At 73.6% G+C, this 55,948-nt stretch carries 50 protein-coding genes; 25 read left to right on the top strand and 25 right to left on the bottom strand.

From position 1 onward, the window contains the following. The 5 genes from ACTT8P_RS20080 to ACTT8P_RS20060 all read left to right on the top strand — a co-directional run. A partial coding sequence (locus tag ACTT8P_RS20080; RefSeq protein WP_442833055.1) for an asparagine synthase-related protein occupies nucleotides 1–1,901 on the top strand: 1,901 nt, incomplete at its 5' end. Beyond that, nucleotides 1,898–2,158, top strand: coding sequence for a lasso peptide biosynthesis PqqD family chaperone (locus tag ACTT8P_RS20075; RefSeq protein WP_442833054.1), 261 nt, complete (start codon nucleotides 1,898–1,900; stop codon nucleotides 2,156–2,158). The genes ACTT8P_RS20080 and ACTT8P_RS20075, both read left to right, overlap by 4 nt. Continuing rightward, nucleotides 2,155–2,589: a lasso peptide biosynthesis B2 protein gene (locus ACTT8P_RS20070; RefSeq protein ID WP_442833053.1), complete on the top strand. Its 435-nt coding sequence runs from the start codon at nucleotides 2,155–2,157 to the stop codon at nucleotides 2,587–2,589. Before ACTT8P_RS20075 ends, ACTT8P_RS20070 begins: the two co-directional genes overlap by 4 nt. Further along, a complete protein-coding gene (locus ACTT8P_RS20065; protein ID WP_442833052.1) occupies nucleotides 2,586–3,641 on the top strand; it encodes an LLM class flavin-dependent oxidoreductase in 1,056 nt (351 codons plus the stop codon). Before ACTT8P_RS20070 ends, ACTT8P_RS20065 begins: the two co-directional genes overlap by 4 nt. A 9-nt stretch (nucleotides 3,642–3,650) precedes the next feature. Then, on the top strand, nucleotides 3,651–5,429 hold the full coding sequence (locus tag ACTT8P_RS20060) for an ABC transporter ATP-binding protein (RefSeq protein WP_442833051.1): 1,779 nt from the start codon (nucleotides 3,651–3,653) through the stop codon (nucleotides 5,427–5,429). 8 nt (nucleotides 5,430–5,437) lie between these two features. Here ACTT8P_RS20060 and ACTT8P_RS20055 read toward each other — a convergent pair whose 3' ends face one another. Then, nucleotides 5,438–5,824, bottom strand: coding sequence for a VOC family protein (locus ACTT8P_RS20055; RefSeq protein ID WP_442833050.1), 387 nt, complete (start codon nucleotides 5,822–5,824; stop codon nucleotides 5,438–5,440). Nucleotides 5,825–5,837: 13 nt separating this feature from the next. Beyond that, complete coding sequence (locus ACTT8P_RS20050; RefSeq protein WP_442833049.1) at nucleotides 5,838–7,637, bottom strand: flavin-containing monooxygenase; 1,800 nt, start codon at nucleotides 7,635–7,637, stop codon at nucleotides 5,838–5,840. 164 nt (nucleotides 7,638–7,801) lie between these two features. Here ACTT8P_RS20050 and ACTT8P_RS20045 point away from each other — a divergent pair, with 164 nt between their 5' ends. After that, a complete protein-coding gene (locus ACTT8P_RS20045; RefSeq protein ID WP_442833048.1) occupies nucleotides 7,802–8,818 on the top strand; it encodes an SMP-30/gluconolactonase/LRE family protein in 1,017 nt (338 codons plus the stop codon). Nucleotides 8,819–8,836: 18 nt separating this feature from the next. Here ACTT8P_RS20045 and ACTT8P_RS20040 read toward each other — a convergent pair whose 3' ends face one another. Next, nucleotides 8,837–9,436, bottom strand: a complete 600-nt coding sequence (locus ACTT8P_RS20040; protein WP_442833047.1) for a TetR/AcrR family transcriptional regulator — start codon at nucleotides 9,434–9,436, stop codon at nucleotides 8,837–8,839. A gap of 254 nt (nucleotides 9,437–9,690) precedes the next feature. Between ACTT8P_RS20040 and ACTT8P_RS20035 the strand changes: the two genes are divergently transcribed. Further along, on the top strand, nucleotides 9,691–10,941 hold the full coding sequence (locus ACTT8P_RS20035) for a poly(ethylene terephthalate) hydrolase family protein (protein ID WP_442833046.1): 1,251 nt from the start codon (nucleotides 9,691–9,693) through the stop codon (nucleotides 10,939–10,941). A 1-nt stretch (nucleotide 10,942) separates the two neighbouring features. On the opposite strand, the gene ACTT8P_RS20030 is transcribed toward ACTT8P_RS20035, so the two are convergent. Beyond that, on the bottom strand, nucleotides 10,943–11,686 hold the full coding sequence (locus ACTT8P_RS20030; protein ID WP_442833045.1) for an SDR family oxidoreductase: 744 nt from the start codon (nucleotides 11,684–11,686) through the stop codon (nucleotides 10,943–10,945). Between the two features lie 154 nt (nucleotides 11,687–11,840). On the opposite strand from ACTT8P_RS20030, the gene ACTT8P_RS20025 reads away from it, so the two are divergent. Further along, entirely contained in the window at nucleotides 11,841–12,737 is an 897-nt protein-coding gene (locus ACTT8P_RS20025) for a LysR family transcriptional regulator (protein ID WP_442833044.1), read from the top strand. Between the two features lie 7 nt (nucleotides 12,738–12,744). Here the strand turns inward: ACTT8P_RS20025 and ACTT8P_RS20020 are convergent, their stop codons facing one another. The 7 genes from ACTT8P_RS20020 to ACTT8P_RS19990 all read right to left on the bottom strand — a co-directional run bounded on the left by ACTT8P_RS20020 (nucleotide 12,745) and on the right by ACTT8P_RS19990 (nucleotide 19,405). Continuing rightward, nucleotides 12,745–13,227 (bottom strand): DUF4396 domain-containing protein, encoded by a 483-nt coding sequence (locus ACTT8P_RS20020; protein ID WP_442833043.1) that lies wholly within the window; start codon nucleotides 13,225–13,227, stop codon nucleotides 12,745–12,747. A 115-nt stretch (nucleotides 13,228–13,342) separates the two neighbouring features. Beyond that, a complete protein-coding gene (locus ACTT8P_RS20015; RefSeq protein WP_442833042.1) occupies nucleotides 13,343–14,260 on the bottom strand; it encodes a LysR family transcriptional regulator in 918 nt (305 codons plus the stop codon). A 43-nt stretch (nucleotides 14,261–14,303) separates the two neighbouring features. After that, on the bottom strand, nucleotides 14,304–15,689 hold the full coding sequence (locus tag ACTT8P_RS20010) for an MFS transporter (RefSeq protein WP_442833041.1): 1,386 nt from the start codon (nucleotides 15,687–15,689) through the stop codon (nucleotides 14,304–14,306). Nucleotides 15,690–15,799: 110 nt separating this feature from the next. Continuing rightward, nucleotides 15,800–16,939 (bottom strand): M20 family metallopeptidase, encoded by a 1,140-nt coding sequence (locus ACTT8P_RS20005; protein ID WP_442833040.1) that lies wholly within the window; start codon nucleotides 16,937–16,939, stop codon nucleotides 15,800–15,802. After that, nucleotides 16,939–17,613 (bottom strand): DUF1028 domain-containing protein, encoded by a 675-nt coding sequence (locus ACTT8P_RS20000; RefSeq protein WP_442833039.1) that lies wholly within the window; start codon nucleotides 17,611–17,613, stop codon nucleotides 16,939–16,941. The genes ACTT8P_RS20005 and ACTT8P_RS20000 overlap by 1 nt, the downstream gene beginning before the upstream one ends. Next, complete coding sequence (locus ACTT8P_RS19995; protein WP_442833038.1) at nucleotides 17,610–18,089, bottom strand: RidA family protein; 480 nt, start codon at nucleotides 18,087–18,089, stop codon at nucleotides 17,610–17,612. Before ACTT8P_RS19995 ends, ACTT8P_RS20000 begins: the two co-directional genes overlap by 4 nt. Then, nucleotides 18,086–19,405, bottom strand: coding sequence for a flavin-containing monooxygenase (locus ACTT8P_RS19990; RefSeq protein ID WP_442833037.1), 1,320 nt, complete (start codon nucleotides 19,403–19,405; stop codon nucleotides 18,086–18,088). Before ACTT8P_RS19990 ends, ACTT8P_RS19995 begins: the two co-directional genes overlap by 4 nt. Nucleotides 19,406–19,773: 368 nt before the next feature. On the opposite strand from ACTT8P_RS19990, the gene ACTT8P_RS19985 reads away from it, so the two are divergent. Beyond that, nucleotides 19,774–20,838 carry a hypothetical protein gene (locus ACTT8P_RS19985; protein ID WP_442833036.1) on the top strand — a complete coding sequence of 355 codons (1,065 nt, stop codon included), beginning with the start codon at nucleotides 19,774–19,776 and terminating at the stop codon, nucleotides 20,836–20,838. Nucleotides 20,839–20,860: 22 nt separating this feature from the next. Here the strand turns inward: ACTT8P_RS19985 and ACTT8P_RS19980 are convergent, their stop codons facing one another. Beyond that, nucleotides 20,861–21,508 (bottom strand): YceI family protein, encoded by a 648-nt coding sequence (locus ACTT8P_RS19980; protein ID WP_442833035.1) that lies wholly within the window; start codon nucleotides 21,506–21,508, stop codon nucleotides 20,861–20,863. A gap of 180 nt (nucleotides 21,509–21,688) precedes the next feature. Here ACTT8P_RS19980 and ACTT8P_RS19975 point away from each other — a divergent pair, with 180 nt between their 5' ends. The 12 genes from ACTT8P_RS19975 (at nucleotide 21,689) to ACTT8P_RS19920 (ending at nucleotide 34,111) form a co-directional block, all read left to right on the top strand. Beyond that, a complete protein-coding gene (locus ACTT8P_RS19975) occupies nucleotides 21,689–22,756 on the top strand; it encodes a glucose-1-phosphate thymidylyltransferase (protein ID WP_442833034.1) in 1,068 nt (355 codons plus the stop codon). 37 nt (nucleotides 22,757–22,793) lie between these two features. After that, nucleotides 22,794–23,396, top strand: a complete 603-nt coding sequence (locus ACTT8P_RS19970) for an acyltransferase (RefSeq protein WP_442833033.1) — start codon at nucleotides 22,794–22,796, stop codon at nucleotides 23,394–23,396. 322 nt (nucleotides 23,397–23,718) lie between these two features. After that, complete coding sequence (locus tag ACTT8P_RS19965; RefSeq protein ID WP_442833032.1) at nucleotides 23,719–24,885, top strand: hypothetical protein; 1,167 nt, start codon at nucleotides 23,719–23,721, stop codon at nucleotides 24,883–24,885. After that, nucleotides 24,882–25,652 (top strand): WecB/TagA/CpsF family glycosyltransferase, encoded by a 771-nt coding sequence (locus ACTT8P_RS19960; protein ID WP_442833031.1) that lies wholly within the window; start codon nucleotides 24,882–24,884, stop codon nucleotides 25,650–25,652. Before ACTT8P_RS19965 ends, ACTT8P_RS19960 begins: the two co-directional genes overlap by 4 nt. Then, on the top strand, nucleotides 25,652–26,911 hold the full coding sequence (locus ACTT8P_RS19955; protein WP_442833030.1) for a nucleotide sugar dehydrogenase: 1,260 nt from the start codon (nucleotides 25,652–25,654) through the stop codon (nucleotides 26,909–26,911). Before ACTT8P_RS19960 ends, ACTT8P_RS19955 begins: the two co-directional genes overlap by 1 nt. A gap of 3 nt (nucleotides 26,912–26,914) precedes the next feature. Further along, nucleotides 26,915–28,051, top strand: a complete 1,137-nt coding sequence (gene wecB, locus ACTT8P_RS19950) for a non-hydrolyzing UDP-N-acetylglucosamine 2-epimerase (RefSeq protein WP_442833029.1) — start codon at nucleotides 26,915–26,917, stop codon at nucleotides 28,049–28,051. A gap of 51 nt (nucleotides 28,052–28,102) precedes the next feature. After that, nucleotides 28,103–28,993 (top strand): chain length determinant protein, encoded by an 891-nt coding sequence (locus ACTT8P_RS19945; RefSeq protein WP_442833028.1) that lies wholly within the window; start codon nucleotides 28,103–28,105, stop codon nucleotides 28,991–28,993. Then, entirely contained in the window at nucleotides 28,965–30,491 is a 1,527-nt protein-coding gene (locus ACTT8P_RS19940) for an oligosaccharide flippase family protein (protein ID WP_442833027.1), read from the top strand. The genes ACTT8P_RS19945 and ACTT8P_RS19940 overlap by 29 nt, the downstream gene beginning before the upstream one ends. A 5-nt stretch (nucleotides 30,492–30,496) precedes the next feature. Continuing rightward, the gene (locus ACTT8P_RS19935; protein ID WP_442833026.1) at nucleotides 30,497–31,612 is read left to right on the top strand and encodes a hypothetical protein; all 1,116 of its coding nucleotides are present in this window, start codon (nucleotides 30,497–30,499) and stop codon (nucleotides 31,610–31,612) included. After that, nucleotides 31,609–32,421 carry a glycosyltransferase family 2 protein gene (locus ACTT8P_RS19930; protein ID WP_442833025.1) on the top strand — a complete coding sequence of 271 codons (813 nt, stop codon included), beginning with the start codon at nucleotides 31,609–31,611 and terminating at the stop codon, nucleotides 32,419–32,421. The genes ACTT8P_RS19935 and ACTT8P_RS19930 overlap by 4 nt, the downstream gene beginning before the upstream one ends. Nucleotides 32,422–32,459: 38 nt before the next feature. Beyond that, nucleotides 32,460–33,131, top strand: coding sequence for a class I SAM-dependent methyltransferase (locus tag ACTT8P_RS19925; protein WP_442833024.1), 672 nt, complete (start codon nucleotides 32,460–32,462; stop codon nucleotides 33,129–33,131). Next, entirely contained in the window at nucleotides 33,131–34,111 is a 981-nt protein-coding gene (locus ACTT8P_RS19920) for a class I SAM-dependent methyltransferase (RefSeq protein ID WP_442833023.1), read from the top strand. Before ACTT8P_RS19925 ends, ACTT8P_RS19920 begins: the two co-directional genes overlap by 1 nt. 17 nt (nucleotides 34,112–34,128) lie before the next feature. On the opposite strand, the gene ACTT8P_RS19915 is transcribed toward ACTT8P_RS19920, so the two are convergent. Both ACTT8P_RS19915 and ACTT8P_RS19910 read right to left on the bottom strand, forming a co-directional pair. After that, nucleotides 34,129–35,028: a glycosyltransferase family 2 protein gene (locus tag ACTT8P_RS19915; RefSeq protein ID WP_442833022.1), complete on the bottom strand. Its 900-nt coding sequence runs from the start codon at nucleotides 35,026–35,028 to the stop codon at nucleotides 34,129–34,131. Then, complete coding sequence (locus tag ACTT8P_RS19910) at nucleotides 35,025–37,064, bottom strand: O-antigen ligase family protein (protein ID WP_442833021.1); 2,040 nt, start codon at nucleotides 37,062–37,064, stop codon at nucleotides 35,025–35,027. Before ACTT8P_RS19910 ends, ACTT8P_RS19915 begins: the two co-directional genes overlap by 4 nt. Nucleotides 37,065–37,144: 80 nt before the next feature. Between ACTT8P_RS19910 and ACTT8P_RS19905 the strand changes: the two genes are divergently transcribed. After that, nucleotides 37,145–37,810, top strand: coding sequence for a hypothetical protein (locus tag ACTT8P_RS19905; RefSeq protein WP_442833020.1), 666 nt, complete (start codon nucleotides 37,145–37,147; stop codon nucleotides 37,808–37,810). Nucleotides 37,811–37,827: 17 nt separating this feature from the next. Here the strand turns inward: ACTT8P_RS19905 and ACTT8P_RS19900 are convergent, their stop codons facing one another. The 8 genes from ACTT8P_RS19900 to ACTT8P_RS19865 are packed head-to-tail and all read right to left on the bottom strand — an operon-like array spanning nucleotide 37,828 to nucleotide 48,998. Beyond that, a complete protein-coding gene (locus ACTT8P_RS19900; RefSeq protein ID WP_442833019.1) occupies nucleotides 37,828–38,874 on the bottom strand; it encodes a glycosyltransferase in 1,047 nt (348 codons plus the stop codon). A gap of 14 nt (nucleotides 38,875–38,888) precedes the next feature. Then, a complete protein-coding gene (locus ACTT8P_RS19895; RefSeq protein WP_442833018.1) occupies nucleotides 38,889–42,491 on the bottom strand; it encodes a DUF4082 domain-containing protein in 3,603 nt (1,200 codons plus the stop codon). A gap of 23 nt (nucleotides 42,492–42,514) precedes the next feature. Next, on the bottom strand, nucleotides 42,515–43,633 hold the full coding sequence (locus ACTT8P_RS19890; RefSeq protein ID WP_442833017.1) for a DegT/DnrJ/EryC1/StrS family aminotransferase: 1,119 nt from the start codon (nucleotides 43,631–43,633) through the stop codon (nucleotides 42,515–42,517). Next, on the bottom strand, nucleotides 43,630–44,331 hold the full coding sequence (locus ACTT8P_RS19885; protein WP_442833016.1) for an acetyltransferase: 702 nt from the start codon (nucleotides 44,329–44,331) through the stop codon (nucleotides 43,630–43,632). The genes ACTT8P_RS19890 and ACTT8P_RS19885 overlap by 4 nt, the downstream gene beginning before the upstream one ends. Further along, nucleotides 44,328–45,473 carry a DegT/DnrJ/EryC1/StrS family aminotransferase gene (locus ACTT8P_RS19880; protein ID WP_442833015.1) on the bottom strand — a complete coding sequence of 382 codons (1,146 nt, stop codon included), beginning with the start codon at nucleotides 45,471–45,473 and terminating at the stop codon, nucleotides 44,328–44,330. Before ACTT8P_RS19880 ends, ACTT8P_RS19885 begins: the two co-directional genes overlap by 4 nt. Next, complete coding sequence (locus ACTT8P_RS19875) at nucleotides 45,470–46,444, bottom strand: NAD-dependent epimerase/dehydratase family protein (protein ID WP_442833014.1); 975 nt, start codon at nucleotides 46,442–46,444, stop codon at nucleotides 45,470–45,472. Before ACTT8P_RS19875 ends, ACTT8P_RS19880 begins: the two co-directional genes overlap by 4 nt. Before the next feature lie 35 nt (nucleotides 46,445–46,479). Beyond that, the gene (locus ACTT8P_RS19870) at nucleotides 46,480–47,529 is read right to left on the bottom strand and encodes a Gfo/Idh/MocA family protein (RefSeq protein WP_442833013.1); all 1,050 of its coding nucleotides are present in this window, start codon (nucleotides 47,527–47,529) and stop codon (nucleotides 46,480–46,482) included. Between the two features lie 29 nt (nucleotides 47,530–47,558). Beyond that, nucleotides 47,559–48,998 (bottom strand): sugar transferase, encoded by a 1,440-nt coding sequence (locus ACTT8P_RS19865; protein ID WP_442833012.1) that lies wholly within the window; start codon nucleotides 48,996–48,998, stop codon nucleotides 47,559–47,561. A 346-nt stretch (nucleotides 48,999–49,344) separates the two neighbouring features. Between ACTT8P_RS19865 and ACTT8P_RS19860 the strand changes: the two genes are divergently transcribed. The 3 genes from ACTT8P_RS19860 to ACTT8P_RS19850 are packed head-to-tail and all read left to right on the top strand — an operon-like array spanning nucleotide 49,345 to nucleotide 52,665. Next, nucleotides 49,345–50,220: a glycosyltransferase gene (locus ACTT8P_RS19860; RefSeq protein WP_442833011.1), complete on the top strand. Its 876-nt coding sequence runs from the start codon at nucleotides 49,345–49,347 to the stop codon at nucleotides 50,218–50,220. Nucleotides 50,221–50,248: 28 nt separating this feature from the next. Then, nucleotides 50,249–51,619: an MFS transporter gene (locus ACTT8P_RS19855; RefSeq protein ID WP_442833010.1), complete on the top strand. Its 1,371-nt coding sequence runs from the start codon at nucleotides 50,249–50,251 to the stop codon at nucleotides 51,617–51,619. A gap of 23 nt (nucleotides 51,620–51,642) precedes the next feature. Next, the gene (locus ACTT8P_RS19850) at nucleotides 51,643–52,665 is read left to right on the top strand and encodes a TolB family protein (RefSeq protein WP_442833009.1); all 1,023 of its coding nucleotides are present in this window, start codon (nucleotides 51,643–51,645) and stop codon (nucleotides 52,663–52,665) included. A 133-nt stretch (nucleotides 52,666–52,798) separates the two neighbouring features. On the opposite strand, the gene ACTT8P_RS19845 is transcribed toward ACTT8P_RS19850, so the two are convergent. From ACTT8P_RS19845 to ACTT8P_RS19835, 3 genes are all read right to left on the bottom strand, one after another. After that, nucleotides 52,799–53,971, bottom strand: a complete 1,173-nt coding sequence (locus ACTT8P_RS19845) for an ABC transporter permease (RefSeq protein WP_442833056.1) — start codon at nucleotides 53,969–53,971, stop codon at nucleotides 52,799–52,801. Between the two features lie 80 nt (nucleotides 53,972–54,051). Continuing rightward, nucleotides 54,052–54,783 carry an ABC transporter ATP-binding protein gene (locus tag ACTT8P_RS19840; RefSeq protein WP_442833008.1) on the bottom strand — a complete coding sequence of 244 codons (732 nt, stop codon included), beginning with the start codon at nucleotides 54,781–54,783 and terminating at the stop codon, nucleotides 54,052–54,054. Further along, nucleotides 54,780–55,948: peptidoglycan-binding domain-containing protein (locus ACTT8P_RS19835; RefSeq protein WP_442833007.1), on the bottom strand; the 1,169-nt coding region annotated here is incomplete at its 5' end. The genes ACTT8P_RS19835 and ACTT8P_RS19840, both read right to left, overlap by 4 nt.

Raw genomic sequence — 55,948 nt, 5'->3', positions numbered from 1 at the left:
GGCGGCGGACAGGTCCGCCGCCCGGCCCCGTGGTCACCGTCGCCCCGGCCGGACCGTCCCGTGGAGGACCTGTGCAGTTCCTCGTTCTGCCCGATCACCGGCTGGCCGCGGTCACCGTCCGCCGGCTCCCGCCCGGTCCAAAACCGGACCGCGCGCTGGCCCACGCGTCCGGGCGGCCCTGGGTCGTCGGCTCCTGGACGGACCAGGAGATCCTGACCGCCGCCCGCGGCGACCGGCGCGTCGCCCTGCTCGGCTGCTTCGCGGCCACACCCGACGACCTCGCACGGATCGTCGAACGCTGTACGACGCTGGACCGGCTCGGCGACGCCCTGCGCGCGGTTGCGGGCAGCTACCACGCGCTGGCCTCCTTCGGCGGCGAGATCCGCGCCCAGGGCACGCTGTCGGGCGTCCGGGAGATCTTCCACACCACCGTCGACGGCCGCACCCTGGCGGCCGACCGGCCGGACACCCTGGCGGCGCTGTCCGGCGCCGGCCTGGACGAGACGACCCTGGTCTGCCGGCTGCTGGCCCAGCCGCCCCGGCCGCTCAGCGACCGCACGGCGTGGCGTTCGGTGTCGTGCCTGGCACCCGGGCACTGGCTGCGGGTCCGTCCCGACGGCCGCCACCACACGGTCCGCCGTTGGTCACCGCCGCCGGCCGACCAGCCGATCGGGCCGGCCGCCCGGCGGCTGCGGGCCGCGCTGCGCGGCGCGGTGGCCGCCCGGACCGGGTCCGGTGTCGTCGGCTGCGACCTCTCCGGCGGCCTGGACTCCACCAGTCTGGCCTTCCTCACCGCCGCCGACGAGCGCTGCCGACGGCTGGTGACGGTGCGTCAGGAGGGTGCGGACGACGCGAACGACGACGCCCGGTGGGCACGGCAGGCGGCCGGATACCTGCCGGACGCGGAGTCCCTCGTCCTGCTCCGGTCCGAGCTGCCGCGGTCGTTCGCCGGGCAGCTCGGCCACGACGACGACCCGGAAGCGCCCTACCCGTGGCGGCGGATGAAGGAGGTGACGGCCTGGGTGGCCGGGCGGCTGGCCGGCCTGGGCGTCGCCGTCCACCTGACCGGTCACGGCGGTGACGAACTCTTCCACCCGGCCCCCAGCTTCTTCCACGTCCTGGGCCGCCGCGCGCCGCTGGCGTCCCGCACCGACCTGCGGATCGCCCGCAGCATGTACCGCTGGCCGCTCGGCACGATGGTGCGCAACCTGCTGCGCGACCCCTCGTACGGCCAGTGGCTGCGCACCGCGGCCGACACCCTCACCACCCCCCTCAGCGGTCCCCGGGAGCCCCTGACCGGATGGGGGTACTACCCGCGGCTGCCGGCCTGGGTGACCGCCCCGGCCGCCGACGCCTGCCGGGAACTGCTGCGGGACGCGGCGGAGCACGAGGTCGCCCCGCACTCCCCCGATCCCGCGCAGCACGCGGTCGTGCAGGCGGTACGCCGGTGCGGTACCGACATCCGGCTGACCGACCGGCTCACCTCGCGCTCCGGGGTCGCCTACCACGCCCCGTACCTCGACGACCAGGTGCTGGAGGCGGCGCTCACCCTGCGGATCACGGACCGGGTCAGCCCGGGGCGCACCAAGCCGCTGCTGTCCGCCGCCCTGCGCCAGGCCGTGCCCGAGCCGATCCTGGGCCGCACCACCAAGGGCGAGTTCAGCGCCGACGTGTACGCGGGCGTGCGGCACCACCGGGCCGAACTGCTGGCACTGGCCGAGGACATGCGGCTGGCCCGGCTGGGCCTGGTGGACCAGGCCGCGGTCCGCGCGGTGCTGCTGGCCCCGCACCCCACCTCCCGCGGCTTCATCCCCATGGTCCACACGCTGGCCTGCGAGGCGTGGCTGCGCTCGGTGGAGGCGGCGCGGGCGCGGGCGGCCGGCGCGGAGGGAGTCCGATGACCTACTCGCTCGCCCCCGAGGTGTCCGCGACCGACACGGACGACGGTGGCATGGTGCTGCTGCACGAGGCCACCGGCCGCTACTGGCTGCTCAACCGCACCGGCGCCGCCGTGGTCCGGCTGCTGCGCGCGGGCAGCGGCCCGGCGGAGATCACCGACCGGCTCGCCGCTCCCTTCCCGGAGCAGCGGGAGCGGGTCGCCGCCGATGTCGACGCGCTGGTGGCGAGCCTGGTCGGCGCCCGGCTGGTGACGCCATGACCTTCCCCGTCGTACCCGAGGCCCGGGTTCCGGTCCCGCCGGGCCGGGCGCTGCTCGCGCGGTGCGCCGTGGCGGCGGCCTGGCTGCTGATCCGGCTGCGGCCCGGCCGGCTGCGCCGGGTGCTGGGCGTGCTGGCCCGCGGCGCCCGCCCCTGCACCGCGGAGCAGGCGCTGCGCGGCCGGCAGGCGGTGGTGTCCGTCAGCCGGGCCTGCGCCGGGCAGGGCTGTCTCCAGCGTTCGGTGGCCACCGTGCTGCTGTGCCGGGCCCAGGGGCGCTGGCCGGACTGGTGCACCGGGGTGCGCACCGAGCCGTTCCGCGCCCACGCCTGGGTGGAGGTGGACCGCCGTCCGGTCGGCGAGGGCCCGAACATCGAACTGTTCCGCCCGCTGCTGCGGGTGTCCGCCCCCACCGCGTCCCGGAGGAACACGTGAGCGCCCACGACGGCCTCAGATTCGGCGTACTGCTGCCCACCGACCGCCATCCGGGCCGGACGGACGCCGAGGTGCTGGCCCGCGCGGTGGCGGTGGCCCGGTGCGCCGAGGCCCTCGGCCTGGACGACGTGTGGCTGACCGAGCACCACTTCCTGGACGCCGCGGTCAACCCCTCGGCGCTGACCCTCGCCGCGTACCTGCTCGGCCGCACGGAACGCGTCCACGTCGGCACCGCGGTGACCGTACTGCCGCTGCACTCCCCCGTGCACACGGCCGAACAGGCTGCGCTGCTGGACCAGTTGTCCGGCGGCCGGTTCGTCCTCGGGGTGGGCCGCGGCATCCCGGGCATCGAGTACGAGGTGCTGGGCGGCGGGCCGCGGGCGTGGCGGGCGGGGCTGGCCACGCCGCTGGACCGCACCCTCGCCGCCCTGCGCGGCAAGGTGCCCACCGGCCTCGCGGCCCCCGCCCCGCGGTCGGTACGGCCGCTGCCCTCGGCGCACACCTCGCCGCACCCGCCGGTGTACGTGGCGGCCGGGTCGCCCGCCTCGATCGAGCTGGCGGCCGACCGGGGGCTGCCGCTGATGCTGTTCTTCGACAAGAACGCGGCGGCGAAGGCGGAGATGCTGGCCCGGTACGCCCGGCGGGCCCGGGGCAACGGGCGGCCGCGGCCGGCCGACGGGCACGCGTTCGCCGTGTTCACCCGGGTGACCGACTCGGCCGAGCGGGCCGCGCGGCTGATGCGGGACCGGGCCCGGTTCATTCTCGCGCTGAACCGGCACCGCGCCGGTCTGCCCGGCCTGTCCCGGCCCGCCCCGCCACCGGTGACCGCCGAGCACGTCGGCGCGCTCGCGGACCGGATCCTCGCCACCCATCCGGTCGGGCCGGAGGAGACCTGTGTGGCCCGCCTGGTCGACCACATCGGCACGTCCGGCTGCACCCGCGTCATGTGCCAGGTGGAGGGCCCGGAGGGGACGGACGAGACCCTGGCCCAACTGGAGCGGCTCGCGACCCGGGTCTTCCCGGCGGTCCGCCGCCGCCTCGCCGGCCGCTGAGCACCCGGCATGCCCGCCGCCGGCTCCGCGTTCCCGCCCCCCGCTCCCCTGACACTGCGCGCGACCGGCCGGGTCCTGCTCGGGTACGCCCGGGGGCAGTTGCCGCGGCTCGTGGGCGGCGGGCTGCTCGGGCTGGCCGGGACGGCGGCCGTACTGGTCCAGCCGCTGGCGGCCAAGGAACTGATCGACGGCCTCGGCGACCGGCGGCCGGTGACCGGCGCGCTGGCCGCCCTCTCCGCGCTCGTCGTGCTCGGCGCCGCGCTGCGGGCGCTCGGCCAGTACGTCCTGGCGCACGCCGCCGAGTCGGTGGTGCGCGGCGCCCGCCGCGGGATCACCGCCCGGCTGCTGCGGCTCAAGGTCGCCGAACTCGACCGGCTGGAACCCGGCGACCTGCTGTCCCGGGTCTCCTCGGACACGACGCTGCTGCGCCAGGTCACCACCCAGTCACTGGTGTCGGCCGTCACCAGCGTGCTGGCGCTGACCGGGGTGACGGTGCTGATGGCGCTGCTCGACCCGGTCCTGCTGGGGGTGACCGCCGCTGTCATCGCGCTCACCTGCGTGGTGCTCACCGTCACCATGCCGCGCATCGCGCGGGCCACCGCGCGGGCCCAGGCCGCGGTGGGTGACATGGGCGCCGCCCTGGAACGGGCGCTGGGCGCGCTGCGGACCGTGAAGGCGTCCGGGGCCGAGGAGCGGGAGACGGCGGCGGTGCACCGGACCGCCGACGAGGCATGGCGCAGCGGTGTCCGGGCGGCCGGCTGGCAGGCGCTGATGGGCGCCTCGGCCGGGCTGTCCGTCCAGTTGTCGTTCCTGTGCGTGCTGGGAGCGGGCGGCGCCCGGGTGGCGTCGGGGACCATCGGGGTCTCCGTGCTGGTGGCGTTCCTGATGCTGCTCTTCTACCTGATGCAGCCGGTGTCCGACCTGATCCAGGCGGCCACCCAGTTCCACGTCGGCGCGGCGGCCGTGGCCCGGCTGCGGGAACTCGACCGGCTGGAGACCGACACCGCCCCGGCCGCCGGTCGCGGCGGACGGACGGCCGGACGGGCCGCTGCCCCGGCCACCGTCACCTTCGAGCGGGTCTGCTTCCGCTACCGGCCGGAACTCCCCCGCGTGCACCGGGCGGTGGACTTCACCGCGCCGGGCGGCCGGACGACCGCCCTGGTCGGCCCGTCCGGCGCGGGGAAGTCCACCGTCTTCGCGCTGCTGGAGCGGTTCTACGAGCCGGACTCCGGCCGGGTGCTCATCGACGGCCGGGACGTGCGCGACATCCCGCTGGCCGAGCTGCGGGCCGGCATCGGCTACATCGAGCAGGACGCGCCCGTGCTCTCCGGCACCCTGCGGGAGAACCTGCTGTTCGCCGCCCCGGACGCCACCGACGACGAGATCGCCGAGGTGCTGGCGCGCACCCGGCTGGACGCGTTCGCCCGCGCCCTGCCGCAGGGACTGGACACCCCGGTCGGCCACCGGGGCACCCGGCTGTCCGGCGGGGAACGCCAGCGGGTGGCCATCGCCCGGGCGCTGCTGCGCCGGCCCCGGCTGCTGCTGCTGGACGAGGCCACCTCCCAGCTGGACGCGGCCAACGAACGGGCCCTGCGCGAGGTGGTGGCGGAGGTGGCGCGCGAGACGACGGTCGTGGTCATCGCGCACCGGCTGTCCACCGTGACGGCGGCCGACCGGATCGTGGTGCTGGAGTCCGGCCGGGTACGGGCCACCGGCACCCACGCCGAGCTGCTCGCCGGCGACGCCCTGTACCGCGGTCTGGCGGCCGGTCAGTCACTGGTGCCCTGAGCCGCCGGTCACCCGCCGTGCACGAGCTGGATCAGGTTGCCGCAGGTGTCGTCCAGGACGGCGGTGGTGACCGGGCCCGCCGCCACCGGCTCCTGGGTGAAACGCACCCCAAGGCCGCGCAGCCGCCGGAACTCGGCCGGTACGTCGTCCACGGCGAACGACGCGGCCGGGATGCCGTCCCGGACCAGTGCCGTCGTGTACGGCCGCACGGCCGGGTGCCCGGAGGGCTCCAGCAGCAGTTCGGTCCCCTCGGGGTCCTTGGGCGAGACCACGGTCAGCCACCGGTCCGTGCCCATCGGGACGTCGTGCTTCTTCACGAAGCCCAGCACGTCGGTGTAGAAGCGCAGGGCGTCGTCCTGGTTCTCGACGAAGACGCTGGTGAGGTGGATCTTCATGGGGCCAGCGTACCTAGGCGGTCCTGGCCCGCAAGATCTCGCTCAGGGACTCCTCGCGCCAGCGTCGCAGGAGGTCGTGGAAGGCGACCGCGCCGTGCGGGTAGGCGGTCGGGCCGTTGGGGCGGCCGCGGCCCTCGCGGTTGTAGTAGCCGGGGGTGCACTCGGCGTGGAACCACTCGTGGTCGGGGGCGTCCTGGGCGCAGACGGCGACCCAGGCGTCCTCGCTCTCCCGGGACGGCTCGACCAGCGCGCCCTTGGCCTCGGCGGCGGCGACGAGGGCCGCGATGTGCACCGCCTGTTCGTCCAGCACGTGGGTGAAGTTGACGCTGCTGGCGTTCTGGAGGGAGCCCATCTGGAACAGGTTCGGGAATCCGTGGCAGGTGAAGCCGTGCAGGGTGCGCGGGCCGCGCTCCGCCCAGGTGCGCAGCAGCTCGGCACCGTCCCGGCCCCGGACCGGGAGTTTCCCGGAGTGCACGCCACAGACGCCGACGGAGAAGCCGGTGGCGAAGATCAGGCAGTCCAGCGGGTACTCGGTGCCGGCGACGACCACGCCGCGCTCGGTGACCCGCTCGATGCCGTGGGTGTCCGCGGTGTCGACCAGGGTGACGTCGGGGCGGTTGAAGGTCTGGTAGTACAGGTCGGAGAAGGTGGGGCGCTTGCAGGCGTAGCGGTACCAGGGCTTCAGCTTGTCGGCGGTGGCCGGGTCGGTGACCGACTGCTCGACGCGGGCGCGCAGTTCGTTCATCTTGGCGGCGTCGGCGACCTCGTAGGCGGCCTCGAAGGTGTCGCGGTCGCCCTGGCGGCGAAAGCTCGGCAGCAGCTTCTCCAGGAGTCCCGCCGACGAGGTCCAGCGGTCCGCCACCAGGTCCACGTCGGCCGGCTCGCCGGAGACGATCCGCAGGAAGTTGTCGCGGCGGGCCCGGGCCCAGCCGGGCCGGCCGGCGCCGACGTCCGCGGCGGTCGTGCGGCGGTTGGCCCGCACGTCCACGCTGGACGGGGTGCGCTGGAAGACGTAGAGGTGCCCGGCGTCCTCGGCCAGCACCGGGATGACCTGGACGCCGGTGGCGCCGGTGCCCACCACGCCCACCCGTTTGCCGGCGAGGCCGCTCAGGCCGCCGTCCGGGGTGCCGCCGGTGTAGGCGTAGTCCCACCGCGAGGTGTGGAAGGTGTGTCCCCGGAAGTCCTCGATGCCGGGTATCCCGGGCAGCTTCGGCTCGGTGAGGGTGCCGGTGGCGGTGACCACGTGGACGGCCCGGAACGCGTCTGCCCGGTCGGTCGCCACCAGCCAGGTCTCCGTCGCCTCGTCCCAGGTCAGCGCGGTCACCGAGGTGCGCAGCAGCGCGTGCTGGTAGAGGCCGAACCGCTCGGCGACGCGTACCGCGTGGCGGCGGATCTCCTCGCCGGGCGCGTACTTCCACTCGGGTACGTAGCCGGTCTCGTCCAGCAGCGGCAGGTAGACGTGGGACTCGATGTCGCAGTGCACGCCCGAGTAGCGGTTCCAGTACCAGGTGCCGCCGACGTCGCCGCCCCGCTCGACGATCCGGACCCGCTCGACGCCCTGCTGCCGCAGCCGCGCTCCGGCGAGCAGGCCACCGAATCCGCCGCCGATCACGGCGACGTCGACGGTGTCGGACAGCGGCTCGCGCCGGTCCGGGCCAGTGGCGTACGGGTCGTCCGCGTAGTAGCCGAACTCCGCCTCCGGCGCCCGGTACTGGGCGGCGCCGTCGGGCCGTACCCGGCGTTCGCGCTCGTGCCGGTAGCGCTCCTTGAGCCGGGCGAGTTCGTCGGGGGCCGGGGCCTGAGGGGTTGCCATGGGGGGACCTCGTTCCTGGCCGGCCCCGCGGTCCTGAGGCCGGCCTCCGGTGTGGGGCGGTCGTCCACTACCGTAGCAACTACCGGACAGTGCTGTCCGGTTGGTTCGTCCGTGCTCCGCCCCACGCCAGATGCCAGACGCCAGACGCCAGGAAGAGGACCCCCATGCGACGACTTCCGATCCGGCCGCTCGCGCTGTTCGCCACGATCGGCGCCCTGACCGCCCTCACCGCCTGCGACACCGAGACCGCCGGCGCCGGGAGCGGCGGGACCGGCCCGGACCGCACCATCCGGGCCCAGCGGGTGCTGCGGGTGACGACGCCGCACGAGGCGACCGGCAGCACCCTGCTGGAGGGCCCGGTCCTGGACGGAAAGGGCCGGCTGACCCTGGTCGACGTCACCGCGCCGGCGGGCGCGCCGAAGGTGCTGCGGGTCGACCTCGGCCGCAAGGCGGTGCGGACGCTGCACACCGACGACCGGGGCGCCTACACCTCCGCCCAGTTCAGCCCGTACGACGGACGGCTCTACCTGACCGACTACGCGCACGGCGAGATCGTCAGCCTGGCCCCGGACGGCGGCGACCGGCGGGTCCTCTTCGCCGGCGAGGTGGACGGGGCGCCGATGAACCCCGACGACCTCGCCTTCGACGAGGAGGGGAATCTCTACGTCAGCGACTCGCGCGGCCTGACCGAGGGCGCGGCGCTGGGCCGGGTGGTGCGCGTCGACCGCGACGGGAAGCGGGCGAGCGTCCTCGTCGACCACCTGGCCGCCACCAACGGCATCTCCTTCGACGCGGACTTCGACGGGCTGTGGTTCAGCGAGCTGACCCGGAACCGGATCTCCTACCTGCCGCTCGCCGGCCAGGGCGGGGTGAGCGCGCCGCACACCGCCGTCCGCGTCGACGGCGGCATCGCACAGACCGACTCGATCGCGGTCGACGCCGACGGCAACCTCTACCAGGCGCTGCACGGCCGGCCCGCGATGGCCGTGTACGACAAGTACGGCGCCCGGCTGGCGACCGTCGAGATCCCGGCCCGCGACCGGGGCCTCGAATCGGCGACGAACGTGGCGATCACCCCGGGCGGGAGCACGGCGTACATGACCGTCAGCGGACCCGCCGGGGGGTACGTGTACACCTTCGACGCGCTCGCGGACGGCATCCGCCAGTCCAACGGCGGCTGACCCCGCCCCGCCCGGCGCTCACCGCGCGAACGGCCGCACCGGTCCCACCTCCACGGCGAGCAGCCGCCAGGCGGCCCGTACCCGGTCCTCCCGCTCCTCGCGGGTGGGGCCGGTGACGGCGCCGGAGACCATGGCGACGGCGAGCATCAGGTCGTCGGCGGCGGCCAGCCGGTGCCCCGGCCGCAGCCGGCCGCGCAGCGCCCGCTCGACCCGCTCGGACAGGGCGCGGGCGTACCCCCGCGTCTCGGAGGTCCCGGCCCGCCGGTGCGCCTCGTCGGCGTGCAGCAGGCTGATGAAGGCGGACGACTCGGTCAGGTGCCAGGACAGCACCCCGAGGGCGTCCTCGAAGGTGGCGCCCTCGGCCGCGGCGGCCTGTTCGACCTCCCGTACGTTCTCCTCCAGCACGGCGGCGGCGACGGCGGCCCGGTCCGGGAAGTGCCGGTACAGGACGCCCTGTCCGACGCCGGCCCGGCGCGCGATCGCGGACAGCGGGGCGCCCAGGCCGTGCTCCGCGTAGATCTCCCGGGCGGCGGCGATCAGGGCCGCCCGGTTGCGGGCGGCGGCTTTCGGCCCGGGGTTCGGGGATCGCCGCTCGTCGGGCCTGGGAGGTTGCGTCACCCCCGCAGGATAACGGCCGAAAGACGACCCTCCCGGGCCCGGGCCCGATGCCGGACCGGCCCGCTCGGCACCGGTGATTTACGTGGTGCCGGGGGGGCAAGGGCCCGCTTGACTCGGCTCGTTCCGGTTCCGACGGAACCGGCCCGTCCCGGTTCCGAGCCGTCCTTCGGGGCCCGGAGACGGACCCGTCCCCGCAACCGACACGACCCCGCGCCGGAGCACCCCGGCCGGCGCGGTCAGGAGGGATTCCAGACATGTCTCGCTTCAGTTGGCGCTTACGCGTGTGCGGCACCGCCGCCCTCACCACCCTGTCGGTGGGAGCAGCCGGCGCCCTCACGCCCCCCGCGGCCGCCGCCACCGCGGTCTACGGCGAGGACTTCTCCGCCGGGCTCGGCACCTTCACCGCCACCGGTTCCGTCAGCACCGGCACCTACGGCGCCCGGTTGAGCGGTTCGCTGCTCTCCGACCCGGCGCTGACCTCCGCGCCGATCGATCTGGCCGGGCACAGCGAGGTGACGGTGTCGTACACCCGGGCGGTGTCCGGGCTGGACCTCGGGGAGACCTTCACCGCGGCCTACTCGGTCGACGGCGGCTCGTTCACCGCGCTGGAGTCGGCGCGCACCGCCAGCGGCGCGGCGTCCTTCCGGCTGCCCGCCGCGGTGGACGGGCACGACCTGCGGCTGCGGTTCTCGCTGGACGCCGGCAGCGTCCTGGAGACGCTGACCGTCGACGACGTGCTGGTGGTGGCGGAGGACGACGGCGGGCCGGGCGAGCCGCCGCCCGGGTCCCTGCCGCCGGTCGCCGACGTCACCGCGCCGGGCCCGTACGCGGTGACCGTCGACGAGTCCGCCGGACCCGGCGGCGACGGCTGGCTGGTGTACCCGGCCGACGCCGGCCGGGACGGGGTGGACCACCCGGTCCTCGTCTGGGGTCCGGGCGCGGGCTCCGACCCGGCCGCCTACGAGGACATGCTGCGCCAGTGGGCGTCGCACGGGTTCGTGGTCTACAGCGAGGTCTCCTCCAGCAGCGGCGCCTACATGACCGACGCCCTGGACTGGCTGGAGGACCAGAACGCCGCCTCGGGCAGCCCGCTGTACCAGGACCTCGACCTGACCGAGGTGGCCTTCGGCGGCCATTCGCGCGGGTCGATCGGCACCTTCGACGTGGCCGACGACCCGCGGCTGGAGACCACCGTGCACGTGGCCGGCGGCTCCTTCGACGGCAACGGTCCGGACAACCTCCGCAACCCGGCCCTCTACCTCGGCGGCGACGCCGACTTCGCCACCTCCAACGTGGAGCGCGACTACACCAACACCGAGGTGCCGGTGTGGTTCAACATCCTCGACGGCACCGACCACATCGCCGCCACCCGCAACGGGCAGCACATCATCACCGCGTGGCTGCGGTGGCGTCTTGCCGACGAGGAGTTCCGCCGCACGGAGGACTTCCTGAGCGCCGGCTGCACGTTCTGCGGCCTCGGCGAGGTGCGGTACAAGAACTGGTGACCTACGCCGGGACGCCGATGCCGCCGCCGACGACGATGTTCTGACCGGTGATGTAGCCGGCGGCGTCGGAGGTGAGGAACGCGACGGTCTCGGCGACCTCGCGGGCGGTGCCGAACCGTCCGAACGGGATGCGCGCGGCGGTGGCCTCGGTGACCTGGGCGACCAGCTCGGGCGGCATCCCCGACTTGGCCCAGATCGGCGTGTCGACGGCTCCCGGGCTCACGGCGTTGACCCGGATCCGCCGGGGCGCCAGTTCGACGGCGAGCGAGGGCACCATCGCCAGCAGGGCTCCCCTGCTGGCGGCGGCGACGCTGCCGCCGGCGAGCCCGCGGATGGCGCCGATGCCCACCGTGAAGACCACCGAGGCGCCGTCGGCGAGCAGCGGGAGGGTCTTCTGAAGGGTGAAGAACTGTCCCCGCGTATTGACCGCGAACACGTCGTCGAAGGTCGCCTCGTCGATCGCCTCGACCGGTGCCCCGCGGGTGATCCCGGCGTTCAGGAACAGGGCGGTGAGGGAGCCGAAGCGGGCCCTGATCTCGGCGGCGACGCGGTCGGCGTCGGACACGGAGCGCGCGTCGGCCTCGATGACGACGACCTCGGCGGGGAGTTCCTTCCGGGCGGCGGCGAGGGTCTCGGGGTCGCGGCCGGTGACCATCACCCGGTACCCGCGCTCGTGCAGGAGTTCGGCGGTGGCCTTGCCGATTCCGCTGGTTCCGCCGGTGATCAGGACGGCAGGTGTGGACATGGGTGTTCCCCTCGCGTTTCGCGGGCCGGTCCGGCGCGATCCGGCCGGACACCCTCACCCTGCGCCCGGGGATCACTCCGGGGCCAATGAATGTTCCGCATCGGGCAATACGCCGTACGCATCACCCCACGTCGCCGAGGGTTAGACTGCGGGTATGGCCGACTCGTCGCCGCGTGCGGCGCACCTCGATCTGCGGCTGGTGCACAGTTTCACCGTGGTCGCCGAGCACCGGCACTTCGGGCGGGCCGCCGAGGCCCTGCACACCACCCAGCCCTCCCTGAGCCGCCAGATCCGCCGCCTCGAACAGCAGCTGGGCGCCCGGCTCCTGGACCGCTCACCGCGCGGCACCGCTCTCACCGAGGCCGGCCAGGTCTTCCTGCCGTTCGCCGAGAATCTGCTCAGGTCCGCCGCGCAGGCCGCGACCCGCACCCGGGCCGCCGCCCACCCCACCCGGATCACCGTGGGGTACACCCTCAACCTCATCGTCACCCCGGCCGTCGGCGCGCTGCGCGACCAGCGCCCCGACGCCGACGTACGCGCCCTGCACCTGCCGTGGGACCAGCCGCGCGCGGCACTGCTCGGCCGTCGCGTGGACGCGGTGGTGACCCGGCTGCCGCTGCGCACCGAAGGGCTGCGGGTGACGGTCCTGTACGACGAGCCCCGGGTGCTCGTGGTGCCGGTCGGCCACCGGCTGGCGGGCCGGGAGTCCGTCACCCTGGACGACATCGCCGACGAGCCGCTGCCCCGCGCGTCCGACCCGGACTGGAACGCCTTCTGGCGGATCGATCCCCGGCCGGGCGGCCGTCCCGCCCCGGACGGTCCGCTCATCGAGACCGTCGAGGACAAGACCGAACTCGTCGCCACCGGGCAGGCCGTCGCGATCGTCCCGGCCGGCGAACACCTCGACCGGATGCGTCCCGGACTCACCGCGGTCCCCCTGGCGGGCGTCGAACCGAGCCATGTCGTCCTGGCCACCCGCGCCGACGACCGGAGCCGGCTGGTGGCGGCCTTCCGGCGGCTCGCCGAGACGCACCTCAGTGGTTGCCGGTGAGGACCGCTCAGTGGTGGGCGTGGGCGACGGCGTGGCCCTTGCCGCGGCCGATCATCCACTTGTTGACCGGGGTGGTGATCAGGAAGGCGACGGCGAAACCGCCGAGCAGGCTCCACCAGAACAGCCCGTCGGACAGGTGGGCGTCCATGGCGCCGGGGACCAGGGCGACGATGCCGTTGTCGACGAGTTCCATCACGGCGATGGACACGGTGTCGGCGGCGAGCGCCACCTTGACCGCGCTCTTGAGGTCCAGGCCGGTGCGGCCGACGGCGACCAGCGTGAAGGAGTAGCCGAACACGAAGGCGAGCGCGATCGCCAGCACCATGGTCGGGACGTTGCCCCACAGCAGGGCGGTGCCGATGACCATGCCGAGGATCTCGCCGATGGCGCAGCCGGTCAGGCAGTGCAGCGTCGCCCGCACCGCCATCGGCCAGGAGGCCGCGGCCGGGTGCGGCGCGTGGTGTCCGGTGTGGTCCGTGTCGTGGTCCATGACCGTCGTCCCCATTCCCGTTCGGTGTGCCCCGTCACCAGGGGCTCACCCGGTGAACGATATACCCCCCAGGGGTATTCCGACGGTATCGGGAAAGCGCGCGGCGGGCGGCCGGTCACGGCCGGGCGGCGATCTCCCGGAGCAGGTCCATCACCGCGCGGGCCCGGGCGGTCTGGGTCATGCCGTCCACCGAGGCGAGCTTGACTTCGAGCGGGGGTCCGCCGTCCCGCAGCCGGAGGGCGGCGACCTCGCCGCCGCCGTAGGTCTGGCTGGTCGCGGGCCGCTGGTTGAGCACGGAGTAGCCGAGGCCGCGGGCGACCAGGGAGCGGACCGTCTCGTAGCTGCGGGTGCGGTAGCGGACGTCGGGGGCGGTGCCGGTGGCGGCCACCAGGGAGTGGAAGTAGTCGCGGCTGTGCGGCAGGTCCAGCAGGACCAGCGGTTCCGCGGACAGTTCGGTCAGTTGCACGCTGTCCCGGCCGGCCAGGGGGTGGCCGGCCGGGACGAGGACGTAGGCGGGGGCGAGGGCGATCGTCTCGGCGCGCAGTTCCGGCGCGGCCGACAGGCCGAGTCCGTAGGTGAGGGCGAAGTCGATGCGTCCCGCCGAGAGGGCGTCCACCAGCTGGTCCGTCTCCGCCTCCACCACGTCGATCTCGATGCCCGGGTGGCGGGCGGTGCACTCGCTGAACAGGGGCGGCAGGTAGTAGGGAGCGAGGGTCACAAAGCAGCCGACGGTCACCGGCCCGGAGAGGTCCTCGCCCTCGCCCCGGGCCTCGCGCCGGACCTCGCGGGCGCGGGCCAGCAGGTCCCGGGCCTGCTGCTGGAGCCGCTCCCCGGCCGGGGTCAGGGTCAGTCCCCGGCCCCGGCGCCGGATGAACAGCTGCACCTGGAGGTCCCGCTCCAGGTGGTAGACGGCCGCGGACACGGCGGACTGCGCGATGTGGAGCTCCTGCGACGCCTCCGTCATCGACCCGCGCTCGGCGGCGACCAGGAAGTAACGGAGCTGTACGAGGGTGAAACCCAGCGGTGACGTCATGCGAGAGACCCTTGTGCGCGGTGAACCGTGTCCGCGCCGTACCTTATGCGGAAGCGCGCTCGGCGGGTGCGGCGCGGACGTCCTCGCGGACGTCCTCGCCGATGTCCTCGGGGCGCAGCAGCGCGCAGCCGGCGGTCTCCTTCAAGGAGAGCGCGGCGACCAGCCCGCCCACGGCGAACACCATCAGGTACGGGCCCGGCACCAGGGTGCTGCCGGTCGCCGAGATGAGCACGGTCATCAGATAGGGCACGGTGCCGGCGAACAGCGCCGCGGTGACGTTGTACGCGACGGACAGTCCGCTCTGCCGGGTGCGGGTGGGGAAGATCTCCGCCGACCACACCGCGTAGGTACCGAGGATGGCGGCGAGGATCGCGCCGAGCAGCAGCCCGGCGGCCCAGGTGCCGGCCAGGCCGGTCCGCATCAGGAGGAAGGCCGGGGTGGACAGGACCAGCAGGGCGGCCGTCGCGGCGACGAACACCGGCTTGCGGCCCACCCGGTCGGACAGCCTGCCGAACAGCGGCACGAGCACCAGGCCGAGCAGGGAGATCACGGTGGACAGCAGGGCCGCGCTGTCGGCGGAGTGGCCGAGGTGGTCGGTCTCGTAGGTGACGAGGTAGGTCAGGACGGCGTAGAAGGGGACGTGCATGGCGGCCATCAGGCCGGCCGCCTGGAGCAGTTCCCGCTTGTGCGAGCGGAGCAGTTCGCGGGCCGGGCTGCTGGGCACGGTGCCGCCCGCTTCGAGGGCCCGGTACTCGGGGGTGTCCTCGATCTTGTTGCGGATGACGAAGCCGATGACCCCGAGCGGGGCCGCGACCAGGAACGGGACACGCCAGCCCCAGGAGGTGAGCTGGGCCTCGTCGAGTCCGGCGGACAGCAGCAGGAAGACGAACGAACCGGCGAGGAAGCCGAGCAGCGAGCCGACCTCCAGCCAGCTCACGCCGAAGCCGCGGCGGCGCCGGGGCGCGCTCTCGGCGAGGAAGCTGGCCGCGCTGCCGAACTCGCCGCCCGCCGCGAACCCCTGGATCAGCCGCAGCACCACCAGCAGGATCGGGGCGGCGATGCCGATCGCGTCGTAGCCGGGCAGCAGGCCGATGGTCAGGGTGGCGCCGGACATCATGAAGATGACCAGGGACAGGGTGCGCTTGCGGCCGATCCGGTCGCCGAGCGGCCCGAACACCAGGGCGCCGATGGGCCGGATGCCGAACGAGACGGCGAACACACCGAACACCGCGAGCAGTCCGGTGGTGCTGTCCTCGGCCGGGAAGAAGACGGTCGCGACGGTGCCGGCGAGATAGGCGTAGGCCGCCCAGTCGAACCAGTGCACGAACACGCCGACGGCTCCCGCGGCGACACTCCTGCGCAGGGCTGCGGCGTCGGCGGCCGGCTCGGCCGCGTTCGCCGCGGGGGCACTGCTGTTACGCGTGGACATACGCGCCTCCTTGTGAGGATGGGTTCAGAAGCCGGAGCTGTGCGGGTGCCGCCGGCGCCGTGCCCCTCAGAGCGCGGGCAGGCCGTTCAGGGGTGGGACATGGCGGGTCGTCATACGGTGGCCGGGGCGGCCCGGTCCACGCCGGTCCAGGCCAGCGCGACGGCCGCGTCGAGCAGGGCCCGCTCGGCGGTGCCGCCCACGCAGTGGGCGGCGAACTCGTGCTGGTGGTTGGTGGCGGGCAGCGAGCCGATGCCGATGTAGGGGTGGATGGCCGGCACCACCTGGGAGACGTTGCCCATGTCGGTGGAGGCGCGGTTCATCCGCGCGGCCTGGCCGGGCGGCGCGAACTTTCGGCCCAGCGCGAGGGCGTTGGCCCGGTAGGCGGCGAGCGCCGTCTCGTCGGCGCGGAACTCGGCGTACGGCTTGCTCTCCGGTTCGATCTCCAGCGCGCAGCCGGTGGCCAGGGCGCCGGCCTCGAAGGCCCGCATGACCCGGGGCTCCAGCTCGGCCAGTTCGGCGAGCGTCTCGGCCCGTACGTACCAGCGGCCGGTGGTCCGCTCCGGGATGGCGTTCGGGGCGTCCCCGGCGTGCGTCACCACGCCGTGCACCCGCGCCGAGGGCGCCAGGTGCTGGCGCAGCAGGCCGATGGCGACCTGGGCGACGGTGAACGCGTCGGCCGCGTTGACGCCGGCCTCCGGGTAGGCGGCGGCGTGCGCGGACTTCCCGGTGTAGGCGACCTTGGAGTGGCTGACCGCGAACGGGCGGGCCTCGGCGACGTCGACCGGCGCGGGGTGCGCCATCATCGCCAGGTCCACCCCGGCGAAGGCGCCCCGGTCCAGCATCTCGATCTTGCCGCCGCCGCCCTCCTCGGCCGGGGTGCCGTAGACCTCGACGGTGAGGCCGGCGTCGTCGGCGACGGCGGCCAGGCCCAGCGCCGCCCCGACCGAGCCGGCCGCGATGAGGTTGTGTCCGCAGGCGTGCCCGAGGCCGGGCAGCGCGTCGTACTCGGCGCACAGCGCGATCCGCACCGGCCCGCTGCCGAACCGGGCGTGGAAGGCGGTGTCCAGGCCCAGGTAGGCGGCGGTGACGTCGAATCCGGCGCGGTCCAGCAGCTCCGGTACGGCGGCGGCCGCCCGGTGCTCCTCCCACGCCGTCTCCGGATCGGCGTGCAGCCGCTCGGACAGGCCGACCAGTGCCTCGGCGTGCCGGCCGACCGCCCGCCGCGCGGCTTCCTTCACTGTGCCGCCCATCACAGGTCCCCGGGGACGCCGTACGAGGGCGAGGACGCGGGGTCGAGTCCGCGCCGCACGTAGTCGTCCCGCTGCGGCAGCCATACGCCGAGCAGGTCGCCGAGCCGGTCCACCGGGTCCTCGGCCCAGTCCACCCGCAGGTCGGTGACCCGCCAGCCGGCGTCCGCGACGACCGCGAGGCCCGCGGAGTACACCGGTCCCTCCTCGCCGCCGGCCGCGACGGCGGCCTTCATGGCGGTGAGCAGCCGTTCCTCCAGCTCCCCGGTGGCGGCGGCGTACGCGTCCAGGAGTACGCCGGGCAGGTGCGCGCCGCACAGCATGTTGCCGGCCGCGACCGCGCCGTCGGCGGTGGCGGCGGCGTGCGTGCCGAGGGTGCGCGCGCCGCTGTAGGCGTACCCGGGGCCGGTGCGGCCCAGTACGGTCAGCTGCCGGTACTCGATGGTGGCGGCGTTGCGGGCCGCGCCGGTGACGTCGGCCAGGGCGCGGGCCGGGTCGCCGTGGTCGGCGAGAGAGTCCAGCAGGCTGGTGCCGAGGGTGGGGTCGGTGATGTTCTGCGAGGTCGCCGCGCCGACACCGGGCCGCAGGTGGACGACGCGGGCGGCGACCGCCGGGCTGGAGGAGCTGGCCGCGATGCCGAACCGCGCGCCGTCGCGGACCACCAGGGAGAAGGTCATGCCCGGGCCTCCTTCGACGAGTCGGGGATGACAGCGATCGCGTCGATCTCGCACAGCCACTCCGGGCGGGCCAGCGCGGAGACCACCAGGCCGGTGGAGATGGGGTGGACGCCCTTGGTCCAGCGGCCGACGGTGCGGTAGACCGCCTCGCGGTAGCGCGGGTCGGTCAGGTAGATGGTCAGTTTGACCAGGTGTTCCATCCGGCTGCCCGCCTCTTCGAGCAGCGTCTTGATGTTGGCCATGGCCCGCTCGGCCTGTGCCTCGGCGTCACCGATGCCGACCGACTCGCTGGTGTCGAGGTCCTGGCCGATCTGGCCCCGGACGTACACGGTGTCGCCGGCGACGACGGCCTGGCAGAGGTCGTTGTCGAGGTTCTGCTCGGGGTAGGTGTCGCGGGTGTTGAACGGGCGGATCCGGGTGTGTCCGCCGGTGACGACCGGGGCGTTCGCCGTGCGGCCCTCGCTCGGGGAGGTCATCGTGCTGCTCCTCGGTTCTGCGCGGCGGCGGGGATGGAAGCGGATGCGGGGGCGGGGGCGGGCGCGGGCGCGGGGGTGTGCGCGAGGTAGCCGCGCCGGGTCGCGATGTGGTCGGCGACGTAGCGGGCGTCGTGCCAGACCCCCCAGATGAAGCTGGAGCCGCGGCGGGACAGCCAGGGCAGGCCCAGGAAGTAGACGCCGGGCTCGGTGGAGACGCCGCGCCGCTGGTCGGGCCGGCCGTGCTCGTCGAACGCGTCGACCTGGAGCCAGCCGTAGTCGGTGGCGAAGCCGGTGGCCCAGACGATGGCGGTGACACCCGCCGCGGCCAGGTCGAGGTCGGCCCGGGGGTCGGTGACGCACCGCGGGTCGGGTCCCAGGACGTGGGCCGCCGGCTCCTCGGGAAGGTCGAGGCCGTTGCGCTCGACGTACGCGTCGGCGGCCCGCAGCAGGCCGAGGTACTTCTCGTCGCCGAGCGCGATGTTGTCGGCGAGGTCCGGTGCGAAGCGCAGTACGCCGTCGGCGTAGGACTCGGTCATGCCGACGAGCTCGATGCCGGTGCCGGCCAGGGCGCGGAAGTCCACCGTGTGGCCGCCGCGGGCGCCGCTGACCGCGATGGTGACGTGGGCGGCGCCCTGCGGCGGGGTCTCCGCGTCCCACAGCCCGAGCACCCCGAGCCACCAGCAGAAGTCGCGTCCGCGGTACTGCCGGGGCGGCCGGTCGTGCGGGCCCACGGAGAGCAGGACCCGGCGTCCGGACCGGCGCAGCTCGTCCGCGATCTGGACGCCCGAGGAACCGGCGCCGACGACCAGGACGGCGCCCTCGGGCAGTTGCTCCGGGTTGCGGTACCCGCTGGAGTGGAGCTGCACGGGGACGGCGCCGGCCGGGACGACGGGCGGGATCACCGGCCGCTGGAACGCTCCGGTGGCGGCCACCACGAAGCGCGCGTCGACGGTGCCGTCCGAGGTCTCCACCCGGAAACCGGGCCGGCCGGTGTGCCGGCGCACCGAGGTCACCTCGACACCGCACCGGACGGGGGCGCCGATCTTCGCGGCGTACGCCTCGAAGTACTCCGCGACCTGCTCCTTCGAGGCGAAGGCGTCGGGGGCGACGTCGGGGAACTCCAGCCCCGGGAACCGGTCGTGCCAGGCCGGCCCGTTCGCGACCAGGGAGTCCCAGCGCTCCGAACGCCAGCGCTCGGCGACCCGGTGCCGCTCCAGGACGAGGTGCGGTATCCCGTGGGCGCCCAGGTGCTCGCTCACCGCGACGCCGGCCTGCCCCGCTCCGACGACGACTACTTCGGTCTGTTCACTCGGCATTTCGCCTCCACTCGGGCGGTAGTCCATCCGGTGTCGCGTTGACTGTGCTACCGCACGAGACATCCTCAGCCGCACCCGTAACGCTGTCCAACAGATGTTTCTGTTGTAGGCAAACTGTTTTTCAGATGACCTGGTTGCGGGAGCGGGAACTCCCCGCCGAGTTCGGGCGTTGCGGAGAACGACTTGATCGTTTCGAGGCGCGGGACACGGCGGCGGTGCCGTCGTCGGGGGAAGTGAGCGAGCCATGGCCATGGTGGGTCTGTTCTGGATCGCCGAGGGCGAGAGACACCGTCGCAGGGAACCACGGAGCCCCCGACGCGGTCTGAGACTTGTAGTGACGTACGGGCACGGGGGTTGTGGTGCATCAGATGCTCTATGCCGAGCGGTCGCGGAATCCGCTGTCCCGGACCGTGGAGTTGACCGAGGACCGGCTGCGGGTGGGCTCGCTGACCACCCCCTTGTACGAGCTGAACCTCGGCGCCATGGCCGAGGCGTACCAGCGGGGCCGCTGGCTCGGCGGCGGCGGGACGGAGCGGCCGCTGCACCGGCTGGCGGGCGGCGCCGGGATCGTGCCGGTCACCCGGGTCACCGGCTCCTGCGCACCGGTGCGGGTCCGGCAGGCCGCCGCGTTCGCCCACCGGCTGGGCGAACTGGCGGTCCGCTGGTGCGGCGGGCCCGAGCAGGTGGCCGCCCTGTCCGCCCGGGCGCGGGCCGAGGGGGTACCGCTGTGGATCGCGCGGCGGTTCGCGCCCGGTCCGCTCGGGCAGCTCACCGTCGCCGTGGACCGGCGCCTGGTGCGGGTGGACGTATGGGGTCCGCACGCCCCCGTCCTGCGGCTGCGGGCGCCGTACGGTTTCCGGCCCGCCGCCCCGGAACCCTCGCGGGGCCTGCGCCTGACGGTCGGCGGCACGGCCGCCGGGCTCGCTCTCGAGAAGAGGTTCCGCAAGTCCAGGAGTTTTGTGGAGGTGCGGGTGCCGGGGCGGCACTGGGTCCTGCGGCGGGAGACCGGGACGAGTTCACGGCTGCTGCGCGACGACCGGCCGGTCGCCCTGCTGAGCCGCCCGCCGCGCCGGACGGTCCGCCAACCGGGCACGGTACTGCTGCCGTTGGCTCCCGTGCACTGCACCGGCGCCGACCCGCTGAACGCCGTCATGGCACAGCTCTGCGCCGTCGCCTTCGGGCTCGTTGACACGACGGGCTCGGCCCGCTTCCGTACCGAGCGGGGCCGCCCGGCGCACGGGGACGAGCCGGCCGCCGCCGACGACGCCTGGGACCGCCCCTGGTTCAGCAACCTCGGCAGCGGCCGCCAGGACAACGAGCCCGGCGGGGGCGACGGCTGGGGCTCGGACGGCGGGGACGGAGGAGACGGCGGGGGCGGCGGAGACAGCGGGGGCGGCGACGGCGGAGGCGGGGGTGGGGGTGGGGGTGAGTAGCGTGGCGGTCCGGGGCGGGGCGTCAGGCCCGGATCGCGGAGATGTCGAACTGGAGCCGGATCTTCTCGCTGACCATCGCGCCGCCCGCTTCGAGGCGCTGGTTGTACACCAGGCCCCACTCGGTGCGGTCGATCGTGGTGGTGCCGTCGAAGCCGGCCCGCTCGTAGCCGAACGGGTCCATGACCGAGCCGAGGTAGTCGAGTTGCAGCTCGACCGGCCGGGTGACGTCACGGATGGTCAGGTCGCCCGTCATCCGGAAGCTCTCCCCGCCCTCGTGGACGGTGGAGGTGCTGCGGAACACCATCTCCGGGAAGCGGCTCGCGTCGAAGAAGTCCCGGCCGACGAGGTGCCCGTCGCGCTGTTCCACGCCCGTGTCGACGCTGGCGACCTTGATGACCAGGTGCGCCCGCGACTCGGCGGGCCGGGCCCCGTCGAAGTACAGCCTGCTCTCGTAGTCGGTGAAGGCGCCCCGGACCGTCGTCACCATCGCGTGCCGCACCGAGAACCCGATGCGGCTGTGCGGGCGGTCGATGGTCCACTCACCGGTCAGCGCGCGCAGCCGGGGGTCGAGCCCGACACCGGCGGGTGTCACCTCCTCGAGAGGCGCACGGAAGTCGACAGGTGACGTCGGCTCGGCGGTCGCGCTCTGGCGACGGCTGAAGATACCCATGAGGTCGTAAGCCCTTTCGACTCGTTCGTTCCGTGCTATCACGGAGTCGACGACGGAGGGCCTGCGATATAGGTGCCCTCGTCCGGGTTCCATGCCGCCGACCGCAAAGATGCACAGGTTCCCCGAAAGTGTGTACGGAATCTCTCCGTCACCAGGTCCGGCCTGAGTAGGGTGCTCCGTATGAAGGCACTTGTGCTGTCCGGTGGCTCCGGTACCCGTTTGCGCCCCATCACCCACACCTTCGCCAAGCAGTTGGTGCCGGTCGCGAACAAGCCGGTGCTGTTCTACGGCCTGGAGGCGATCGCGGACGCCGGGATCACCGAGGTGGGGATGGTCGTCGGGGACACCGCGGCGGAGATCCGGGAGGCGGTCGGGGACGGTTCGCGGTTCGGCCTCGATGTCACCTACCTCCCGCAGGACAGGCCGGCGGGCCTGGCGCACGCGGTGCTGATCGCCCGGGAGTTCCTCGGCGCGGACGACTTCGTGATGTACCTCGGCGACAACTTCGTGGTGGGCGGCATCACGCCGCTGGTGGAGAGCTTCCGCGCGGAACGGCCGGACGCTCGGGTGCTGTTGACGAAGGTGCCCGATCCCGGTCAGTTCGGGGTGGCCGAACTCGACGCCGAGGGGCGGCTGGTCGGCCTGGAGGAGAAGCCCCGGGTGCCCAGGAGCGATCTCGCGCTCGTCGGTGTCTATCTCTTCACCCCGGCCGTGCACCGGGCCGTGCGGGCCATCGCCCCGTCCCGGCGCGGGGAGCTGGAGATCACGGACGCCATCCAGTGGCTGATCGACGAGGGGCACGACGTCCGCTCCACGACCGTCTCCGGCTACTGGAAGGACACCGGCAACGTCACCGACATGCTGGAGGTCAACCGTTCCGTGCTGGAGACCGTGGAGCCGCTGCGGGCGGGCGCCGTCGACGCGGACAGCGAGATCATCGGCCGGGTGCGCGTCGAGGCGGGCGCCCGGGTGGCGCGCAGCCGGATCGTCGGCCCCGTGGTCGTCGGGGCCGGCGCCGTCGTGGAGAACGCCTATGTCGGCCCGTTCACCTCGCTCGCGCCGGGCTGCCGGATCGTGGACAGCGAGATCGAGTACTCCATCGTGCTGCGCGACGCGTCGGTGACGGGGGTGCGCCGGGTGGAGGCCTCGCTCATCGGGCGGAACGTCGAGGTGACGCCCGCTCCCCGCAGTCCGTCGGCGCACCGGTTCGTGCTCGGTGATCACAGCAAGGTGCAGATCTCCTCGTGACCGTCCGCCCGCTTTCCCGACAGAAAGGTTTTGCCGGATGAACGTTCAGGTGCGGCCGACCGCCCAGGTCGACGCGACGGCCACGGTCGGCGACGGGTCGACGGTCTGGGACCTGGCCCAGATCCGGGAGGACGCGCGGCTCGGCCGCGGCTGCATCGTGGGCCGGGGGGCCTACGTCGGTCCGGGCGTGCGGATCGGCGACCACGTGAAGCTCCAGAACTACGCGCTGGTCTACGAACCCGCGGTGCTCGCCGACGGGGTGTTCGTCGGCCCGGCGGCGGTGCTGACCAACGACTACTTCCCCCGGTCGGTGGACGTGGACGGCCGGCTGAAGCGGGGCGGCGACTGGCAGGCCGTGGCGGTCGTGGTGGACGAGGGGGCGTCGCTGGGGGCCCGTTCGGTGTGTGTGGCCCCGGTGCGGGTCGGCCGCTGGGCGCTGGTCGCGGCGGGTGCCGTGGTGACCCGGGACGTGCCCGACTTCGCGCTGGTGGCGGGCGTGCCGGCGCGGCGGATCGGCTGGGTGGGGCGGGCCGGCGTCCGGCTGACCGAGCGGGCGGACGCACCGGGCGGCTGGGAGTGCCCGCAGACCGGAGCGTTGTACGAGGAGAAGGACGGCGGGCTCCTCGTGGAAGGCGCCTGACACCCTTCCCGAGGCGCCCGACACCCTTCCCGGCCACCCTCGGTCCACCCCAGCTGTTTTCAGCTGTTTCTCGCAAAGCGCGATTCCTCGAACATCTACCGGCATAGCATGTGTACGAAGTGTGCAGACCGAGCACAATGAGCACACAAACCAGTCGTGCCCAGGGGGGGTTACGGGGTGATGGGGACACCTGTGTCCAGAGCCGGGAGCGTCTGCCGCTCCGGCGTCTGACGTCTGCTTTTCCACCGTCCGGCCGCTCGCGGCCCGACGGACACCAGTCGGTTGAACACAGGACCCACAGGGGGGTTGGTGTGTCCGAAACATGACCATTTCACGTCTGGCCGCGCTCGGTCGTGACGAACCGTCGCTGCTTCCGCTCGCCCAGCGGCTGCTGACCCTGGCGGAGTCGGGCCTGCCGTCGATGCTGCTGCCCGGCAAGGAGGCGTTCGCCTTCACCCTGGCCGCGACCAGGGCGCCGGACGGTTCCTGGCGCGTGGAGCAGCGCGGGACCAGCCGGCGGTACGCGGCCATCACCGCGCTCGGTGTCCAGTACCTGCCGGAGGACCGGCAGCGGGCGGTGCTCGCGGGGCGTACCGCGCAGGAGTTCACCGGTCTGCTGGTGGAGGCGCTGCCCTCGGTGGCCAACCTCGGTGACGCGGCGCTCATCGCCTGGGCCGCCGCCGAGACCGGGCACCCCAAGCTGTCCGACGCGCTGGCCCGGGTGGCGGCGCTGGACGACTTCGGCCGCCCCCAGTACACCGTCGAGGCGGCGTGGGTGCTGTCCGCGCTCGCGGCGGCCCGGGACACCGCCGACGTGGAGGGGCATCTGACCGCGGCCCGCGACCGGCTGCTGCGGTCCCGCAACGGGTCCGGCCCGTTGTTCCCGCACGCCACCGGCCCCGGCCTGCTGCCCTGGTACCGGGCGCACGTGAGCTGCTTCGCCGACCAGACGTATCCGCTGCAGGCGCTGGCCCGCGCGCACGCGAGCGGGCACGGCGACGCCGAGGCGCTGGCCGCGGCGACCGCGTGCGCCACCCGGATCCGCGAGCTCCAGGGGCCGGGCGGCCAGTGGTGGTGGCACTACGACGCGCGCACCGGCGACGTCGTCGAGGGCTATCCGGTCTACAGCGTCCACCAGCACGCGATGGCGCCGACCGCCCTGTTCGACCTGACCGAGGCCGGCGGCGGCGACTTCGGCGCGGCGGTCCGCGAGGGCCTGCGCTGGATGACGGACGTACCGGAGCTGGCCGGCCACCCGGCCGCCGCGGAACCGCTGATCCACGACGAGCTGGGCGTGACCTGGCGCAAGGTCTACCGGGGTGATCCGAGGAAGGCCGTGCGCGCCGTGCGGGGGCTGTCCACGCGGGCCGTCGCGGGCCTGCGGCTGAAGCCGCTGGACCGGGCGTACCGCCCGCTGTCCGTGGACCGCGAGTGCCGGCCCTACGAGTTCGGCTGGCTGCTGCACGCCTGGCACGGGGGCCGGACATGAGCGAGCGACGGTCCTTGTTCGGCATCGAGCTGGATCCGCTGACCATGGACCAGACCGTGGAGCGCTGCCTGGCCGCGGTGCGCGACGGCCGGCAGCTGGAGATCGGTGTGGTCAACGCGGCGAAGCTGGTGAACATGCGGCGCGATCCGCGCCTCGCGGCGGCGGTGACCGGCTGCGACCTGGTCCTCGCCGACGGACAGGCCGTGGTCTGGGCGGCCCGGGTGCTGCGCGCCCCGCTGCCGGAACGGGTGGCGGGCATCGACCTGTTCCTGCGGCTGCTGGCCGAGGCGGAGACGGCGGGCATCCCGGTGTACTTCCTCGGCGCCCGGCAGGAGGTGCTCCAGGAGATGCTGCGCCGGGTCGCCGTCCGGTTCCCCGCGCTGAAGGTGGCGGGCCACCGCGACGGCTATTTCGCCGACGCGGAGCAGGAGAGCATCGCCGAATCCATCGCGGAGAGCGGCGCCCAGCTGCTCTTTCTTGGCATGACCTCACCAAAGAAGGAGCTCTTCACCGCCGCCCACGGCGCGCGCACCGGCGCCCGCGTGGTGCACGGGGTGGGCGGCTCCTTCGACATCCTGGCCGGGGTCACCCGGCGGGCCCCCGAGTCCTGGCAGCGCCGGGGACTGGAATGGCTCTACCGGGCCCTGCAGGAACCGCGCCGGCTGGGCCGGCGCTACCTCGCCACCAACGCTGCCTTCGTCCTCATGACGGCCCGCGAGCGCTTCCGGCTCACCCCGTCGATCGCTCCCGCGAACAGGAGTCACTGATGCGCGTCGTCGTGGTCGGACAGGGATACGTCGGCCTGCCGCTGGCCATCCGGGCCGCCGAGGTCGGACACGAGGTGATCGGCTACGACGTCGACACCCGGCGGATCAAGAGCCTCGGCTCCGGGCAGTCCTTCGTGGAGGACGTCTCCGCCGAGCGGATCCGGGCCGCCCTGGACAACGGTACGTACCGCCCGAGCGAGTCGGCGCGGGACTGCGGCGGTTTCGACGTCGCCGTCGTGACCGTGCCCACCCCGCTCCACGAGGGCACCCCCGACCTGCGGTACATCAAGGAGTCGGCGGTCACCCTCGCCCGCTATCTGCGCCCCGGCGCCACCGTCGTCCTGGAGTCGACCACCTACCCCGGCACCACCCAGGACCTGTTCGGGCCGCTCCTGGAGGAGGGGTCGGGGCTCACCGCGGGCAGCGACTTCCGGCTCGGCTACAGCCCGGAGCGGATCGACCCCGGCAACGCGGTGTGGGGGTTCAAGGAGACCCCGAAGGTCGTCTCCGGCGTCGACGAGGCGTCACTGAAGGCGGTCCAGGACTTCTACGGCCAGCTCGTCGACACCACCGTGCCGGTGGGCTCGCCCAAGGAGGCGGAGCTGGCCAAGCTCCTGGAGAACACCTTCCGGCACGTCAACATCGCGCTGGTCAACGAGATCGCGATGTTCGCCCACCACCTGGACATCGACGTGTGGCAGGCCATCGACGCGGCCTCCAGCAAGCCGTTCGGGTTCATGAAGTTCACCCCCGGGCCGGGGGTCGGCGGGCACTGCCTGCCGATCGACCCCTCGTACCTGTCCTGGCGGGTGCAGCGCGAACTCGGCCAGAGTTTCCGGTTCGTGGAGCTGGCCAACGACGTCAACAACCACATGCCCGAGTACGTGACCCGGCGGATCACCGACCTGTTCAACGCCAGACGCCGGTCGGTCAACGGTTCGCGCATCCTGCTGCTCGGGCTGGCCTACAAGAAGAACACCGGTGACGCCCGCGAGTCGCCCGCGCTGCGCATCTCCCAGCTCCTCCTCGACCTCGGGGCGCAGGTCAGGGCGGCGGACCCGCACGTGGTGGAGAGCCTGCCGGTGGACACCCGGCTGGTCCGGGTCGACCTCCAGCCGGACGAGCTGGCCTCGGCCGATGTGGTGGTACTGCTCACCGACCACGACTCCTTCGACTACGAACTCGTCGTCGAACACGCCCCCTTCGTCCTCGACTGCCGCCGCCGGCTGCCGTCCGGACCCACGATCGAGGTGCTCTGAGCAATGCCGCGCATCATCTGTGTCGCCGGGGCCCGCCCCAACTACATGAAGATCAAACCGGTGATGGACGCGCTGGAGCACCGGGACGCCGAGGTGCTCCTCGTGCACACCGGCCAGCACTACGACCCGGCCATGAACGACGTGTTCTTCGCCGACCTCGGCATCCGCCCGCCGGACCGGTTCCTCGGCGTCGGCTCCGGCAGCCACGCCGAGCAGACCGGCCGGGTGATGACCGCGTTCGAGCCGCTGCTGGCCGAGGTGTTGCCGGACCTGGTGGTGGTGGTCGGCGACATCAACTCCACCCTGGCCTGCGCCCTGGTCACCGCGAAGGCGGGCCCGCTGCTCGCGCACGTCGAGGCCGGGCTGCGCAGCCGCGACTGGAGCATGCCGGAGGAGGTCAACCGGGTCGCCACCGACCGGGTCAGCGACTATCTGCTGGCCCCCTCCCCCGACGCGGCCGGCAACCTGCGCGCCGAGGGCTACCGGGCGGACCAGATCCACCTGGTCGGCAACGTCATGATCGACACCCTGCTGGCCAACCTGGAGCGGGCCCGGACCTCGGACGTCCTGGACCGCCTCGGCCTGGCCCGGGGCGGATACGGCCTGGTCACCCTGCACCGGCCCGCCAACGTGGACGACCCCGAGGTGCTCGGCGGGCTGCTGAAGGCGCTGGGCGAGATCGCCGGCCGCTGCCCGCTGGTACTGCCCGCCCACCCGCGCGCGGCCGGCCGGCTGGCCGAACTGGGCGTCCCCGGCGGCATCCAAGTCGTCGAGCCCGCCGGGTATTTGGACTTCATCGCCCTTCAGGACGCGGCGCGGGTGGTCCTGACCGACTCGGGCGGGGTGCAGGAGGAGACCACCGCCCTTGGCGTGCCGTGCGTGACACTGCGGGACAACACCGAGCGGCCGGTCACCGTCGAGGAGGGCACCAACGTGCTCGCCGGGCGGGACCCGGCCCGCGTCGTGCGCACCGTGCACGCGGTGCTGGACGCCCCGCCCGCGCCGCGCCGGCCCGCGCTGTGGGACGGCCGGGCCAGCGACCGTATCGCCGAGGTGCTGCTGAACGGAGACACCGCGGCCACCCGGCCGCGGCCCACCGACCGGCCGACGACCCCCACCGGCCCAACGTTCCCCATATGATCCGATCGCCACACATGCTCGTCGAACATCGTGTCGCCAGGGGGGACCGTCATGGATCTCGCGGAGATCTTCCGGGTCATGCGCAGGCGCTGGTACGTCCTGCTGCCGGGACTGCTGCTGACCGCCGCACTGCTGGCCGCGGTGGCCGTGCTGGTGCCGGTGTCCTACCAGTCGCAGAGCACGGTGGTCCTGCTCAACTCGCAGAAGGCCACGGACGATTACGACGGCAACCCGTTCCTGAGCACCCAGACCTCGCTGACCGGCATGGCCGACAGCCTGGCCCGCAGTCTCAACTCCGACGACTCGCTCAGGGAGCTCAAGTCCCGGGGCGCGACGGGCACGTTCGAGGCGAAGCTCGCCGACAACGCGCAGGGGCCGCTGCTGTGGCTGACCGTGACCGGCACCGACGCGGACGCCGTGCTGGCCTCCGACAAGATCCTGGCCACCTATGCCGGGGAGCGGCTGAAGCAGTTCCAGGAGCAGCAGTCGGTCGACCCGAAGGCCATGATCAGGATGACCACGATCGTGCCGCCGCAGCAGCCGGTGGCGCAGACCAGGACCCGGCTCCAGTACCTGATCATGGCCGGTGGGCTGGGACTGGTGCTCACCCTGGTGGCCGCCTTCTACGTGGAGGCCCGCACCAGGCCGCGCACCTCCGCGCCGCACACCTCCGCGCCGCACCCCTCCGCGCCGCACCCCGCCGCGCCGGAGCCCGAGCCGGAAGCGGAGCCCGAACCGGCGCCGGATGAGCGGCCCGCCGCGTCGCAGCCGGCCGTGGACGAGACGCTCGCCATCCGGCGGCCGCCGAGCTGGTCGAAGCCGGCCGCCGACGCCCCGGCCGCAGCACCCCGAGCGCCGCGGTCCGCCGTGGCGGTGACGTCCGCGGCGCAGCCGCTCGACGAGGAGCCGACGCATGGACATCGCCCGCGCACCGGACAGTGAGGCGGACGCCGCGCCCGCTCCGGCGGACGCCGGCCCCTCCGCCGCCGCCTTCGGCCACCAGGTCCGCTCGGCGGCCCGCTGGAGCCTGATCAACACCGTCGTCCTGCGGCTGGGCAACTTCGCGACCGGCATCGTCCTGGCGCGCTTCGCGCTGGGCCCCGCGGAGTGGGGGGTGTACGGCATCGCCCAGACGGTGCTGCTGGTCCTGCTGTCCGCCAACGAACTGGGCGTGGGCCTGGCCATCGTGCGCTGGGAGGGCGACGCCCGGCGGTTCGCGCCGACCGTGCTCACCCTCAGCACCCTCTCCAGCGGCCTGCTGTACGTGGCCCTGTTCGCGGCGGCACCGGCACTCGGCGGTCTGCTCGGCTCGCCGAACGCCACCGAAGTACTGCGGGTGATGTGCCTGTGCGTGGTGATCGACGGGGTGGCCCAGGTGCCCGGCGGCTTCCTCACCCGGGAGTTCGCCCAGGGCAAGCGCATGATCATCGACGCGCTGAACTTCGTGACCGGCACGGCGGTGACCCTGCTCCTCGCTTTCGAGGGCTGGGGCGCGATGAGCTTCGCGGTCGGGGCCGTGGTGGGCAACGTCGTGACCCTGATCGGCTGCGGGCTGGCGGCGCCCGGCACCCTGAAGTACGGCTGGGACCCCGCGCAGGCGCGGGCCCTGCTGCGGTTCGGGCTGCCGCTGGCGGGGGCCAGCATGCTGGCGCTGGCCGTGGTCAACGTCGACACGATGGTGGCCGGCGCGACGCTGGGCAGTGTGTCGCTGGGTTTCTACGTGCTGGCCTTCAACATCTCCGGCTGGCCGGTGCGGATCATCTCCGAGGCCGCCCGCCGGGTCTCCTTCGCCGGTTTCTCCCGGCTGGCCGAGACGCCGGGGGCCCTCGCCCAGGGGTTCAGCCGGGCCCTGGGGGTGCTGATCACCGGCACGGTGCCGCTGTGCGTCCTGCTGGCCGGCCTCGCGGAACCGGTCGTCCGGCTGGTCTACGGCAGCCAGTGGAGCCCGGCCGCCGCCGCGCTGCCCTGGCTGATGGCGCTCGGCCTGATCCGGATCGGCAGCGAACTCGCCTACGACTGCCTGGTCGCCGTCGGGCAGCGCCGCTCGCTCTTCCTGGTGCAGGGGTTGTGGCTGGTGGCCCTGATCCCGGTGCTGCTGGTCGCCGCCCGGCTGAACGGTGTCGTCGGCGTCTCCCAGGGCCATGTGCTGGTGGCCGGCGGCCTGGTGGTGCCGGTCTTCCTGGTCGCGCTGCGCCGGGGCGGGATCGGTCTCGGGCTGATCGCGCGGGCCTGCGGGTGGCCGTTCCTCGGCGGGGCCGTGATGACCGTGATCGTCCTCGGGCTGCGGGAGCCGTTCGGCGCCGGGCCGCTCGGGCTCGTCACCGTCTCCGCCGTCGCCCTGGCCGGTTACGCGGTGTGCGTGTGGCCCAGCCGGGGTTTCCTGCGCGGCCGGCCCCCGGCCGCCGTCCCGGTTCCACCGGCCCGACCGGACATGAGGTGAGCCCGATGGCACGGCGTACCGGACGCGACCGGCTCGCCGGGTTACTGCTCGCCGCCCTGCTGGTGGTGGCGGGCACCGCCTGCTCGGAGCCGGAGCGGTCCGCGGCGCCGAACTGCCCGGCCGGGGCCCGGACCTGCTCCGCGAGCACCTCCTCGGTCCCTTCGGGCACCGCCCCGCCGGCCACGCCCGGTACGACGACGGCGGCCCCGACCACCGCGCCGGCCCCGGCTCCGACACCGACGCCCACGCCCACGCCCACGCCCACGGAGAAACCCGCCGGGCAGCCCACCGCCGATGCCGCGTGCGCCTCCCCCGGCGCCTGCGGCTTCCCGGACGCCCGCACCGCCGGTCACCGCACCGCCCTCAAGCCGCACCACACCGGCTACCGGACCATCCGTACCGACGGAACGGTCATCCGGGGCCAGGACATCACCGGCTCGCTCGACATCTACGCCAACGACGTCACCGTCATCGACACCCGGATCACCTCGGACAACTGGTGGGGCATCAACCTGCGGCCCGGCTACCACGGCCTGCGGGTCCTGCACTCCACCATCACCGCGGTGCCCGGCAAGGGTCCGGACAACGGCGGGGTGGACTACGCGGTGTCGAACATGGGCGGCAGTTCCGTCGAGGTCGGCTGGTGCGACGTCTCGGTGTTCGGCGACGCCCTGTCCATGGGGCAGGGCAACCTGCACGACAACTACGTCCACGACCTCGTGCCGTTCGTCAACCTGGGCGGCGAGTGGCAGCACACCAACGCGGTGATCAGCGGCGGCGGCAACACCGGCCGCCTGGTCATCCGGCACAACACCCTGCTCAACCCGACCAGTCTGCAGCAGGGCGCCTCGGGAAGCATCGGCCTGTTCGCGGACACCGGCGTGGTCCGCAACGTCACCGTGGCCGACAACTGGATCGCGGGCGGCGCGTACGCCCTGTACGGCGGCTCCACCGGCGCCACCAACATCAAGGTCACCGGCAACGTCTTCTCCACGCAGTACCATCCCGCCTCCGGCGGCTACGGCGTGGTGGCGCACTGGAACGCGGCCGGCGCCGGGAACGTGTGGCGGAACAACCGGATGTCCGACGGCCGCCCGGTCCATCCGGAGCCGGCCTCATGAGCGGCGGCACGGCGCGCGGCGTCGCGCGGGCGCCCTGGACGCTGCTCAAGGCCCTGTTCGGCTGGCTGGTCCTCTTCGAGGCCAGGAACAAGGTACTGCTGGCGCCCGGCGCGGTGCGGCTGCGCCGGTTCGAGGACGCCGAGGTCAGGCGGCTGGCGGCGGTCCTGCCGGCACCGCCCACCGCGCTGGTCGCCACGGTGATCGCCACCCACCGCCGCCCCGAGGCGCTGCGCGCGGCGGTGCGCTCGGCGCTGGACCAGACCGTCCGCGACCAGGTCGTCATCGTCGTCGACGACGGCGCCGGGCTGCCCGGACTGCCCACCGATCCCCGCCTGTTCGCCGTCCCGCTGTCCCGCAACACGGGGGTCGCGGGCGTCGTCCGCAACGTCGGCATCCGCCTCACCCGCTCCCGCTACGTCGCGTTCCTGGACGACGACAACCTGTGGGAACCCGACCACCTGGAACGGGCGTTGGCGGTCCTGGACGCCCCCGGGGGTCCGGACGCCGTCTACACCGCGCTGCGCCGGGTCCGGCCCGACGGCACCGGGCAGGACATCCTGTCGGTGCCCTACGACCGGCGCCGGGCCGCCCGCGAGGCGTTCCTGGACACCAACGCCTTCGTCGCCCGCCGCACCCGCGCGCTGCACTTCAGCCGGCTGCGCCGGACCCCTCAGGTGCTGCCCCGCGAGGACTGGGAGCTGATCCGCCGGTACGGCCGCCGGCACCGGGTGCGCCATGTGCCGCACCCCACCGTCCGGTACCTGGTGAACCCGGCCAGCTTCTACACGCAGTGGCAGCAGTCCCGTTGAGATCCGATACTCCGCTCCGACCACAGGTGGTTGATCCCATGCCCCGCTCCCGCGCCCTGCGGAACAGATTCGTCGACGCGCCCGGCTCGCTGGGCGAACGCCTGCGCCTCGCCCGCTGGGAACGGTTCCAGCGCTGCTTCCCCGGCATCGAGCACATGCGCGTCGTCGACCTGGGCGGGACGGCCGAGATGTGGCTGCGGGCGCCGCTGCGCGCCAAGCACGTCCATCTGATCAACCTGGAGGAGCACCCCGCCGAGCTGCCCGACTGGATCACCGCCGAGGTCGCGGACGTGACCGACGCGGCGGTCGCCGCCGAGCTGAGCGCGCACGGCGGCTACGACCTGGTGTTCTCCAACTCGGTCATCGAGCACGTCGGCGGCCACGGCCAGCGCCGGAAGTTCGTCGCGGCGGTCGAGTCACTGGCCCCCCGGCACTGGATCCAGACGCCGTACCGCTACTTCCCCGTCGAGCCGCACTTCGTGGCGCCCGGCTTCCAGTTCCTGCCGCTGGCCGCCCGGGCCCGCCTGGTGCGGCGCTGGCCGCTGGTGCACAGCCGTCCCGACAGCCCGGAGTCCGCGATGAACGCGGTGATCAACATCGAGCTGCTCACCCGCACCGAGATGCGCTACCTGTTCCCCGGCTCGGTGCTCATCAGCGAGCGGGTGCTCGGTGCTCCGAAGTCGCTCATCGCCGTCCGGAGAGGGCTCTGATGCTGAACAACCTGGTCAACAGGCATGACGCGGACCGGCTGCTGCGCAAGGTGCGCACGCTGGACCTGGACCCGGTGCTGGCCAAGCTGCGGGTGCGGGGCGGCGCGCGGGTGGTCCAGCACTGGTCCCGGGTCGACCCGTCGCTGACCGAGTGGTGGGCGATACCGGCGGTCGTCAAGCGCTGGAACCTGCTGATGACCGGCGACGCGGACACCTCCTTCCCCGCGTACGTGGCCGCCCGGCACTTCGCGCCGCGCACCGGTCTGCGCGGCCTCTCGCTCGGCTGCGGCACCGGCGGCAACGAACTGCTCTGGGCGCGGACCGGCGCGTTCGCTCTGCTGGAGGGGGTGGACGTGGCCGAGCAGCGGATCGACTTCGCCACCCGTACCGCCGCCGAGCAGGGCCTCTCCGACGTGCTGCGGTTCCGGGTCACCGACGTCAACCGGATGGCCGCCGACGGCGAGCGTTTCGACGTACTGCTGGGTCTCCAGTCGCTGCACCACTTCGATCATCTCGACGAGACCCTGCCGCGGCTGGCCGGGCTGCTGGAGCCGGGCGGGACGTTCGTGGTCGACGAGTTCGTCGGCCCCACCCGGTTCCAGTGGACCGACGCTCAACTGGACGCTGCCAACACACTGCTGGCCCGGCTGCCCGAGGAGCGGCGGCGGCTCGCCGACGGCCGGATCAAGCGCCGGGTGGTGCGGCCGAGCCGGATGTCGATGGTGCTGGACGACCCCTCGGAGGCGGTCGACGCGGCGACCCTGCTGCCCGGCCTGCGGCGCCACTTCGACGTCGTCGAGGAGCGGCCGTACGGGGGCACGGTGCTGCACATCGCGTTCTCCGGGATCGCGCACAACTTCCGGGACCAGAAGCCCGAGACGCTGGCCCTGCTGGAGCGGTGCTTCGCCGCGGAGGACGCGGCGCTGCCGGCGGTCGGGCACGACTTCGTCGCCCTGGTCTGCCGGGCGCGCACCCCCTGACCGGGGCGCCGGGGCCGTCAGGGTCCCGGCGTGGCCCGCAGGGCGCCCGGCCGGACCAGCGCGGCCACGGCGGCGCGGGAGGCCGGCCGGCCGAGGGCGGCCCGCGAGATCTCACGGAGCAGGACGGCGGCCCGGAACGCGGCGGTGGCGAGGGCGCCGTGCCGCCGCCGGTACAGCCGGACCCGGTTGAGGGTGAGCAGGGTCCACAGGCGGGGCGACACCCGGGAGTCGCCGCCCAGGTGCACCGCCTCGGCGGCCGGCTCAAGGCGGGTGGTGTGACCCCGGTCCCGGGCCCGCAGACAGTACTCGGTCTCCTCCGAGTAGAGGAAGAACGACTCGTCCCACCGCCCGCAGTCGGCCAGGCACTCCCCCGACAACGCCATCAGCGCCCCGGTCGCCCAGTCCGCGCGGGTGGGCCGCCGGTACGCGGCCGGTTCGGTGACGATCTCGCTCAGCGCCGGGAAGCGCCCGGCCCGGGTGTTGCCGATGAGCGCCTCGCCGAGCGCCCGCAGCACGGTCGACTCCCGGCGCAGCGAGTGGTGCGGCGCCTCGCCGCCGTCCTCGTACAGCAGCGGTACGACGATCCCGGTGCCGTTCCCGAGTCCGTCGACCAGGCGTTTGGCGCAGCCCTGCCGCATCCGGACGTCGGGGTTGCAGATCAGCACCGCCCGGTATTCGCCGGCCACGTCCAGCGCCGCGTTGATCCCGGCGGCGTACCCGGCGTTGCGGCCGGTCTCCACCACGACGGCGGCCGGGGCCAGCGTCCGCAGCACCGCCACCGTGTCGTCGCCGGAGTCGTTGTCGGCGACGACGAGCCGCCAGTCGAGGCCCGCCATGCCGGCGGGCAGCGCGGCGAGGAAGCCGGGCAGCACCGGGGCGCTGTTCCAGGTGACGACGACGACGGCGACGGTGCTCATCGGGACTCCGCGAGGTGGGGAAGACGGGCTTCGGGGGCTTCGAGGGCTTTACGGGGTGCGGGTGCCGCGGCCGCGGCGTCGGCGGCCTCGCGGCGGACGAAGCCGAGGTAGCTGCCGCCCGCGCCCAGGAGCAGGAAGAACATGCCCGCGTACATGGGGAAGCTGAGCGCGTCGAAGGTGGCGCTGATGACGAGGGCGACCAGCGCGGAGGCGAGGAAGGCCTGGCCGAGTTCCCGGTCCGACTCGGTGCGGGCGAGCCGGCGGATGGCGCCGCCGGTGTGGACGCCGGTGCCGATCAGGACCAGCAGGGCGATCAGGCCGAGGGTGCCCATCTCGGCCAGGATCAGCATGTACTCGTTGTCGGTGAAGAAATACAGGTCGGGGGTGAAGGTGCCGAACCCGCGGCCGAACCAGGGGTGTTCCTTGAGGTAGGGCACGATGGCGCCGTACTTCACGGTGCGGGCCTGGGTGCTGCTGTCGGAGTCGGACAGGAAGCTGGCGAACAGGTTGGTGATGGTGCCGATCAGCCCGGGGATGATCACCTTGAAGCCGGCCACCGCGCCCAGGATCAGGCCGATGGCGGCCCAGCGGCGCTGCGGCTTCCAGCGGGGCACCAGCACCAGGATCGCGATGAAGGCGCCGATGATGGAGGTCCGGGACACGGTCAGCGGCAGCGCGCCCGCCATGATCGCCACCGGGGCCCAGCGGCGCAGCGCGCCGGCGTGCCGGCGTACCGGGTCGAACGCCTGGTGGACGGCGAACGGGACCAGCAGGGCGAGCATGCCGCCGAACTCCAGCGGGTGGGCGGTGGTGGAGCGCGGCCGGGTGAACGAGCCGCGGTCCATCGCGCCGCTCCCGGCGCTGCTGGACTGGAGGCCGGGGATGCTGATGGAGTCGGCGATGTTGGTCGCGGCGAAGAAGTCGTAGTAGCCGAGCAGCGCCACCACCGTGCCCAGCACGACGAGCCGGCGCATCAGGGTCTCCAGCCGGCTCCGCTCCTGGATGCCGGCCGAGGCCAGCACCACCAGCGCCACCCACACCAGCAGTGCGATGAGTCCCCGGTCGGCGCCGAGGGTCTCGGCGTGCGTGCTGCCGCGGGTGGCGGCCGCCAGGTAGGACAGCAGCACGGCGGCGGTGAGCACGCACATCGCCACCCGCGGCAGTCTGGTGCCCCGGGCGGGCACGATCCGGCCGCCGAGCCAGGTCGCGAGGTACCAGAGCAGCCCGAGCAGGGCGAAGACGTTGGCGGGGGTGCCGACGCCGCCCAGCGCGGGCAGCGTGAGGTTGGAGGGGACGAAGACGGCCAGCACCAGGTAGCCGGTGAGGATCGTCGTGGCGTCCAGCCGGCGCACCAGCAGCCCCTTGGGCCGCTCCGGAGGGCGGGCGCGGTGGCGGCGGGGTACGTAGCCGGCCAGGGCGCGGCCCCGGCGGCGGACCACCGCGACGCCCTCGGCGAGGATGGACAGCAGGAACGCGGCCACCAGCCCGACGATGACGACCGCCGCGATGCCCTGGTAGCGGCTCTTGGACTGCGGGGCCGGGGTCTGCGGCAGGACGACCGGCGCGGACTGCACCGCGTACACCGCCGGCACCTTGGCGGCGGACTGGAGGGCGGTCAGCTGCTCGCCGGCGAACTCGGTGAGGGTGGTGGTCTCGCGCAGCACGTTGGCGCGGTCGGTGCCGGTGACGCCCAGGGTGAGCAGCGGGCCGTCGGCGTTGGCCGCGAAGGCGACCGTGTACTGGTCGGTGACGCCGCGCGAGCGCAGTTCCTTGGCCGCGTCGCTCGACTGGAGGGTGCGGATCAGCACGTCGGCGGTGACGACCAGGGAACCGCCCGCGTTCGAGAGGGGGTTGCCGAAGGTGGGGGCCAGTTCGGCGGTGGCCGTGGAGTCGATGAGGGTGACGGAGCTCTGCGACTCGTAGGAGACCGGGATGGTGCGGTACAGGTAGCCGCCCGCCAGCAGGCTGAGCAGGGTGAGGGGGACGACGAAGTACCAGCGGCGGCGCATGATCGCCAGCAGGTCGGCAAGGCTCATGTGGGCTCCGGGGCGGGTGATTCGGTGGCGGTGCGCCCCGGCGCCTGCGAGGATCGGTGGCGCCGACGGAAGGAGTCCCCTTGTCGCCCCGTGACGTCGCCGAAGCGTTGCTCCGCCGCTGGTACGTCCTGCTGCTCGGGCTGGTGCTGACGGCCGCCGGTGCCTGGCAGGTGCTGCATCCCGCGCCGCGGTACCTGAGTTCGGCGGTGGTCGTGCTCAAGCCGCCCGCGACGGGGAATCAGCCCAATCAGCTGACGAACCTCCAGCCGCCGCTGGCCACCCTCTCCTACGGGGTGATTCAGCAGCTCGAATCGCCCGCCGGGCGGGCGGAGTTGACCGCGGCCGGAGTGCGGGGCGGGTACCGGCTGATCCCGCGCAACAGCGGCACCAGCGCGACGCCGCAGTACCTGATCCCGTCGGTGCAGGTGCAGGCGGAGCGGGCCGGCGGGGCCGAGGCGGACACCGCGGTGCGGCGGGTCATCGACGTCTACGCCCGGCACGTGGTGGCCGTCCAGGACGCCCAGCGGGTCGCGCCCCGGCTGCGGATCACCGCGTCCGTGCTGGTCGCGCCGAGCGCCGCCGCGGTGCAGGGGGTGCGGAGCCGGGCGCTGGCGGGCACCGCCCTGCTGGGCCTGACCGGCACGTTCCTGGCCGCGCTGTGGTGGGACCGGTACGCGCGGCGCCGCATGCGGAACTCCCCGGGCCCGGTGCGGCACCCCGAAGGCGTCCCGGTCACGGCGAGCTGAATCGAGCTGACGGTTCATCAGATGCCGCGCCGCTTCCAGGACTCCCACCACAGCCACTCCCGGCCGCGGTCGGCCACCGCCGACCACACCAGCGGCTGGAGGTACGGCATGGCCTGCGGGCCGATCCGTCTGCGCAGCCGCAGCGCGCGGTACTCGGGCAGCGCCCGGTACCCCGGCAGGCACTGCTCGGCGAAGGCCACGCACTCCTCGACCGGCACGACCGCCGTGCGGCCCCGGTCGTAGGCCCGGTAGGCGCGGCGCAGGGCGAACCGGGCCAGCCGGGTGTGCACCTGGTCGGCCAGCCGGTCGGCGCCCGGCAGCCGGTCGCCGCACTTGGTGAGCACCGAGTCGAAGGCCACCAGCCGCTGGCGCAGGTCGTCGAGCTGGCCGCCGAAGTCGGTGGTGGACATGTTGTCGCCGTGCACCCGGTAGTACGCCTGGTCGGCGCCGCGCACATAGCCGACGTCGGCGTGCGCGGCCAGCCGCATCCACATCTCGATGTCCCCGGCGTGCGGCAGGGCCGGGTCGTAGCCGCCGACCGCGCGCTGCAGGCCGGTGCGGACGACGACCTCGGGCGAGGTGATGCAGCCGGTGCCCTCGCGGAACCTGCGGTCCAGCCACCAGCGCCCCGGGTAGACGACCGAACCGGTGCTCGTCGTACGGGCCCTGGGCAGCGGTCCGCCGTGCCGGAAGCGCAGCGGCCGCCCGTAGGCGAACCCCGCCTCGGGGTGGGCGTCCAGCAGGGCGGCCGCCCGGACCAGGGCGCCCGGCACCAGCCGGTCGTCGGCGGAGAGCAGTGCCACGTAGTCGCCGTCGGCCCACTCCAGGAGACCTTCGTTGTACGTGGCGATGTGCCCCTTGTTGGCCGCGTGCACCCGTACCTCGATCCGCGGGTCGGCGGCGGCCAGCTTGTGCGCGGTCTTGGCGGAGTCGTCGGGCGAGGCGTCGTCGATGATGAGCACCCGAACGTCGACGCCGTCCTGCTCGTCGAGGACGCTGCTGACGCAGTCGGCGAGGAAGTGGCCGTACTTGTAGCAGGGGATGACGACGCTGACACTGCTCATCGTGGCGGGGCCCATCAGTTCTTCGGGTGGCGGACGGAGTCGGCGGTCAGGGTCCAGGTGCGGGACTTCACCGGCTCGCGGTGCTGGTCCCGGGCCGTGACCGTGATCTCGAACCGGGTGCCGTCCGGGAGCGGCGCGGACAGGTGGACGGTCGCCCGGCGGGTCGCCCGGTCGTAGCCGGTGACGGCCTTGACACGCAGCTTCTCGGCGGCGGCCCGGTGGGCGCCGGGCAGGATGTCCAGGGTCGCCCCGACGGACGACACCTCGGCGTCGGCCGGTACGGTCACCGCCAGTGGGTCCACCGCGTCGGCGGTGTACGTCACCGCGGCCGCGGTCGGCTCCGCGGTGCCCTCCGCCGCGAGCGAGGCGCTCGGGTCGTCGGCGGTGAAGACCGGGCCCACCCAGTAGTTGGCGGAGCCGTAGGAGCTGGTCGGGAAGGCCGGGTCGGCGGCGTACTTGTACAGCCCGTTGGGGTGGGCGGTGATGTCGGCGGTGGCGGTCAGCGGATAGGACTGGTGGGCGGCGGCGAAGTAGCCGCCGTCGACCGCGTACCGGCCGTTCGGGGCGTGGTAGGAGGCGACGTACGCGGTGCCGGCGGTGACCTCGACGGGGGCGTCGAAGACCAGGGTCTGCCAGCCGGAGTCCGTCTCGCCCAGGAAGGTGCCGCCGGCCAGCAGGGTGCCGTCGTCCGACCAGAGGCTGCCGGTGTGGGTGCCGGTGTTGGCGGCGCCCTTGTAGAAGGTGACGCCGGTGATCCAGCCGTCCGCCGAGGAGGTGAACCGGGTGCCCAGCTCCACCGAGTTGGTGTCGGAGGTCATGTCGGTGACGGCCGGGGTGGCCGAGGGACTCCACAGCGTGCAGGGGCAGGTGACCGGTGGTGGGGTGGCGCTGGTGGTGAACGACCAGGTCACCGGTGCCGTCATCGCGTTGCCCCACACGTCAAAGGCGCGCACGGTGGCGGTGTAGGTGGTGTGCAGGGTCAGCTGGCTGGACGGGGTGAAGGTCACCTTGTCCGCCGCGGGCACGGTCACCGCGCCCGGCACCGTGTTGCCACTGGCGTCCCGCACGGTGAACGTCAGGTCGTCCGGGTCGACGGACGCGCTGAGCACGGCCGACACCGAGGCGGTGATCGCGGTGTCGGTGGCCCCGGAGGTCGGGGAGGTGGCGGTGACGGTGGGCGGGGTGGTGGAGGCCGTCGAGGTGTCCAGCACCACGTCGACCCAGTAGTTGCTGCCGCTGGACTGGGTGGCCGGGAAGGTGCTGGCGGAGCTGTACTTGTAGACGCCGTTGCCGCCGTCGGTGCCGGACTTCAGGGCGGTCAGCGGCTCCAGGCCCGCGTCCTGGCCGGCGAAGTAGTCGGCGTCGTAGGAGTATCCGCCGTTGGGCGCGAAGTAGGAGGCCACGTAGGTGGTGTTGGCCTTGACGGTGACCGGAGTGGCGAAGTTGAGCTGCTGCCAGCCGGAGGCCGTCTCGTTGCCGAAGGTGCCGGTGGCCAGCCGGGTGCCGGAAGCGGTCCACAGGCTGCCGGTGTGCGTGCCGGTGTTGTTGGGCGACTTGTAGAAGCGCACGGCGGTGACCGAACCGGCCTTGGTGGTACGGAACTTGACGCCCAGCTCGACGGAGCCGCCGTCGCCCGAGTTGACCTTGCCGGGCACGGCGGTGGCCGGCCAGACGGTGCACGGGCAGGTCTGCGGGCCGACGGTGAGCGGGATGGTGGTGACCGGGCCGATGTTCACGCTGTCGTCGACCGCGCGGACCTTGACCGAGGCGGGGCCCGGGGTGGCCGGGATCCAGCTGTAGCTCCAGGACGCCAGTCCGGTGGCCGCCTGCCAGGTGGCGCCGTCGTCGGTGGAGACTTCCACCCGGGCCACCACACCGCCGCCCGCGTCGGTGGCGGTGCCCTTGACGGTGACCGCCTTCAGGGCCGGCACGGTCGCCTGGGCGACCGGCGCGGACACGGTGACGGCCGGCCCCGCGGTGTCGGTGGAGGCGGTGGCGGCGACCAGGTCGCTCTGCCGGGTCGCCGGCTGTACGCCCATGTCGGCCAGCACGTTCACGGTCGCCTGCTGCATCCGGGCGTCCTCGGTGACCACCGTGTCCTCGGGGTCGTACGTGGGCACGTCGGTCAGCCCCCACGACCACTGCACGGTCCCGGCGCCGAACACCAGGGCGCCGGAGTCCTGGTCGCGGAAGGCGACCAGGCTGTGGGTGGCGGTGCCGTTGCCGTACAGGTTGCCCCAGTCCAGGCGGAGCTTGCCGTCGTCGATGTCCACGGTGGTGGACGACAGGTTGATCGCCCCGGTGGGCCGGGTGCTGTTGTCGATGTCGCTGTCCCACTCGTAGCCGAGGGTGCCGGCCGGGAAGGTGGCGGTCTGGCCCGCGGTGAGGTCGGCGATGGAGGTGTTGCGCCAGATGCGGTTCCTGCCGTACGAGCCGGGCACGGTGATGGCGTCGGCCCGGTAGCCGTTCACGGTGAACATGGAGCCGGTGAGGATGTTCGGTGGCTGGTAGTCCTGGCCGTACTGGGTGCTGGCCGGGTCCATCCAGGTGCCGGTCCAGGTGCCGCTGGGGTCGGCGATGCCGTTGTTCTGGGCCATCTTGGTCATCTTGTAGCAGACCAGGGTGCGGTTGTCGGTGCTGGTGCCGTCGATGCTCGGGGCGAGCCGGGTCTGCCAGAACACCTCGTTGCCGCTGAAGAACGCCTGCTGGACGCCGGCCTTGCGGGCGTTCAGGACGTTGGTGTACTGGCTCTGCGTCCAGTACTCGTCATGGCCGGAGGACAGGTACACCTGGTGGTTCTTCAGCAGGCCGGCGCCGTTGACCGACACGTCGACGCCGGACAGGTAGCTGACGTCGTAGCCGTTGCGTTCCAGCCAGGCGAGCATCATGAACTCGGAACCGTAGATGCCGTTGTCGCCGCCGATGTCCAGCGGCCGGTTGTAGCTGACCTCGTAGGCCCGGCCGTCGGGCGCGGGTCCGGCGCCGCCGTAGAGGTCCTGGCCGCCGTAGTCGTTGTACGCCTGCCAGGTCTGGTCGCTGGTCTGCACCACGATGTCGGAGGTGCTGTCGTCGTCGCGGACGACGAACGGGTACGGCATCAGGCCGTCGCCGTCGGCCTGCGCGAGATTGGCGATGTACAGGCCGGAGACGGCGTCGGCGGGGACCGTCCAGGTGACGTTCACCGGCCAGTTCCCGCAGTCGACCAGGCCGGTGTTCCTGGTGGTGCAGGCGGCCGGTGCGGTGGTGTAGTTGGCGGGGTACGTCACCGCCTTCTGGGCCTCGGTCGACATCAGGCGCGCGCCGTCGCCGCCGTACCAGCCGAGCCGGTAGATCTCCACGTGGTACGGGACCGGCGACTGGATCTTGAACTGGACGGTGTCACCGGCCTGCACGCTCTCCTTGGTGGTGAAGCCCTGGATGTCGCCGTAGGAGTTCGGCGCGAACCAGTCGGTCTTCGGGGCACCCGCCTTGGAGTTCTCGCACACGATCGGGTTCGAGCCCGTGCCGCACGGGTCGGCGGCCGCCTGGGCGGCCCCGGCCTGCGGGAGCACCGCCCAGATCAACGCCGCCACGACGGCGAGCCGGACGCCCTGAAGCCGTCTGCTCCATCTGTTCATGAGTACCTCTCAGCGGTGCCGCGTCAGCCGTCGAGCGCGTGGGCGAGCGCGTCGACGACACGCCGCTGCTGGTCAGGGGTGATCTGGGGGAAGAGCGGCAGGGACAGCGTGCGGTCCGCCACCCGCTCCGCGTGCGGGAAGTCACCCCGGGCGTACCCGAGGCGGCGGAACGCCGGGGTGAGGTGGACCGGGTCCGGGTAGTGCACCCCGGCGCCGACGCCCTCGGCGTTGAGCTTGCCGACCACGGCGTCCCGGTCCGCGCCGGTGACCTGGACGGTGTACAGGTGCCAGACGTGCACGTTGCCCGGTTCGGTCACCGGCAGGACGATCCGGCCGGCCGCCGCGGGGCCGGCCAGCAGTTCGTCGTAGCGGGCGGCGGCCGTGCGGCGGGCCGCGTTGCCGGCCGCCAGCCGCTTCAGCTTGGCCCGCAGGACGACGGCCTGGAGTCCGTCGAGGCGGCTGTTGAACCCGGGAACGTCATGACGGTACTTGGCGACACCGCCGTGGTTGGCGACAGCGCGCACCAGGCCGGCCGCCTCCTCGTCGTCGGTGAGCACGGCGCCCGCGTCGCCGTAGGCGCCGAGGTTCTTGCCCGGGTAGAAGCTGGTGGCGGCGATGTGGCCGCTGCCCGGGGTGCGGCCGTCGCGGGTGGCGCCCTGGCACTGCGCGGCGTCCTCGACGATCCGCACCCGCGCGGGCAGCCGGCCGGCCAGTGCGGCCACGTCGGCCAGCTGCCCGTACAGGTGGACGGGGACGACCGCGCGGGCGGCCGGGCCGATGGCGGCGAGCGCCGCCGCCGGGTCCAGGAGGTGGCTGCCGGGCAGGCAGTCGGCGAGCACCGGACGGGCGGCGATCCTGGCCACCGCGCCGGCCGTGGCGATGAAGGTGTTGGCGGGCAGCACCACCTCGTCGCCCGGACCCACCCCGACGGCCCGCAGCGCCAGTTCGAGGGCGTCGGTGCCGTTGGCGACACCCACGCAGTGTCCGACCCCGCCGAAGCCGGCGTACTCGCGCTCGAAGCGGCGGACCTCCTCGCCGCCCACGAACGCGGTGTGCGCCAGGATCCGGTCGAATCCGGCCCGTACCTCGTCGGCGACCTCCTCGTGGGCCGCCTTGAGGTCCACCAGCGGTATCCGGTTCATCTGACAGGTCCCCCCTGTGCGTGCGCTGTGCGCGTCTCCAGTTCGGCGCGCGCGGGCGCGGGCGCCGCGCGCAGCCGGCGGGCCGGGCTGCCCACCCAGACCTCGCCCGGCGGTACGTCGCCGAGCACCGCGCTGCCCATGCCGACCAGCGACCAGGCGCCGACCGTCGTGCCTTCCCTGACCAGAGCGCCGGACGCCACATAGGCGCCCCGCCCCAGCCGTACGCTGCCGCCCAGCCGGACCCCGGCGGCGAGGGTGGCGAAGTCCGCCACCACGTCGTCGTGGGTGAGCACGGTGTGCGGCATCACCGCGACGTGCGCGCCGACCCGTACCGCGGCGGTCAGCACGCAGTGCGCGAGCAGCACCGAGCCCGGCCCGACCGTCGAGGTGGCGGACACCGAAGCGGTCGGGTGGACGACGGTGGCGTAGCGCTCGTCGGGCAGGCCGAGGCGCCGGACCAGGCGGGCGCGGGCCGCGTAGTCGCGGGTGTTTCCCACGCAGATCACGAAGCGGGCCCCGGGCAGTTCCCGGGCCCGGTCGCAGTCGCCGAGGACGGGCACCCCGTCCACCTCGGTGCCGTGCAGGGCCGGGTCGTCGTCGAGGTGGCCGAGCAGTTCGAAGGCGCCGGTGGTCCGCACCGCCTGGGCGGTCTCCCGGGCGAAGCCCCCCGCGCCGACGATGACCAGCGCGGTCGTCATCCGCGGGACCGTTCGCGCAGTACGGCCACGACCCGGTCCTGCTGGGCCTCGGTCATGGTGTGGAACAGCGGCAGGATCAGCGAGTCGCGGCTGATCCGTTCGGTGACCGGCAGCGGGGCGGCCGGGTGGCCGGCGTAGGCGGGTTCGAGGTGGGCGGCCATGATGCCGCGCCGGGCCGAGACACCGGCGGTGGCGAGCGCGCCGAGCAGGCCGTCCCGGCCGCCGGGGAAGTCCTCGGCCAGCAGCACCCAGTAGGACTGGAAGTTGCTCTGCCCGTGCCCGGGGTCGCGCACCGGGGTGACGCCGGGCACGTCGCACAGCAACTCTTCGTAGCGGGCGGCGAGTTCGCGGCGGCGGGCGATCATCGGGTCCAGTTTGCCGAGCTGGACCAGGCCGACGGCGGCCTGGATGTCGGTCATCCGGTAGTTGAAGCCGACCTCCAGGTAGCTCTCCAGGACCGGCTTGTCGCTGGCGTGGCGCTGGGCGGCGGAGGCGTTCATGCCGTGCTCGCGCAGCCGGCGCAGCCGGGCCGCCCACGCGGCGTCGTCGGTGGTGACCATGCCGCCCTCGCCGGTGGTGACGAGCTTGCGGGGGTGGAAGGACCAGGCGGCGAGCAGCGCGCCGTGGCCGACCGGCTTGCCGCCGACGGTGGCGCCGATGGCGCAGGCCGCGTCCTCGACCAGCGGCAGGTCCCAGTCGGCGCAGGCGGCGCGCAGGGTGGCCACGTCGGCCGGGACGCCGCCCTGGTGGACCGCGAGGACGGCCTTGGTGCGGGGGGTGCGGACCGCGTCGACGGTCGCCGCGGTCAGGTTGCCGGTGGCGAGGTCGACGTCGGCGAACACCGGCTCGGCGCCCGCGTACCGGACGGCGTTGGCGGTGGCGATGAAGGACAGCGAGGGCACCACCACCTCGTCGCCGGGCCCGATGCCGAGCACGACCAGCGACAGGTGCAGGGCGGTGGTGCAGGAGCTGACGGCGACGGCGTGCTCGGCGCCGACCCGCTCGGCGAAGGCCCGCTCGAAGGCGGCGACGCGGGGCCCCTGGGCGACCCAGCCGGACAGTACGGCGTCGGAGGCGGCCCGTGCCTCCTCCGCACCGAGCCAGGGGATCATGACCGGGACGCGGTCGGCCGCGGCGCTCACTGGGCCGCCTCCCGCTCCGCGCGCCACCACTGCACCAGGTCGCCGAGGCCGGTCGGCAGGTCGATCTCCGCGGTGAAGCCGAGCCGTTCGGCGGCCCGCGAGGTGTCGGCGAGCCGCCGGGTCACGCCGTTCACCGCGCGGGCCGGGCCGTGCACCGGCGCCAGGCCCTCGGCGCCCATCGCCGTCAGCAGGCCCTCGGCCAGCTCCTTGAGGGAGGTCTCGGTGCCGCTGGCGATGTTGAACACCTCGTCGGTGCGGTCCGACTCGGCGGCCAGCACGTTGGCCCTGGCGATGTCGCGGACGTCGACGAAGTCCATGGTCTGGGTGCCGTCGCCGAGGATCAGCGGCGGCTCGCCCGCCTCGATGCGTTCCATCCAGCGGATCAGGACCTCGGTGTAGAGGCCGTGGATGTCCATCCGGGGGCCGTAGACGTTGAAGTAGCGCAGGGCCACGTAGTCCAGTCCGTACATGGCGTGGAAGCTGCGCAGCATGGCCTCGTTGAAGGCCTTGGCGGCGCCGTAGAAGGTGTCGTTGTTGTAGGGGTGGTGGCGTTCGGTGGTGGGGAAGGTCTCGGCCAGGCCGTAGACGGAGGCCGAGGAGGAGGCGACGACCTTGCCGACGCCGGCCTCGGCGGCCGCTTCCAGCACATTGAAGGTGCCGTCGACCAGGACCTCGTTGGCGAGCCGGGGTTCCTCCGCGCACTGGGTGATGCGGATCGCGGCGAGGTGGAACACCAGGTCGGCGCCCTCGGTGACCTTGCGTACGGTGGCGGCGTCCCGGACGTCGCCCTCGACGATCTCCACGACGCCGCTGGGCAGGGCCCGGGCGAGGTTGGCCCGGCGGCCGCGGACGAAGTTGTCCAGTACCACGATCTCCCGGGCGCCGCCCTCGGCCAGCAGGTCGACCAGGTTGGAGCCGATGGTGCCGGCTCCCCCGGTGACCAGGATCTTCTTTCCTTCTACGGTACTCACCTGTGGTGCCTTTCCTTAACGAGGGTGGGGGCCCGTCAGCGGCCGGCGCGCAGGCCGACGACCGCGCCCTTGAACTCCAGGCTGCGGGAGGCCGCTTCCAGGATGTCCAGCACCCGCAGCCCGGCCCGGCCGTCGGTCAGCGGCGCCCGGCCGCCCTGGACGGCGTCGGCGAACTCGTCGACCATGGAGCGCAGCGCCTCCTTCTCGGCGAGGGCGGGCGCGACCATGTCCCCGGAGCGGTAGGAGACGAGCATGTCGCGGCGTTCGTCCACGCCGATCTCCTGCGGCGAGGCGAGGTCGACGCCGCGGTCGTAGACCGCCACCCGCTGGAGCGGGTTGAGGTCGTCCCAGAGCAGGGTGCGTTTGGCGCCGCCCACCATGGTGGTGCGGACCTTGGTCGGGGAGAGCCAGTTGACGTGCACGTGGGCGATGGCACCGGTGTTGAGCTGGAGCGTCAGATAGGCGACGCAGGCCTGGCCGGCGCCGATCGGGTCGGCGCCGTGCGCGGCGACCGCGACCGGCTCGACGTGGTCGGGGAGGATGAAGTCGAGGATCGACAGGTCGTGCGGGGCGAGGTCCCACAGCACGTCGATGTCCTTCTGGACGAGCCCCAGGTTGATGCGGACCGAGTCGACGAAGTGGATCTCGCCGAGTTCGCCGGAGCGGACCGCCTCCCGGATGCGGCCCACGGCGGGGGTGTAGCAGTAGGTGTGGTCGCACATCAGGGTCAGGCCGCGCTCCTCGGCCTCGGCCACCAGCCGGGTCCCGTCGGCGTACGTCGCGGCCAGCGGTTTCTCCACCAGGACGTGTTTGCCGGCCCGCAGGGCGGCCAGGGCGATGTCCAGGTGGGTGCCGGCCGGGGTGGCCACGGCGACCGCGGCCACCTCGGGGTCGGCGAGGACGGCCGCGTAGTCGGCGGTGGCCCGGACGGTCGAGTAGCCGCCGAGGACCCGCCGGGCGCGCTCCACGTCGAGGTCGCACAGGTGCCGCAGCCGGAACCGGTCACTGGCCTGGAAGTTGCGCACGAGGTTGGGGCCCCAGTAGCCGGCGCCGACCACGGCGACCCCCAGCGGCTCGGGTGTCACGGCTCTGGTTCTCCTCTTGGCTCGGTCCATCAGTAGGCCCCCGTTCCTCGCACCACCGCGGACCCGGTCCGCAGCAGGATCGTCAGGTCGAGGCTCATCGACCAGTTGTCCACGTATCCGAGATCGAGCCGGACGGCCTCGTCCCAGGGCAGGTCGGAGCGGCCGCTGACCTGCCACAGGCCGGTGAGGCCCGGTTTGACCAGCAGCCGGCGTTTGACGTCCGGCGGGTACTCCTCGACCTCCGCGGGCAGCGAGGGGCGGGGGCCGACCAGCGACATGTGGCCGCGCACCACGTTGAGCAGCTGCGGGAGTTCGTCGAGGGAGCTGCGGCGCAGGAACGATCCGACGCGGGTGATGCGCGGGTCCTCCTTCACCTTGAACAGCAGTCCGTCGCTGTTCTGGTTGAGATGGACCAGCTCCGCGCGCAGCGCCTCCGAGTCCGGGCGCATGGTGCGGAACTTGAACATGGTGAAGTGGTCGCCGTAGCGGCCCACCCGCTGCTGGCGGAAGAGCGCGGGCCCGGGGCTGTCCAGCCGGACCACCAGGGCGATGACGAGCAGCGGAAGGGCGAGCAGCAGCAGGAGTGCGGCGGCGAGCGAGCGGTCCAGGAGTTCCTTGGGCAGCCGGGCGGCCCGGGACAGGCTGGGCGCCTCGATCCGTACCAGGGGCACCCCGCCCGCGGGCCGGATCGCCAGCCGGGCCGCCGAGATGTCGCCGAGCACGGGGACCAGCAGGAAGTCGACGCCGCGCGCGGCGGCCGTCCAGGACATCCGGCGCAGGTCCGAGGCGTCGAGGCCGGGGGCGGGGAGCACCACCACGGTGCCGATGCTCAGGGCGCCGACCACGTCGTTCAGGTCGTCGACGCCGCCCAGCACGGGCAGTCCGGTGCCGCGGATCTGGGAGGCGTTCTCCGGATCGCTCAGGCACACCCCGGCGACCTGCAACTCCTGGGCGCCACCCCGGCGCAGCACGCCGACCAGTTCCAGGACGTCGCGCGCGGGTCCGACCAGCAGCGCCGGGCTGCGGCCCCGCCCCCGCGCCCAGCGCCGGTGCAGCCGGCGGCGCAGCGCGTACCGGACCGGCAGACCGATCCCGACCACCGGCACGACAGCCATGATCATGTCATGAAGAAGGTCCGCGTCATGGGTGAACAGCCAGTAGACGGCCGCGGACAGGGCCGGCAGCGCCACGGCGCCGCGCAGCACCCGGCGGTACTCCTCGGTGCCCAGCCCCAGCGCGCCGCGGTCGTAGGAACGATGCGCGAACATGATCGCGATCCACACCGGAGGCAGTACCAGGACCACCGCCCACCGGCCGTACGCCCCGTGGATCAATAACGCCGCGACGACGGCCACCAGGCCGTCCGCGACCAGCAGGACCGTGCGGTACCCGCGGTCCCAGGGTCTTCGGCGGGTCTCCGGACGCCCGCGTTCCACATCGATCGGCTCATGCGTGACCTCAATGGTCATGGCCCCCCACCACCACACGCGCAACTGTCCCCGACCGCGCACACGCGGAACCACGGTCACTGCCCGCAGCCAGGGCTGGATCGGCCCCGACGCGTCTCCTCCACGCGGCGGCACCGGAACATCACAAAGCCTCAGCGGTTCCCCAACCGCCGTGTAGCGCTTGCATGTTGGTTACGTGTCTGCAACCGGTCCGGTCTTCAGGTGCGTCTTTGGCTGGTAGCCAGTGACACGTTCCCCTCCCTCATCACCGACCCGGCGGACGTCAATCTAGACCATGGAACGCAGTCACGGGAACAGTTGGACGAAACATGCCTCGCAAGGGTGACACCGGCGGCATACTGCCCAAGTGACGAGCATCGTGATCCCGGCGCACAACGAGGCGCGTGTGATCGGCCGGCTCCTCGATTCCCTGCTGACCGGCTCCGCCGGGGGCGTCGCGGGAGGCGTCGCCGAGGACGAGACCGACATCGTGGTCGTGTGCAACGGCTGCACGGACGACACCGCGCGGATCGCCGCCCAACGCGGGCCCCGGGTCCGGGTCGTGGAGATCCCGGTCCCCTCCAAACACGCCGCGCTGCGGGCCGGCGACGACCACGCCGCCGGCTTCCCGCGGCTCTACGTGGACGCCGACGTCGTGCTCAGCGCCGCCGCGGTACGGGCGCTGGCCGCGCCCCTGACCGACGACACCTCCGGCGTCCTGGCCACCGCCCCCGAGCGGCGGATCCCGCTGGCCGGGTGCGGCCGGCGGGTGCGGGCGTACTACCGGGTGTGGCAGCGGCTGCCGGCCGTCCGCGCGGGCCTGTTCGGCCGGGGGGTCATCGCGGTCTCCAAGGCCGGGCACGCCCGGATCGCCGCGCTGCCGCCGCTGATGGCGGACGACCTGGCCGCGTCCCTGGCGTTCGGCGAGCGGGAGCGGCTGGTGGTCGGCGCGGCCGAGGTCGTGGTCCATCCGCCGCGCACCTGGCGGGACTTGATGAAACGCCGGGTGCGGGCCGCGGTCTCCACCGCCCAGGTGGAACAGCGGCCGGGACCGGAGGGCGGCGCCTCCGCCCGCACCGGCGTCACCGATCTGACGGCCATGATCCGCCGGGAGCCGCGGCTCCTGCCGAGCGTCGCCGTGTTCCTCGCGGCGGCGGTCCTGGCCCGCCGCCGGGCCCGGCAGGCCATCCGGGCCCAGGACTTCGGCACCTGGCTGCGGGACGACAGCAGCCGGCAGAACTGAGCCCACCGCACCGGGAGTTGCTCGCCACATGTACCTCACCGACCGCTCCGCCCCGCCGGCGGACACCGGGCCGGGCCGAAGACGCGGCCCGCGGCCCCGCATCGCGCCGGTCGTCCTCGTCCTCGGCACGGTCAGCCTGATCACCGACATCTCCTCGGAGATGGTCACCGCCGTGCTGCCGCTCTACCTCGTCACCACTCTCGGCTTCAGCCCGCTGGCGTTCGGCACCCTCGACGGCGTCTACAACGGCGTCAGCGCGCTGGTCCAGCTCACCGGCGGCCACCTCGCCGACCGCGTCCGCGACCACAAGCTGCTCGCGGGGCTCGGGTACGGGCTCTCCGCGCTGTGCAAGCCGCTGCTCCTGCTGGCCGGCTCCCTCGGCGCCCTCGGCACGGTGCTGGCGCTGGAGCGCACCGGCAAGGGCCTGCGCACCGCGCCGCGCGACGCGATGATCTCCCTGTCCACGCCGGTCGCGCACCAGGGCCGGGCCTTCGGGGTGCACCGGGCGATGGACACCGCCGGCGCGATGCTCGGCCCGCTGGCCGCGTTCCTCATCCTGAGCGCGGCGGCCGACGGCTACGACGCCGTGTTCGGCGTCAGCGCGTGCGTCGCCGTACTCGGGGTGCTGGTGCTGGTGCTGTTCGTGCCGGGGCGGCGGGCGGCGGCCGGGGGCGGGGTGGGCGACGCCGTCGCCCCCGGGCCGGGCGGCGGCACCGGCCCGGGCTTGAGCGGGACCACCGGCACCGGCCCGGCCGCCCAGGCGGCGGGCGACGGCAGCCGGCCCCCCGTCCGCGTCCGCGAGGCCCTCGCCCTGCTCCGGCTGCCCCGGCTGCGCGCCCTGGCCGGCTGTGCCGCGCTGCTCGGTCTGACCACCGTCAGCGACGCGTTCGTCTACCTGCTGCTGCAACGCCGGGCGGGCGTCGGCGCGGAGTGGTTCACCCTGCTGCCGCTGGGCACCGCCGTGGTGTTCCTGCTGCTGGCCGTACCCATGGGCGCGCTGGCCGACCGGATCGGCCGGCACGTCGTGTTCCTGGCCGGACACCTGGGCCTGCTCCTCGCCTACGCGCTGCTCCTGTGGGCCCCGGACACCGCGCTGCTCGTCCCGCTGGTCCTCGCCCTGCACGGCACCTTCTACGCGGCCACCGACGGGGTGCTGCCGGCCGCGCTGGCCGGTGTGGTGCCCGAGCGGCTGCGGGCCAGCGGTCTGGCCATCGTCGGTACCAGCCAGGCACTGGCCAGATTCTGCTGCTCGCTCGGGATCGGGGCCGCCTGGACGCTGTGGGGCGACGGCCCGGCGCTGGCCGGCTCCGCGCTCGGCCTGCTGTGCTGCGCGGCCGTGGCCGGCCTGGTCCTGCGGCCCGACCGGCCCGACCGCCGCACCGACAACCGCCCGTCATGACCCCAGACGCGACAAGGAACCGGATGACCTCGCTACGCCGCCGCCTGCTCGTCCTCGTCGCGGCGGTCCTGGTGCTCGCGGGCACCGCGACCGGCATGGTGCTGCGCGCCGCCGACCGCGCGGAGCGCGCCGACCGGCCCCGGTCCGGGGACCCCGCCGTCAGCGCCGGCCCGGTCAGCCTCCGGCAGCGGGACCGGCTGATGTTCGTCAACGGCACGGCCGGCCCGCACCGCACGGCGGTCGCCTCGGTACCGGCCACCGACCCCGGGGGCGACCGGACCGCCGCCGGCCTCAAGTGCGTCCGCTTCTACGCGGCGGCCGGCACCGGCGTCTGCCTCCAGTCCAACCCCGGGGTGCTCAAGCAGCGCAACCGCGCCCTGCTGCTCGACGCGAAACTGCGCACGAAGCGGACCTTCGCGCTGGCCGGCACGCCCAGCCGGGCCCGGGTCTCGCCCAGCGGCCGGTTCGCCGCCTGGACCGTCTTCGTCTCCGGCGAGTCCTACGCGTCCACCTTCTTCTCCACCCGCACCTCGATCCTGGACACCCGCACCGGACGGCTTATCCCGAGCCTGGAGACGTTCGACATCACCCTGGACGGCGAGTCCTACCGGGCCGCCGACGTCAACTTCTGGGGCGTCACCTTCGCCGCCGACGACGACACCTTCTACGCCACCCTCAACACCGCCGACAAGACCTACCTGGTCCGTGGTTCGGTCTCCGGCGAGTCGGTCACCACCCTGACCGAGAACGTGGAGTGCCCCTCGCTGTCCCCCGACGGGACCCGGATCGCCTTCAAGAAGCGGGTGCTCTCCCGCACCGACCTGTGGCGCGAGTACGTCCTCGATCTGCGCACCCTGCGCGCGACCCCGCTCGCCGAGCGGCACAGCGTCGACGACCAGGCCACCTGGCTGGACGACGACACCCTCGCCTACGCCCTGCCGGCCGACGGCGAGTCCGGCCGCAGCGACCTGTGGAGCGTGCCGGCCGACGGCACGGGCAGCCCGCGGCGGCTGCTCACCGGGGCCTCCTCCCCCGCGCCGCTGTAGCGGCCCGGGCCAGAGGCTTCGCGGGCACGGTCCGGACCCGCGCCGCGCCGGGCACGGCAGCCTCGCCGGACAAGCGGTGCCCCCGCTGCACGGGGGCGGACAGCAGGGGCACCGCGGTTCGGGGCGGGTGGCTCTAGGAGGTGGCCAGCGCCTCCGTGGGGGGCAGCCGGGCGGCGCGCAGGGCCGGGTAGAAGCCGGCCAGGCCGCCGATGACCAGGGTGGCGCCGATGCCGCCGGCCATCGCCCAGACCGGCACGACCGTGCTCATCCCCTGGTAGCTGGCGTAGGCGATGGTCACGCCGATGCCGAGCAGCACCCCGCCGACGCCGCCGAGCGCGGACAGCAGCAGCGCCTCGGCGAGGAACTGCGTACGGATCTGGCCGCGGGTCGCGCCGAGGGAGCGGCGCAGACCGATCTCGGAGCGGCGTTCGAGCACGGAGATGACCATCGTGTTGGCCACGCCGACGCCGCCGACCAGCAGCGAGACACCGCCGAGTCCGAGCAGCAGTCCGCTGAGGGTGTCGTCGGTGGCCTCCTTGGCCGCCAGCACGTCGGAGGGCCGGGAGACGTCGACCTCGTTGGGGAACTCCGGGTTGGCGGTGGCGCCGAGCTTGGCCTGCACCTCGTTGACCGCGGACTCCTCGACCCGGGTGTACACGGAGGTCGGGTAGCCGTCGAAGCCGAGGTACTGCTCCGCCGCGGCCCAGCCGACCATCGCGTTGCTGTCGAGGTCGGGCAGCAGTTCGTTGGGCGCGAGCAGGCCCACCACCGTGAACCAGCGGCCGCCCAGCCACACCTTCACCTCGGGTCCCGCGTAGTGGATGCCGAGCTGTTCGGCGGCGTGCGAGCCGAGGACGACGGCCGGGTACTCGCTGGTGGCGGCGTTGAGCCAGCTGCCGTCGGTGAGTTCGGCGCCGATCGCCTCCGGCAGGTCGGTGCGGGCCGCGGTCACCCTCAGCCCGCCGGACTGCGCCACCGGCACCCGGTCGTTGCGGTAGACCTTCGCGGACGTCTTCCCGAGCGCGGACACCGTCTCGACCTCGGGGATGTCGCCGATCATCGCGAGCGACGTGGTCGGCAGGTGCGCCTCGCCGCCGTCGAAGGACTCGCCGGGCGAGACCGTCAGGAGGTTGGTGCCGAGCGCGGCCAGCCGCTCGTTCAGGTCGTTGGTGGACGACGTGGAGATGCCGACCACACCGATCATCGCGGCGATGCCGATGGCGATGCCCAGCGCGGAGAGGAACACCCGCATCGGCCGCGCGCGCAGTCCCGAGCCGCCGACCCGGACCACGTCGGCGGGCCCCATCCGCGCCGCCTTGGGACGCGGCGGCGGGGGGAGGTCCCGCCAAGGCGCCTGACCGGGGTCCCGGTCCGTGGTCGTCAGGCTCATCGCACGCCTCCTTCGGCGGACACGAGTTCCCCGGCCGGCGCGTCGCCGAGGGCCGAGTCGTGCTCGATCCGGCCGTCCTTAAGGCGGACCTCTCGGGGCAGCGAGGCCGCGATGTCCCGGTCGTGGGTGATGACCACGACCGTGGTCCCGGCCTCGTGCAGCTCGTGCAGCAGCTCCATCACCACGGCTCCGGAACGGGAGTCCAGCGCGCCCGTCGGCTCGTCCGCCAGGAGCAGCGGCGGATCACCGAGCACGGCCCGGGCGATGGCCACGCGCTGCTTCTCGCCGCCGGACAGCTGGTGCGGTTCGTGGTAGAGGCGGCGGCCGAGGCCGACCCGGCGCAGGGCCCGTTCGGCCAGTTCGCGCCGCTCGGCGCGGCCGCGGCCGCTGTAGAGCAGCCCGTCGGCGACGCTGTCCAGCGCGGGCACCCCCTGGGCCAGGTGGAACTGCTGGAAGACGAAGCCGATGGTGGCGGCCCGCAACGCGGACAGGTCACGGTCGCGCAGTTCGTCGATGTCGTGGCCGGCGATCCGCACCTTGCCGGCCGAGGGCCGGTCCAGCGTGCCCATGATGTTGAGCATCGTGGACTTGCCGGAGCCGGACGGTCCGACCACGGCGAGCAGTTCGCCGCGGTGGACGACCAGATCGGCGCACTGGAGGGCGGCCAGGTCCCCGTAGGACTTGGACACCCCGGCCAGGTCCACGACCGGATGGGAGGCAGCGGTCACTTCGCCACTCCTACGACGGTTCCCTCGGTGATGCCGGCTCCGGAGACCTCCACCATGCTGTCGGCGAAGATGCCGAGTTCGACCGGCACGTACTCGACGCCGTGCGGCGCGGAGGGCTTCACCACCTCCAGGGCGTAGCCGCCGCCGTCCCGTGCCACGAGGGCGTTGACGGGGACCGCGAGCACGTTCTCGCGGCTCTCCGACTCCAGGGTCACGTCGACGGAGGCGGCCTGGTAGTCGCCGAGCCCCTTCTGGTCCTTCACCGTCAGTTCCACCGGCAGGGTTGCCTCCTGGTCGCCCTCCGACCCGCCGGCGCCGCCGTCCTCGCCGGACTGGTCGTCCGACACGTTGGACGGCGCGCCGACGTCGGTGACCTTCCCCTGGACGGTGCTGCCGTCGGGCAGCGTGACCTCGGCCTCGGTGCCGACCTCGACCAGGTCCTCGTACTGCGCCTCGAGTTCCACGGTGACCACCCGCTCGGTCGCGGTCCAGCTCAGGAGCGGGCCGCTGGGCGCGGCGCCGGTCGCGGCCTGTACCTTGGCGACCTTCCGGGCGCCGTCGGCCACCACCGCGTCGCCCGGTGCGACTTCGCCGGTCTGCTCGCGGTTCAGGTCGTCCTGCCAGTCCTGGACGGCGGCGGCCGTGGCCGCGTTGTAGGTGGAGTCCGCGGTGAAGCCGTCGTAGCCGAGCGCCTTCAGGTTCGCTTCGAGGATCTTGACGTCGCTGCCCGAGTCCCCGGCCCGCAGGGTGCGGTAGAAGGGGATGTTCCCGTAGAGCAGCGGGGTCTTCTGCTGGTTGACGCTGTAGACGTTCTCACCGCGTTCGATGGTGTCGCCGGCCTCGGGGACCCAGGTGAGGATGCCGGAGCCGCCGCTCGCACCCGCGCCGCCCTGGCCGTCGCCGGCGCCGGTGACCGCCTGCACGGTGCTGGCCTCGCCGTAGCCGATGTTGCCGGCCACCGTCTCGGCGTCGGTGAGCGTGGTCCGCTTCACCTTGGCCGTGGCCGCCGGGCCGGTGGGGGCCTGCGCCGCGCCGTCGCCGTCGTCGCCGCCCAGGACGCCGCTGGCGGCGAGCCCCGCGGCGGCGGCCACCACGATCGCGACCAGCACGATCAGGGAGGTCCGCACCGGGCGCCGCCTGCGGCCGTCGGCCCGGGGCTCCTCGG

This window comes from Streptomyces sp. JW3 (assembly GCF_052216785.1).
GTDB lineage: Bacteria > Actinomycetota > Actinomycetes > Streptomycetales > Streptomycetaceae > Streptomyces.
The sequence above is the reverse complement of the archived record's forward strand: the minus strand, read 5'-3'. Positions and strand labels throughout refer to the sequence as shown.

Bases quoted from the DNA above. Each gene is read 5' to 3' on its own strand.
- ACTT8P_RS20075 (WP_442833054.1), top strand. From the start codon at position 1,898: ATGACCTACTCGCTCGCCCCCGAGGTGTCCGCGACCGACACGGACGAC.
- ACTT8P_RS20070 (WP_442833053.1), top strand. From the start codon at position 2,155: ATGACCTTCCCCGTCGTACCCGAGGCCCGGGTTCCGGTCCCGCCGGGC.
- ACTT8P_RS20060 (WP_442833051.1), top strand. From the start codon at position 3,651: ATGCCCGCCGCCGGCTCCGCGTTCCCGCCCCCCGCTCCCCTGACACTG.
- ACTT8P_RS20055 (WP_442833050.1), bottom strand. From the start codon at position 5,824: ATGAAGATCCACCTCACCAGCGTCTTCGTCGAGAACCAGGACGACGCC.
- ACTT8P_RS20050 (WP_442833049.1), bottom strand. From the start codon at position 7,637: ATGGCAACCCCTCAGGCCCCGGCCCCCGACGAACTCGCCCGGCTCAAG.
- ACTT8P_RS20045 (WP_442833048.1), top strand. From the start codon at position 7,802: ATGCGACGACTTCCGATCCGGCCGCTCGCGCTGTTCGCCACGATCGGC.
- ACTT8P_RS20035 (WP_442833046.1), top strand. From the start codon at position 9,691: ATGTCTCGCTTCAGTTGGCGCTTACGCGTGTGCGGCACCGCCGCCCTC.
- ACTT8P_RS20030 (WP_442833045.1), bottom strand. From the start codon at position 11,686: ATGTCCACACCTGCCGTCCTGATCACCGGCGGAACCAGCGGAATCGGC.
- ACTT8P_RS20025 (WP_442833044.1), top strand. From the start codon at position 11,841: ATGGCCGACTCGTCGCCGCGTGCGGCGCACCTCGATCTGCGGCTGGTG.
- ACTT8P_RS20020 (WP_442833043.1), bottom strand. From the start codon at position 13,227: ATGGACCACGACACGGACCACACCGGACACCACGCGCCGCACCCGGCC.
- ACTT8P_RS20015 (WP_442833042.1), bottom strand. From the start codon at position 14,260: ATGACGTCACCGCTGGGTTTCACCCTCGTACAGCTCCGTTACTTCCTG.
- ACTT8P_RS20010 (WP_442833041.1), bottom strand. From the start codon at position 15,689: ATGTCCACGCGTAACAGCAGTGCCCCCGCGGCGAACGCGGCCGAGCCG.
- ACTT8P_RS20005 (WP_442833040.1), bottom strand. From the start codon at position 16,939: ATGGGCGGCACAGTGAAGGAAGCCGCGCGGCGGGCGGTCGGCCGGCAC.
- ACTT8P_RS20000 (WP_442833039.1), bottom strand. From the start codon at position 17,613: ATGACCTTCTCCCTGGTGGTCCGCGACGGCGCGCGGTTCGGCATCGCG.
- ACTT8P_RS19995 (WP_442833038.1), bottom strand. From the start codon at position 18,089: ATGACCTCCCCGAGCGAGGGCCGCACGGCGAACGCCCCGGTCGTCACC.
- ACTT8P_RS19990 (WP_442833037.1), bottom strand. From the start codon at position 19,405: ATGCCGAGTGAACAGACCGAAGTAGTCGTCGTCGGAGCGGGGCAGGCC.
- ACTT8P_RS19985 (WP_442833036.1), top strand. From the start codon at position 19,774: ATGCTCTATGCCGAGCGGTCGCGGAATCCGCTGTCCCGGACCGTGGAG.
- ACTT8P_RS19980 (WP_442833035.1), bottom strand. From the start codon at position 21,508: ATGGGTATCTTCAGCCGTCGCCAGAGCGCGACCGCCGAGCCGACGTCA.
- ACTT8P_RS19975 (WP_442833034.1), top strand. From the start codon at position 21,689: ATGAAGGCACTTGTGCTGTCCGGTGGCTCCGGTACCCGTTTGCGCCCC.
- ACTT8P_RS19970 (WP_442833033.1), top strand. From the start codon at position 22,794: ATGAACGTTCAGGTGCGGCCGACCGCCCAGGTCGACGCGACGGCCACG.
- ACTT8P_RS19965 (WP_442833032.1), top strand. From the start codon at position 23,719: ATGACCATTTCACGTCTGGCCGCGCTCGGTCGTGACGAACCGTCGCTG.
- ACTT8P_RS19960 (WP_442833031.1), top strand. From the start codon at position 24,882: ATGAGCGAGCGACGGTCCTTGTTCGGCATCGAGCTGGATCCGCTGACC.
- ACTT8P_RS19955 (WP_442833030.1), top strand. From the start codon at position 25,652: ATGCGCGTCGTCGTGGTCGGACAGGGATACGTCGGCCTGCCGCTGGCC.
- wecB (WP_442833029.1), top strand. From the start codon at position 26,915: ATGCCGCGCATCATCTGTGTCGCCGGGGCCCGCCCCAACTACATGAAG.
- ACTT8P_RS19945 (WP_442833028.1), top strand. From the start codon at position 28,103: ATGGATCTCGCGGAGATCTTCCGGGTCATGCGCAGGCGCTGGTACGTC.
- ACTT8P_RS19940 (WP_442833027.1), top strand. From the start codon at position 28,965: ATGGACATCGCCCGCGCACCGGACAGTGAGGCGGACGCCGCGCCCGCT.
- ACTT8P_RS19935 (WP_442833026.1), top strand. From the start codon at position 30,497: ATGGCACGGCGTACCGGACGCGACCGGCTCGCCGGGTTACTGCTCGCC.
- ACTT8P_RS19930 (WP_442833025.1), top strand. From the start codon at position 31,609: ATGAGCGGCGGCACGGCGCGCGGCGTCGCGCGGGCGCCCTGGACGCTG.
- ACTT8P_RS19925 (WP_442833024.1), top strand. From the start codon at position 32,460: ATGCCCCGCTCCCGCGCCCTGCGGAACAGATTCGTCGACGCGCCCGGC.
- ACTT8P_RS19920 (WP_442833023.1), top strand. From the start codon at position 33,131: ATGCTGAACAACCTGGTCAACAGGCATGACGCGGACCGGCTGCTGCGC.
- ACTT8P_RS19915 (WP_442833022.1), bottom strand. From the start codon at position 35,028: ATGAGCACCGTCGCCGTCGTCGTCGTCACCTGGAACAGCGCCCCGGTG.
- ACTT8P_RS19910 (WP_442833021.1), bottom strand. From the start codon at position 37,064: ATGAGCCTTGCCGACCTGCTGGCGATCATGCGCCGCCGCTGGTACTTC.
- ACTT8P_RS19900 (WP_442833019.1), bottom strand. From the start codon at position 38,874: ATGAGCAGTGTCAGCGTCGTCATCCCCTGCTACAAGTACGGCCACTTC.
- ACTT8P_RS19895 (WP_442833018.1), bottom strand. From the start codon at position 42,491: ATGAACAGATGGAGCAGACGGCTTCAGGGCGTCCGGCTCGCCGTCGTG.
- ACTT8P_RS19890 (WP_442833017.1), bottom strand. From the start codon at position 43,633: ATGAACCGGATACCGCTGGTGGACCTCAAGGCGGCCCACGAGGAGGTC.
- ACTT8P_RS19885 (WP_442833016.1), bottom strand. From the start codon at position 44,331: ATGACGACCGCGCTGGTCATCGTCGGCGCGGGGGGCTTCGCCCGGGAG.
- ACTT8P_RS19865 (WP_442833012.1), bottom strand. From the start codon at position 48,998: ATGACCATTGAGGTCACGCATGAGCCGATCGATGTGGAACGCGGGCGT.
- ACTT8P_RS19855 (WP_442833010.1), top strand. From the start codon at position 50,249: ATGTACCTCACCGACCGCTCCGCCCCGCCGGCGGACACCGGGCCGGGC.
- ACTT8P_RS19850 (WP_442833009.1), top strand. From the start codon at position 51,643: ATGACCTCGCTACGCCGCCGCCTGCTCGTCCTCGTCGCGGCGGTCCTG.
- ACTT8P_RS19845 (WP_442833056.1), bottom strand. From the start codon at position 53,971: ATGGGGCCCGCCGACGTGGTCCGGGTCGGCGGCTCGGGACTGCGCGCG.